The sequence below is a fragment of the Hymenobacter aquaticus genome (genome assembly GCF_004765605.1).
GTDB lineage: Bacteria > Bacteroidota > Bacteroidia > Cytophagales > Hymenobacteraceae > Hymenobacter > Hymenobacter aquaticus.
Map to the genome: position 1 here is coordinate 2405738 of NZ_SRLC01000001.1, position 57671 is coordinate 2463408.

The 57671-nt window shown below is 59.3% G+C and carries 51 protein-coding genes and 2 tRNA genes (2 of these 53 running past the window's edge); 37 read left to right on the forward strand and 16 right to left on the reverse strand.

Annotated elements, in window-relative coordinates:
• From E5K00_RS09950 to E5K00_RS10020, 16 genes are all read left to right on the forward strand, one after another.
• Nucleotides 1-33: the 3' portion of a phenylacetate--CoA ligase family protein gene (locus tag E5K00_RS09950; RefSeq protein ID WP_135463071.1), read on the forward strand. 1326 nt of this gene lie to the left of the window's left edge; the window shows 33 of its 1359 coding nt (coding positions 1327-1359); the start codon falls outside the window, past its left edge; it ends in the stop codon at nucleotides 31-33.
• 75 nt (nucleotides 34-108) lie between these two features.
• A complete protein-coding gene (locus E5K00_RS09955; protein WP_135463072.1) occupies nucleotides 109-690 on the forward strand; it encodes a TetR/AcrR family transcriptional regulator in 582 nt (193 codons plus the stop codon).
• Nucleotides 691-797: 107 nt separating this feature from the next.
• On the forward strand, nucleotides 798-1877 hold the full coding sequence (paaE, locus tag E5K00_RS09960; RefSeq protein WP_135463073.1) for a 1,2-phenylacetyl-CoA epoxidase subunit PaaE: 1080 nt from the start codon (nucleotides 798-800) through the stop codon (nucleotides 1875-1877).
• 294 nt (nucleotides 1878-2171) lie between these two features.
• Complete coding sequence (gene paaA, locus E5K00_RS09965; protein ID WP_135463074.1) at nucleotides 2172-3125, forward strand: 1,2-phenylacetyl-CoA epoxidase subunit PaaA; 954 nt, start codon at nucleotides 2172-2174, stop codon at nucleotides 3123-3125.
• Nucleotides 3126-3301: 176 nt separating this feature from the next.
• Complete coding sequence (gene paaB, locus E5K00_RS09970; protein WP_135394389.1) at nucleotides 3302-3589, forward strand: 1,2-phenylacetyl-CoA epoxidase subunit PaaB; 288 nt, start codon at nucleotides 3302-3304, stop codon at nucleotides 3587-3589.
• Nucleotides 3590-3600: 11 nt separating this feature from the next.
• Nucleotides 3601-4404: a 1,2-phenylacetyl-CoA epoxidase subunit PaaC gene (gene paaC / locus E5K00_RS09975; RefSeq protein WP_135463075.1), complete on the forward strand. Its 804-nt coding sequence runs from the start codon at nucleotides 3601-3603 to the stop codon at nucleotides 4402-4404.
• Nucleotides 4398-4904: a 1,2-phenylacetyl-CoA epoxidase subunit PaaD gene (paaD, locus tag E5K00_RS09980; RefSeq protein ID WP_135463076.1), complete on the forward strand. Its 507-nt coding sequence runs from the start codon at nucleotides 4398-4400 to the stop codon at nucleotides 4902-4904. The genes paaC and paaD overlap by 7 nt, the downstream gene beginning before the upstream one ends.
• A 116-nt stretch (nucleotides 4905-5020) precedes the next feature.
• Nucleotides 5021-6199 (forward strand): 3-hydroxyacyl-CoA dehydrogenase NAD-binding domain-containing protein, encoded by a 1179-nt coding sequence (locus E5K00_RS09985; protein WP_135463077.1) that lies wholly within the window; start codon nucleotides 5021-5023, stop codon nucleotides 6197-6199.
• Nucleotides 6177-6611, forward strand: a complete 435-nt coding sequence (gene paaI, locus E5K00_RS09990) for a hydroxyphenylacetyl-CoA thioesterase PaaI (protein ID WP_135463078.1) — start codon at nucleotides 6177-6179, stop codon at nucleotides 6609-6611. Before E5K00_RS09985 ends, paaI begins: the two co-directional genes overlap by 23 nt.
• A 133-nt stretch (nucleotides 6612-6744) precedes the next feature.
• The gene (gene pcaF, locus E5K00_RS09995; protein ID WP_135463079.1) at nucleotides 6745-7950 is read left to right on the forward strand and encodes a 3-oxoadipyl-CoA thiolase; all 1206 of its coding nucleotides are present in this window, start codon (nucleotides 6745-6747) and stop codon (nucleotides 7948-7950) included.
• Nucleotides 7947-8546 carry an acyltransferase gene (locus tag E5K00_RS10000; protein WP_135463080.1) on the forward strand — a complete coding sequence of 200 codons (600 nt, stop codon included), beginning with the start codon at nucleotides 7947-7949 and terminating at the stop codon, nucleotides 8544-8546. Before pcaF ends, E5K00_RS10000 begins: the two co-directional genes overlap by 4 nt.
• Before the next feature lie 163 nt (nucleotides 8547-8709).
• Nucleotides 8710-10761 carry a phenylacetic acid degradation bifunctional protein PaaZ gene (gene paaZ / locus E5K00_RS10005; protein ID WP_135463081.1) on the forward strand — a complete coding sequence of 684 codons (2052 nt, stop codon included), beginning with the start codon at nucleotides 8710-8712 and terminating at the stop codon, nucleotides 10759-10761.
• 87 nt (nucleotides 10762-10848) lie between these two features.
• A complete protein-coding gene (locus E5K00_RS10010; protein ID WP_135463082.1) occupies nucleotides 10849-11628 on the forward strand; it encodes an enoyl-CoA hydratase/isomerase family protein in 780 nt (259 codons plus the stop codon).
• Nucleotides 11629-11869: 241 nt separating this feature from the next.
• Nucleotides 11870-12052, forward strand: coding sequence for a class I lanthipeptide (locus E5K00_RS10015; RefSeq protein ID WP_135463083.1), 183 nt, complete (start codon nucleotides 11870-11872; stop codon nucleotides 12050-12052).
• Between the two features lie 24 nt (nucleotides 12053-12076).
• Nucleotides 12077-12247 (forward strand): class I lanthipeptide, encoded by a 171-nt coding sequence (locus E5K00_RS23330; protein ID WP_210114291.1) that lies wholly within the window; start codon nucleotides 12077-12079, stop codon nucleotides 12245-12247.
• An 89-nt stretch (nucleotides 12248-12336) separates the two neighbouring features.
• The gene (locus tag E5K00_RS10020) at nucleotides 12337-12516 is read left to right on the forward strand and encodes a class I lanthipeptide (RefSeq protein ID WP_135463084.1); all 180 of its coding nucleotides are present in this window, start codon (nucleotides 12337-12339) and stop codon (nucleotides 12514-12516) included.
• Between the two features lie 183 nt (nucleotides 12517-12699).
• Here the strand turns inward: E5K00_RS10020 and E5K00_RS10025 are convergent, their stop codons facing one another.
• From E5K00_RS10025 to E5K00_RS23335, 3 genes are all read right to left on the reverse strand, one after another.
• The gene (locus tag E5K00_RS10025) at nucleotides 12700-14262 is read right to left on the reverse strand and encodes a S41 family peptidase (RefSeq protein WP_167856824.1); all 1563 of its coding nucleotides are present in this window, start codon (nucleotides 14260-14262) and stop codon (nucleotides 12700-12702) included.
• 233 nt (nucleotides 14263-14495) lie between these two features.
• A complete protein-coding gene (locus E5K00_RS10030; protein ID WP_135463086.1) occupies nucleotides 14496-15707 on the reverse strand; it encodes a lanthionine synthetase C family protein in 1212 nt (403 codons plus the stop codon).
• 115 nt (nucleotides 15708-15822) lie between these two features.
• On the reverse strand, nucleotides 15823-15984 hold the full coding sequence (locus tag E5K00_RS23335; RefSeq protein ID WP_210114292.1) for a class I lanthipeptide: 162 nt from the start codon (nucleotides 15982-15984) through the stop codon (nucleotides 15823-15825).
• A 481-nt stretch (nucleotides 15985-16465) separates the two neighbouring features.
• On the opposite strand from E5K00_RS23335, the gene E5K00_RS10035 reads away from it, so the two are divergent.
• Nucleotides 16466-17341, forward strand: coding sequence for an LLM class flavin-dependent oxidoreductase (locus E5K00_RS10035; protein WP_135463087.1), 876 nt, complete (start codon nucleotides 16466-16468; stop codon nucleotides 17339-17341).
• A 317-nt stretch (nucleotides 17342-17658) separates the two neighbouring features.
• Here E5K00_RS10035 and E5K00_RS10040 read toward each other — a convergent pair whose 3' ends face one another.
• On the reverse strand, nucleotides 17659-19257 hold the full coding sequence (locus tag E5K00_RS10040; protein ID WP_135463088.1) for a DUF6734 family protein: 1599 nt from the start codon (nucleotides 19255-19257) through the stop codon (nucleotides 17659-17661).
• 456 nt (nucleotides 19258-19713) lie between these two features.
• Here E5K00_RS10040 and E5K00_RS22815 point away from each other — a divergent pair, with 456 nt between their 5' ends.
• The 6 genes from E5K00_RS22815 to E5K00_RS10065 all read left to right on the forward strand — a co-directional run bounded on the left by E5K00_RS22815 (nucleotide 19714) and on the right by E5K00_RS10065 (nucleotide 27905).
• The gene (locus E5K00_RS22815; protein ID WP_167856825.1) at nucleotides 19714-19890 is read left to right on the forward strand and encodes a class I lanthipeptide; all 177 of its coding nucleotides are present in this window, start codon (nucleotides 19714-19716) and stop codon (nucleotides 19888-19890) included.
• Nucleotides 19891-20041: 151 nt separating this feature from the next.
• A complete protein-coding gene (locus E5K00_RS10045) occupies nucleotides 20042-21196 on the forward strand; it encodes a lanthionine synthetase C family protein (RefSeq protein WP_135463089.1) in 1155 nt (384 codons plus the stop codon).
• Nucleotides 21197-21249: 53 nt separating this feature from the next.
• Entirely contained in the window at nucleotides 21250-24354 is a 3105-nt protein-coding gene (locus E5K00_RS10050) for a lantibiotic dehydratase (protein WP_167856826.1), read from the forward strand.
• 20 nt (nucleotides 24355-24374) lie between these two features.
• A complete protein-coding gene (locus E5K00_RS10055; RefSeq protein ID WP_135463091.1) occupies nucleotides 24375-25637 on the forward strand; it encodes a DUF6625 family protein in 1263 nt (420 codons plus the stop codon).
• A complete protein-coding gene (locus tag E5K00_RS10060) occupies nucleotides 25634-26074 on the forward strand; it encodes a cysteine peptidase family C39 domain-containing protein (protein WP_135463092.1) in 441 nt (146 codons plus the stop codon). The genes E5K00_RS10055 and E5K00_RS10060 overlap by 4 nt, the downstream gene beginning before the upstream one ends.
• 124 nt (nucleotides 26075-26198) lie before the next feature.
• Nucleotides 26199-27905 carry an alpha/beta fold hydrolase gene (locus E5K00_RS10065; RefSeq protein ID WP_135463093.1) on the forward strand — a complete coding sequence of 569 codons (1707 nt, stop codon included), beginning with the start codon at nucleotides 26199-26201 and terminating at the stop codon, nucleotides 27903-27905.
• An 11-nt stretch (nucleotides 27906-27916) separates the two neighbouring features.
• Here E5K00_RS10065 and E5K00_RS10070 read toward each other — a convergent pair whose 3' ends face one another.
• The 7 genes from E5K00_RS10070 to mltG all read right to left on the reverse strand — a co-directional run bounded on the left by E5K00_RS10070 (nucleotide 27917) and on the right by mltG (nucleotide 35321).
• Entirely contained in the window at nucleotides 27917-29236 is a 1320-nt protein-coding gene (locus E5K00_RS10070; protein ID WP_135463094.1) for an HlyD family secretion protein, read from the reverse strand.
• Nucleotides 29237-29267: 31 nt separating this feature from the next.
• On the reverse strand, nucleotides 29268-31502 hold the full coding sequence (locus E5K00_RS10075) for a peptidase domain-containing ABC transporter (protein ID WP_135463095.1): 2235 nt from the start codon (nucleotides 31500-31502) through the stop codon (nucleotides 29268-29270).
• 663 nt (nucleotides 31503-32165) lie between these two features.
• Nucleotides 32166-32250, reverse strand: a tRNA-Ser gene (locus E5K00_RS10080).
• Between the two features lie 48 nt (nucleotides 32251-32298).
• Nucleotides 32299-32385: transfer RNA gene (locus E5K00_RS10085), tRNA-Ser, on the reverse strand.
• 159 nt (nucleotides 32386-32544) lie between these two features.
• Nucleotides 32545-33486: a YihY/virulence factor BrkB family protein gene (locus E5K00_RS10090; protein ID WP_135463096.1), complete on the reverse strand. Its 942-nt coding sequence runs from the start codon at nucleotides 33484-33486 to the stop codon at nucleotides 32545-32547.
• 85 nt (nucleotides 33487-33571) lie between these two features.
• Nucleotides 33572-34087 (reverse strand): acyl-CoA thioesterase, encoded by a 516-nt coding sequence (locus tag E5K00_RS10095; protein ID WP_135463097.1) that lies wholly within the window; start codon nucleotides 34085-34087, stop codon nucleotides 33572-33574.
• Between the two features lie 160 nt (nucleotides 34088-34247).
• Nucleotides 34248-35321 (reverse strand): endolytic transglycosylase MltG, encoded by a 1074-nt coding sequence (gene mltG, locus E5K00_RS10100; protein WP_135463098.1) that lies wholly within the window; start codon nucleotides 35319-35321, stop codon nucleotides 34248-34250.
• A 403-nt stretch (nucleotides 35322-35724) separates the two neighbouring features.
• On the opposite strand from mltG, the gene E5K00_RS10105 reads away from it, so the two are divergent.
• A complete protein-coding gene (locus tag E5K00_RS10105) occupies nucleotides 35725-36711 on the forward strand; it encodes a T9SS type A sorting domain-containing protein (RefSeq protein ID WP_135463099.1) in 987 nt (328 codons plus the stop codon).
• 192 nt (nucleotides 36712-36903) lie between these two features.
• A complete protein-coding gene (locus E5K00_RS10110; RefSeq protein ID WP_135463100.1) occupies nucleotides 36904-37536 on the forward strand; it encodes an L-threonylcarbamoyladenylate synthase in 633 nt (210 codons plus the stop codon).
• 291 nt (nucleotides 37537-37827) lie between these two features.
• On the opposite strand, the gene E5K00_RS10115 is transcribed toward E5K00_RS10110, so the two are convergent.
• Both E5K00_RS10115 and E5K00_RS10120 read right to left on the reverse strand, forming a co-directional pair.
• Nucleotides 37828-38724: a lysophospholipid acyltransferase family protein gene (locus E5K00_RS10115; RefSeq protein ID WP_245328253.1), complete on the reverse strand. Its 897-nt coding sequence runs from the start codon at nucleotides 38722-38724 to the stop codon at nucleotides 37828-37830.
• Nucleotides 38724-39593 carry a hypothetical protein gene (locus E5K00_RS10120; protein ID WP_135463101.1) on the reverse strand — a complete coding sequence of 290 codons (870 nt, stop codon included), beginning with the start codon at nucleotides 39591-39593 and terminating at the stop codon, nucleotides 38724-38726. Before E5K00_RS10120 ends, E5K00_RS10115 begins: the two co-directional genes overlap by 1 nt.
• A gap of 192 nt (nucleotides 39594-39785) precedes the next feature.
• Between E5K00_RS10120 and E5K00_RS10125 the strand changes: the two genes are divergently transcribed.
• The 7 genes from E5K00_RS10125 (at nucleotide 39786) to E5K00_RS10155 (ending at nucleotide 48500) form a co-directional block, all read left to right on the forward strand.
• On the forward strand, nucleotides 39786-40406 hold the full coding sequence (locus E5K00_RS10125) for a WbqC family protein (protein WP_245328254.1): 621 nt from the start codon (nucleotides 39786-39788) through the stop codon (nucleotides 40404-40406).
• 121 nt (nucleotides 40407-40527) lie between these two features.
• A complete protein-coding gene (locus E5K00_RS10130; RefSeq protein ID WP_135463102.1) occupies nucleotides 40528-43128 on the forward strand; it encodes an ATP-dependent Clp protease ATP-binding subunit in 2601 nt (866 codons plus the stop codon).
• Nucleotides 43129-43274: 146 nt separating this feature from the next.
• A complete protein-coding gene (locus E5K00_RS10135; RefSeq protein WP_167856827.1) occupies nucleotides 43275-43841 on the forward strand; it encodes a Uma2 family endonuclease in 567 nt (188 codons plus the stop codon).
• A gap of 106 nt (nucleotides 43842-43947) precedes the next feature.
• A complete protein-coding gene (locus tag E5K00_RS10140) occupies nucleotides 43948-45516 on the forward strand; it encodes an acyl-CoA carboxylase subunit beta (protein ID WP_135463104.1) in 1569 nt (522 codons plus the stop codon).
• A 123-nt stretch (nucleotides 45517-45639) separates the two neighbouring features.
• The gene (locus E5K00_RS10145; protein WP_135463105.1) at nucleotides 45640-46710 is read left to right on the forward strand and encodes a M42 family metallopeptidase; all 1071 of its coding nucleotides are present in this window, start codon (nucleotides 45640-45642) and stop codon (nucleotides 46708-46710) included.
• 104 nt (nucleotides 46711-46814) lie between these two features.
• Nucleotides 46815-47687, forward strand: a complete 873-nt coding sequence (locus E5K00_RS10150; protein ID WP_135463106.1) for a glycosyltransferase family protein — start codon at nucleotides 46815-46817, stop codon at nucleotides 47685-47687.
• 12 nt (nucleotides 47688-47699) lie between these two features.
• Nucleotides 47700-48500, forward strand: a complete 801-nt coding sequence (locus tag E5K00_RS10155) for a helical backbone metal receptor (RefSeq protein ID WP_245328255.1) — start codon at nucleotides 47700-47702, stop codon at nucleotides 48498-48500.
• A gap of 1 nt (nucleotide 48501) precedes the next feature.
• Here the strand turns inward: E5K00_RS10155 and E5K00_RS10160 are convergent, their stop codons facing one another.
• Nucleotides 48502-49734, reverse strand: coding sequence for a 3-phosphoshikimate 1-carboxyvinyltransferase (locus tag E5K00_RS10160; protein WP_245328256.1), 1233 nt, complete (start codon nucleotides 49732-49734; stop codon nucleotides 48502-48504).
• A 72-nt stretch (nucleotides 49735-49806) separates the two neighbouring features.
• Nucleotides 49807-50853 carry a 3-dehydroquinate synthase gene (aroB, locus tag E5K00_RS10165; protein WP_135463107.1) on the reverse strand — a complete coding sequence of 349 codons (1047 nt, stop codon included), beginning with the start codon at nucleotides 50851-50853 and terminating at the stop codon, nucleotides 49807-49809.
• A 121-nt stretch (nucleotides 50854-50974) separates the two neighbouring features.
• Here aroB and E5K00_RS10170 point away from each other — a divergent pair, with 121 nt between their 5' ends.
• A complete protein-coding gene (locus E5K00_RS10170) occupies nucleotides 50975-51418 on the forward strand; it encodes a hypothetical protein (RefSeq protein WP_135463108.1) in 444 nt (147 codons plus the stop codon).
• A 2-nt stretch (nucleotides 51419-51420) separates the two neighbouring features.
• Here the strand turns inward: E5K00_RS10170 and E5K00_RS10175 are convergent, their stop codons facing one another.
• On the reverse strand, nucleotides 51421-52518 hold the full coding sequence (locus E5K00_RS10175; RefSeq protein WP_135463109.1) for a bifunctional 3-deoxy-7-phosphoheptulonate synthase/chorismate mutase type II: 1098 nt from the start codon (nucleotides 52516-52518) through the stop codon (nucleotides 51421-51423).
• Between the two features lie 174 nt (nucleotides 52519-52692).
• On the opposite strand from E5K00_RS10175, the gene E5K00_RS10180 reads away from it, so the two are divergent.
• The 4 genes from E5K00_RS10180 to E5K00_RS10195 all read left to right on the forward strand — a co-directional run.
• Nucleotides 52693-53883 (forward strand): proline dehydrogenase family protein, encoded by a 1191-nt coding sequence (locus tag E5K00_RS10180; RefSeq protein ID WP_135463110.1) that lies wholly within the window; start codon nucleotides 52693-52695, stop codon nucleotides 53881-53883.
• A gap of 198 nt (nucleotides 53884-54081) precedes the next feature.
• Nucleotides 54082-54378, forward strand: coding sequence for a hypothetical protein (locus E5K00_RS10185; protein ID WP_245328257.1), 297 nt, complete (start codon nucleotides 54082-54084; stop codon nucleotides 54376-54378).
• A 223-nt stretch (nucleotides 54379-54601) separates the two neighbouring features.
• Complete coding sequence (locus tag E5K00_RS23260; protein WP_317128877.1) at nucleotides 54602-55420, forward strand: hypothetical protein; 819 nt, start codon at nucleotides 54602-54604, stop codon at nucleotides 55418-55420.
• A 356-nt stretch (nucleotides 55421-55776) separates the two neighbouring features.
• On the forward strand, nucleotides 55777-57671 hold the 5' portion of the coding sequence (locus E5K00_RS10195) for a carboxy terminal-processing peptidase (RefSeq protein WP_135463111.1). Its footprint extends 250 nt past the window's final position; the window shows 1895 of its 2145 coding nt (coding positions 1-1895); it begins with the start codon at nucleotides 55777-55779; its stop codon lies off the right edge, out of view.

Below are 57671 nucleotides of genomic sequence, written 5' to 3' on the forward strand. Positions count from 1 at the left end.
CTGCGCGACCTGAACCAGGCGCATCGTGCATAAAACCGGGGCTTCTTCTAGCTTTACCCGGCAAAACTCTCGGCCCACTGTCGCCACGCCTTATTTTCTGAACGCTGAATGGCTAAAAAAGCGAAAACCAACAAACGGCAGGTAATTCTGGAAGAAGCCGCCAAGCTCTTCAAAGCCAAGGGCTTCGGCGGCACTTCCATGCGCGACCTGGGCTCCCAGGTGGGCATGGAGGCGGCCAGCATGTACAACCACATCAGCTCCAAGGACGACATTCTGGAAAGCATCTGCTTTCACGTCTCGAACACCTACATTTCCCAGCTCCACGAAATCGAGCAACTGCCGGTATCCTACGTCGACAAGCTCAAGGCCCTGATCCGCCTCCACATTCGCCTCATGATTGAGGACGGCGCGGCCGTGTCGGTGGCCAACAACGACTGGAAATACCTCAGCCCCGACAAGCTGCAGCAGTTCAAGGATGCCCGCAAAACCTACGAGAAAGGCTTTGCCGAGCTCATTGAGCAGGGCATTGCCGCCGGCGAGTTCCAGCCCGTCAACGTGTCGGTAGCCTTGTTCACGATTCTGTCGGCCGTGCGCTGGGTGGAGCTCTGGTACCGCCCCGGCCGCGGCATCACGGCCGAGGAACTCGAAGAAAACATCATGACCATCCTGCTCAATGGATTGGCGAAGTAAATAAGAGGTGCTTAGTGCTTGGTGCCTGGTGTTTGGGTCGTTCAAAACGGAATACCCCATGCACCAAACCTAAGCACCAGGCACTAAGCACCAAGCACTACTAACTAATGAGTCGATTTCACAAAGTCCGCATCAAGCGCATCGAAAAGGAAACGCCCGACAGCGTGGTGGTATCGTTGGACGTGCCCGAGGACCTGCGCGACACCTTCCGCTTCACCCAGGGCCAGTACCTCACCTTTCGGCGGGACCACAACGGCGAGGAATTGCGCCGCTCCTACTCGATTTGCAGCAGCCCCTTGGAAAACGAGTGGCAGGTGGCCATCAAGAAAGTGCCCGAGGGCCGGTTTTCCTCCTCGGCCGTGGACACTTTCAGGGTGGGCGAGGAGCTGGACGTGATGCCGCCGGCCGGCCACTTCTACACCGAGCTCCACCCCGAGCAGGCCAAGCACTACGTCATGTTTGCGGCCGGCAGCGGCATTACGCCGGTGTTCAGCATCATCAAAACCGTGCTGCTGACCGAGCCCCAGAGCCAGGTCACGCTCATCTACGGCAACCGGGGCCGCAACTCCATCATCTTCAAGGAGGGCATTGAGGCGCTCAAGAACAAGTTTCTCAAGCGCCTGAGCGTGTACCACATCCTGAGCCGGGAGCAAGGCGACACCGACCTGCTCTTCGGCCGCATCGACCAAGCCAAAGCCGAGCTGTTCCTGCAGAAAATCCTGCCCCCGAGCCAGATCGACGAGTGCTTTATCTGCGGCCCCGAAGAAATGATTCTGGGCGTAAAAGCCGCCCTGACCGGCGCTGGCGTGGCCCCGGAGAAGATTCACTTCGAAATGTTCGGCACCGCCGGCGGCGGCAAAACCCAGGCTGGCCCGGCCAAAGTGCGCCCCGCTGGCGAAGACGACAAGCACAGCCAGGTAACGGTGCAGCTCGACGGCAACACCCGCATTCTGGAAATGTCGTACTACGGCAATACGATTCTGGACGCCCTGCTCGAAACCGGCGTGGATGCGCCCTACTCCTGCAAAAACGGCATGTGCAGCACCTGCCGCTGCCGGGTGGTGGAAGGCCAGGTGGAAATGGACGTCAACTACTCCCTCTCCGACACCGAAGTGGCCAAAGGCTACGTCCTCTCCTGCCAGGCCCGGCCTACTTCGGAGAAGGTGAAAGTGGATTTTGACCAGTAACCTCACCCCCGGCCCCTCTCCTTGGGGAGAGGGGAGCCTGACGCATGCTTGCGTATGCCTGGTAATGGAAAAGCCGTTCGCACGGAATTGAACGAAAAGTCTAAAATTGAGGCGTTTCAACTGGTTCTAAACCAAGTTGGGGCAGTCAAACCTAAAAAACGGTGTACGGATTGAAACCGCGCCATTCCGCAGTCGGCAGGCTCCCCTCTCCCCAAGGAGAGGGGCCGGGGGTGAGGTTCCGATATTTTTCTTACTTTTAACTAACGAATGTTAGTTAAACTTTGTTGAAAGCGCATGGAAACGGTAGAAATCAACCTCGAAGAGCAGTTTCAGGCCCGCATCGACGCGGACGTCCGCATTGAGCCCAAAGACTGGATGCCAGATGCGTACCGCAAGACGCTGATCCGGCAAATTTCCCAGCACGCCCACTCCGAGCTGGTCGGCATGCTGCCCGAAGGCAACTGGATTACCCGGGCCCCTTCGCTGAAGCGCAAGTCCATCCTGCTGAGCAAAGTGCAGGACGAAGCCGGCCACGGCCTCTACCTCTACTCGGCCGCCGAAACCCTGGGCGCCTCGCGCGACCAGATGCTGGCCGACCTGCACTCGGGCAAGGCTAAATATTCCAGCATTTTCAACTACCCTACCCTGAGCTGGGCCGATATGGGTACCGTGGGCTGGCTCGTGGATGGGGCCGCCATTCTGAACCAGGTGCCGCTCTGCCGCACCTCGTATGGCCCCTACGCCCGGGCTATGGTGCGGGTGTGCAAGGAAGAAAGTTTCCACCAGCGCCAGGGCTTCGAAATCATGCAGACCCTGTGCGAGGGCGCGCCCGAGCAGAAAGCCATGGCCCAGGAAGCCCTGAACCGCTGGTGGTGGCCCACGCTGATGATGTTTGGCCCCAAGGACGCCGACTCGCCCAACACCGAGCAGAGCATGAAGTGGCGCATCAAGCGCTTCACCAACGACGAGCTGCGCCAGAAATTCGTGGACATGATGGTGCCCCAGGCCGAGTTCCTGGGCCTGACTGTACCCGACCCCGCGCTGAAGTGGAACGAAACCAAAAAGGGTTACGACTTCGGCGACGTGAACTGGGAGGAATTCTGGAACGTGGTGAAGGGTAACGGCATGTGCAACAAGGACCGCCTCGGGGCCCGCGTCAAAGCCCACGAGGAAGGTGCCTGGGTGCGCGAAGCCGCCCTGGCCCACGCCAAAAAGCGCGCCGAGCGCGCCGAAACGCAGGCCGCGTAAGGAGCTTGAGTTGCTAGAAAGAACGTCATTCCGAGCGTAGTCGAGGAATCTCGCGTGCTGATGTTGTGGTAGTAATTTGAATTACCACTGCACGCGAGATGTCTCGCTTTGCTCGACATGACGGCCAATATTAACCGTGAAACTCACCATTTCACAAGTTCACCATTTCACCTCCGATGAACCAATCCGAATGGCCGCTGTGGGAAGTTTTCATCCGCAGCAAGCAGGGCCTCGACCATAAGCACGTGGGCAGCCTGCACGCCGCCGACGCCACCATGGCCATCCAGAATGCCCGCGACGTGTACACCCGCCGCCTCGAAGGCATCAGCATCTGGGTCGTGGAAAGCCAGCACGTGCACGCCTCCAACCCCGACGACGCCGAGGCCTTCTACGACCCGGCCAACGACAAAGTGTATCGGCACCCGACCTTCTACCAGGTTCCGGACTCCATCAAGCACATGTAATTCTGCGCCTTATGCAAGTTGCCCCTTCCGAAACCGCCGCCCTGAACTCGTACTCGCCCGAACGGCGGCAGCAGCTGTTCAGCTACGTGCTGCAATTGGCCGATACCAGCCTGATTCTGGGCCACCGCCTCTCGGAATGGTGCGGGCACGGGCCGGTGCTGGAGCAGGACCTGGCCATGGCCAACATTGCCCTCGACTTGCTGGGCGAAACCCGCAGCCTCTACCAGTACGCCGCCGAGCTGGAAGGAAAGGGCCGCACCGAAGACGACCTGGCCTTTTTGCGCCTGGCGGTGGAGTACCGGAACCCGCTGCTGGTGGAGCAACCCAACGGCGACTTCGCCGACACCGTGACCCGGCAGTTCTTGTTCGACAACTTCCACTACCACTTTCTGCGGGAGCTTAAAACCAGCCCCGATGAGCGCCTGGCCGCCATTGCCGAAAAGGCCGTGAAGGAAGCCGCTTACCATTTGAAATGGAGCTCGGAGTGGATGATCCGCCTCGGCGACGGCACGGAGGAAAGCCGCAAGCGCCTCGACAAAGCCCTGGATACCCTCTGGCGCTACTCCGGCGAATTGACCAAGCCCACGGCTACCGAACAGGCCCTGCAAGCGGCCGGTATCATCCCTGATTACGCCACGTTGCTGCCCGCTATGGAAGCCCACCTGCACCACGTGTTTCAGGAAGCCACCGTGCCCGTGCCCCAGGGCGTGTTCATGATGACCGGCGGCAAGGAAGGCCGGCACACTGAGCACCTGGGCTATATTCTGGCCGAGCTGCAATACATGCAGCGCACTTATCCGGGCATGCAATGGTAACAACGGCACCCACCGAGGAACACATCTGGCAGCTGCTGGAAGAAGTGTCGGACCCCGAGGTGCCCGTGCTCAGCATTCTGGATCTGGGCATCGTGCGCGGCGTGCAGGTGCAGGGCGAGCAAGTCACGGTCAGCATCACGCCGACCTACTCCGGCTGCCCGGCCATGAACACCATTGCCACCGAAATCCGGCTGCGGCTGCTGGCTGAGGGCATACCCAACGTAACCATTCACAATCAGCTCAGCCCGGCCTGGACCACCGATTGGATGAGCCAGGCCGGCCGCGAGAAGCTGGAAGCATACGGCATTGCCCCGCCTGTGGACGGCACTGCCACCGGCCACATACTCAACCTCTTCGGCAAGGACACCGCCGTGCGCTGCCCGCTCTGCAAATCCGAAAACACCCACCTCGTCAGTCAGTTCGGCTCCACGGCCTGCAAAGCCCACTACCAGTGCGACGACTGCCACGAGCCCTTCGACTACTTCAAATGCCACGCCTAGCGAATTAGTGACTTAGTGATTTAGTGAATTTTATGTGCAAGCCCGCGCAAATGGCGCCAGCGGAACAACTCACTAAATCACCAACTCACTAATTCGCTAAATCACTAAATCACTCTATGATCATCGGAATTATCGGCAGCGGCGCTATGGGCGCGGGAATTGCGCAAGTCGTAGCCACCGCCGGCCACACGGTGCGTCTCCTCGACCAGAACCGCCAGGCCCTGGACCGTGCCGGTAAGTCGATACAAGGCAGCCTGGACAAGCTGGCCGAGAAGGGCAAGCTGACCACTGAGCAGGCCGCTGAGATTTTCGGCCGCCTGCACCTTACCCAGGACATTGGCGCTTTCAACGACTGTGAGCTGGTGCTCGAAGCCATTGTGGAAGACCTGACCGTGAAGCAGCAGCTATTTCGGGAGGTGGAAATGATGGTGCCTGACACCTGCATTCTGGCCTCCAACACCTCTTCACTGTCCATTGCCTCCATTGCCGCGGCCTGCCAGAAGCCCGAGCGGTTTATCGGCATTCACTTTTTCAACCCCGCGCCCATTATGCAGCTGGTCGAAGTCATTCCGGCCGTGCAAACGCGCCCCGGGCTGGCCGAGCAGGTGCGGGATTTGGTACAAAGCTGGGGCAAGCTGCCGGTCCTGACCAAGGACACGCCGGGCTTTATCGTGAACCGCGTGGCCCGGCCCTTTTACGGCGAGGCCATCCGCATGCAGGAAGAAGGCATTGCTGATATGCCCACCATCGACTGGGCTTTGACCGAGCTGGGCGGCTTCCGCATGGGCCCGTTCACGCTGATGGATTTCATCGGCCACGACGTCAATTACCGGGTTACGGAGTCGGTTTTCACCGCCTTTTTCTTCGACCCGCGCTTTAAGCCCTCCTTTACCCAGAAGCGCCTGTTCGAAGCCGGCTACTACGGCCGCAAGTCGGGCCGGGGCTTCTACAGCTACGCCGAAGGGGCCGTGCCGCCCGAGCCCACCCGCGACGAAGCCCTGGGCCGCCTGATCCTGAACCGGGTGCTGGCCATGCTCATCAACGAGGCCGTGGACGCGCTGCACCTGAACGTGGCTTCCCGGGACGACCTGGAGCTGGCCATGACCAAGGGCGTGAATTATCCCAAGGGCCTGCTGGCCTGGGCCGACGAGTTGGGCTTGCCCACCGTGCTGGCCACCCTCGACGACCTCTACGCCGAATACCACGAGGACCGGTACCGCGCCAGCGCCCTGCTGCGCCGTATGGTCCGCCAGAATCAGACGTTTTTCCAGCATGAGTCAGCCCTCAGCCGCTAGTAAGGAGCGGGCCGAAGCCGTGAAAGAGCGCATGCTTCGGCACGACGCCTTCAGCCAGCTGCTGGGCCTGAAAGTAGACGAAGTAGGCCCCGGCTACTGCCGCCTGCACTTCACCGTGCGCCCCGACATGCTCAACGGTTTCCAGGCCCTACACGGCGGCGTCACGTTTTCGGCCGCCGACTCGGCGTTTGCCTTCGCCTGCAACAGCCACGGCCGCCAGAGCGTGGGCCTCACCGTCACCATCAACTACCTCGAAGCCGGCAAGCTCGGCGACGTCATCACCGTGGAAGCCCGGGAAGAAAGCCTCAAGCACAAGGTGGGCGTGTATGCCATTCGCCTGACCAACCAGCACGGCACGCTGCTAGCCTTGTTCAAAGGCACGGCTTACCGCACCAGCAATGAAATTTTGTGAGACATTACTAGCCCGTCATGTCGAGCCTTAGCGAGACATCTCGCGTGCTGATGTTGGAATAGTGTCTAATTACCATTGCACGCGAGATGCTTCGCTGCGCTCTGCATGACGTTCTTAAACTGAGAAACACCCCATGAAGCAAGCCTATCTAGTTGACGGAATCCGCACGCCCATCGGCAATTTCGGCGGCAGCCTGTCCAGCATCCGCCCCGACGATATGGCGGCCCTGGTCATTCAGGAGCTGCTCCGGCGCAATGCCGGCGTCGACCCGGCCGCCGTGGCCGATGTGCTGCTGGGCTGCGCCAACCAGGCCGGGGAAGACAACCGCAACGTGGCCCGCATGGCCTTGCTGCTGGCCGGCCTGCCCACCTCGGTGCCCGGCGAAACCGTCAACCGCCTCTGCGCCTCGGGCCTCTCGGCCAGCATTGCCGCGGCCCGCGCCATCCAGAGCGGCGACGGGGACCTGTTCATCTCCGGCGGCGTGGAAAGCATGACCCGCGCGCCCTACGTCATGTCCAAGCCCAGCAAGGCCTTCGGCACCGACTCGGAAATGTACGATTCGAGCTTCGGCTGGCGCTTTGTGAATGAGAAGCTGGAGGCCCTGTACGGCACCGACGCCATGGGCGAAACGGCCGAAAACCTGGTGGACCAGTACCACATCAGCCGCGAAGATCAGGACCAGTTTGCCTACGAGTCGCACCAGCGCGCCGGCCGGGCCCGGGACTCGGGCCGCTTCCGGGAGGAAATCGTGGCCGTGCCCATTCCCCAGCGCAAGGGTGAGCCACTGCTGTTTGCGGAGGATGAGTTTATTAAGTCGGAAACCACGCTCGACGTGCTGGCCAAGCTACGGCCCGCGTTTCGCAAGAACGGCTCGGTGACGGCCGGCAACTCCTCGGGCCTGAACGACGGCGCGGCGGCCTTGCTCTGGGCTTCGGAAGACGGCCTGAAGCAGCACAGCCTCACGCCCCGAGCCCGGTTAGTGGCTATGGGCGTAGCCGGTGTGGAGCCCCGCACGATGGGTATCGGGCCGGTGCCGGCCTCCCAGCTGGCGCTGAAGAAAGCTGGCCTCACGCTCGACCAGATGGACATTATCGAGTTCAACGAAGCCTTTGCTGCCCAAACGCTGGCCTGCGTGCGGGGTCTGGGCCTGGAAGGCTCCGACCCGCGCATCAACCCCAACGGCGGGGCCATTGCCCTGGGCCACCCGCTGGGCATGAGCGGGGCCCGCATCCTGAACACGGCCGCCCTGGAGCTGCAGAAGCAAAACAAGCGCTACGCCCTCATTACCATGTGCGTGGGCGTGGGTCAGGGCTACGCGGCCATCATCGAAAAGGTATGATCTACTCGTTTAACGGGCTTGTGCCGGTCGTGCACGAGTCGGCCTTCGTGCACCCGCAGGCGGCCGTCACCGGCAACGTCATCATCGGCCGCAACGTGTACATCGGGCCGGGTGCCGCCATTCGCGGCGACTGGGGCCAGATTATCATCGAGGACAACTGCAACGTGCAGGAAAACTGCACCGTCCATATGTTTCCCGGCACCACGACGCGGCTCAAGGAAATGGCCCACATCGGCCACGGCGCCATTATCCACGGGGCCACCGTGGGCCGCAACGTGCTGGTGGGCATGAACGCCGTGCTCATGGACCGGGTGGAAATTGGCGACGAAAGCATCATTGGGGCCTTGAGCTTTATCCGGGCCGACGAAGTCATTCCGCCCCGCAGCCTGGTGGTGGGCAATCCGCACAAAATTATCCGGCAGGTGAGCGACGAGATGCTGCGCTGGAAAACCGAAGGCACCCACGTCTACATGCAGCTCCCCGCCGATTTGCACGCCACCCTCCAGCCCTGCGAGCCCTTGCGCGAAATCCCCGCCGACCGCGCCGTGCAGCAAGCCAGCTACCAGACTTGGAATGAGCGCAAAACAGCTTCTTAGCCTGACACTCATAGAACGTCATGTCGAGCAAAGCGAGACATCTCGCGTGCTGACGTTGCAGGAGTAATTAGATTACCATGGCACGCGAGATGTCTCGCTCTGCTCGACATGACATACGCAAGCAGGTTTTCTCCCTTCCAAACCTTCCTCCTTTCCCCTACCCATGACTCCCATCCTCGAAAACTACGCGCTGGGCCGCTGGACGGCCGGCTCGGGCGAGCAGCACGAGCTTTACGACGCCTCCACCGGCGAAGTCATTGCCATTGCCAACGGTGAAGGCCTCGACTACGCGGCTATGATGGACTACGCCCGCCGCACCGGTAATAAGGCCCTGCGCAAGATGACCTTCCACGAGCGGGGCCGCATGATCAAGGCCCTGGCCCTGCACCTCGACAGCAAAAAGGAAGACTTCTACACCCTGAGCTACCGTAGCGGGGCCACCCGCGCCGACTCCTGGATTGACATCGAAGGCGGCATCGGCAACCTGTTTGCCAACGCCTCGCTGCGCCGCAAATTCCCCGACAAGCCCTTCTACGTCGAGTCCGACCCGATTGCGCTGTCGAAAGCCGGCAACTTCATGGGCCACCACATCCTGGTGCCTAAGGAAGGCGTGGCGGTGCACATCAACGCCTACAACTTCCCGATCTGGGGAATGCTGGAGAAAATTGCGGTGAACCTGCTGGCCGGCATGCCCGCCATTGTGAAGCCGGCCGTGCCCACGGCCTACCTCACCGAGGCCGTGGTGCGCGAAATTATTGCCTCCAAAATCCTGCCCGAAGGCGCGCTCCAGCTCGTCTGCGGCACCGGCCAGGGCATTCTGGACCACGTCACCTACCAGGACGTCGTCACCTTTACCGGCTCGGCCGAAACCGGCCGCAAGCTCAAGGCTCACCCCCGGATTCTCTCGGAAGCCGTGCCCTTCAACATGGAGGCCGACTCGCTGAACTCGGCCGTGCTGGGCCCCGACGCCGTGCCCGGCACCGCGGAGTTCGACCTGTTCATCAAGGAAATCCGCAAGGAAATGACGGCCAAGGCCGGGCAGAAGTGCACCGCCATCCGCCGCGTTATCGTGCCCGAAAACCTGGTGGAGGATGTGCAGATTGCTCTGGGCAAAGCCCTGGCCCAAACCACCGTGGGCCACCCGCAGGCCGAAGGCGTGCGGATGGGCGCGCTGGTCAATATGACCCAGGCCAACCGCGTGCGGGAGCAGGTGCGGGCCCTGGCCAAGAACACGCCCATCGTGTACGGCGACCTGGACAACGTGCAGGTTATCGGGGCCGACTGCAAAACCGGCGCGTTTATGTCGCCCATTGTGCTGCTGAACTCCGAGCCGTTCAAGTTTACCGACACCCACGAGGTGGAAGCTTTCGGGCCGGTGAGCACCATTATGCCCTACAAGGACCTCGACGAGGCCATTACCCTGTCGAATATGGGCAAAGGCTCGTTGGTGTGCTCGGTGGCGACCAACGACCCGCGCACGGCCCAGGACTTTGTGCTGGGCGCGGCCACCCACCACGGCCGGATCCTGGTTATCAACGAGGAAGTGGCCAAGGAAAGCACCGGGCACGGCTCGCCCCTGCCCCTGCTCATTCACGGCGGCCCCGGCCGGGCCGGCGGCGGCCAGGAAATGGGCGGCATGCGCGGCGTGGAGCACTTTATGCAGCGCGTCGCCATTCAGGGCTCCCCCACGATGATTACGGCCATTACGGAGGTGTATCAGCCCAAGGCCCGGCAGACGGAGCGCGACAAGCACCCTTTCCAGCACTACTTCGAGGAGCTGGCCATCGGGCAGACCTACACCACCCACCGCCACACCGTCACGGAAGCCGACATTACGGCCTTCGCCCAGGTGTCGGGCGACAATTTCTACGCCCACGTCGATGCTACTTCCCTGGAAGGCACGCTGTTCACCGGCCGGGTGGCCCACGGCTACTACATCCTAAGCAAGGCTGCCGGCATGTTCGTGGACCCGCGCAAGGGCCCGGTGCTGCTCAACTACGGCCTCGATGAGTGCCGCTTCACCAAGCCCGTGTACCCGGGCATGACCATCGGCGTGAAGCTGACCGTGAAGGAGAAAATCGGCCAGGAAAAGCGCGACGCCGAAGACGTAGCCAAGGGCATCGTGCGCTGGCTGGTCGACGTATCGGACGAAACCGGCGAAACCGTAGCCGTAGCCACCATTCTGACAATGGTCAAGAAGAAAAACCAGGAGTAGTTTCACGCAGGGTTTCGCGGAGGTCGTCCACTGCGAAACCCTGCGCTTTACCACCCCGAAACACTGCGTGAAATAACCCTCAGAAGCATGAGTACCACCGATACCCTTTCCGCCGGCAAAGTCCAGGTAACCACCGACGCCCACGGCATCAGTACCGTTTCCTTTTTCCACCCCAGCCACAACTCCCTGCCCGGCGCCCTGCTCACCCAGCTGGCCAACACCATTACCGCCACGGGCCAGGACCCAAACACGAAAGTCATCATCCTGCGCAGTGAAGGCGAAAAAACCTTCTGCGCCGGCGCCAGCTTCGACGAGCTGATGGCCATCCAAGACGAAGCCCAGGGCCTGGAGTTTTTCTCCGGCTTCGCCAAAGTCATCAACGCCTGCCGCACCTGCCCCAAAATCATCATCGGCCGGGTGCAGGGCAAGGCCATCGGCGGCGGCGTGGGCGTGGCCGCGGCTACCGACTACTGCTTTGCCACCGCGCAGGCGTCGGTCAAGCTCAGCGAGCTGGTCGTGGGCATCGGCCCCTTCGTGGTGGGCCCGGCCGTGGAGCGCAAGATTGGTCAATCGGCCTACGCCCAACTGGCCCTGGACGCCGGCGAGTTCCGCTCGGCTGAGTGGGCGCGCGACTGGGGCCTCTACGCCGAAGTGCTGCCCACCGCCGCCGAGCTGGACCAGGCCGTGCAAACCTTTGCCGAAAAGCTGGCCCGCTACAACCCCGAAGCCCTCACCGACCTGAAAAAGGTGTTCTGGCAGGGCACCGAGCACTGGGATACCCTGCTGGTGCAGCGCGCCGCCATCAGTGGCCGGCTGGTGCTGTCCGACTTCACCCGCGCGGCCATCAGCCAGTTTAAGAGCCGGTAAACCACTGCCGCCCTACCCGCAGACAGCGCGGCCCCGTTTCCGAGCCAGGAAGCGGGGCCGCTGTCCGCTCAGCACTCTGATAGTAGCCAACAGATGATGGGCGCGCGCAAATTTCAGCGGCACCTTTACACCCGTGTTGGCTATGCTGAAAACTTAGATATATTTAGGCCAAGCTATGAGCACTTGGTTGTAGCCAAGTGTAGATCAATGCTCATTCATCAATTCCATTACCATTTACCTCATGAAAAAGAAGCAGCTTGACCGCAAACTATCCTTAAACAAGCAGACCCTGAGCGAGCTGGACGCCAAAGCTATGGGCAACATCAAAGGGGGCCTGGCCCTCAAAACAGAAACTTCTGATATCTCTGCTCCCTGCTCGAACGGCTGCGAAAGTGAGCCCTACCGGACCTGCAACTGCGTGTAAACCGCTCTGCTTTAACGCTGACCCATGAAAAAGAAGCAGCTCAACCGCAAATTATCCTTAAACAAGCAGACCCTGAGCGAGCTGGATGCCAAAGGCATGAGCCAGATCAAAGGTGGCTTGGCCGTCAAAACAGAAACGGAGACGTGTTCCTGTAGCTGCGAAAGCGCGTGTCACCGGACCTGCGATTGTGTATAAGTCACCTTGCTACTGCATCAGTATTTCCGTGCTGATTTAGCAGAGCATACAGCGGTTTAATTACCTACCATACTAGTACCCTTTATTGCATGAAAAAGAAAAAGCTTGATCGAAAATTGTCGCTTAACAAACAAACCGTCAGTGTGCTTGGCACCGGTGCCATGCGTAGCATCAAGGGCGGGGTGATAGTAGCAACCGAACCGACCCTGACTGTCAACCCTACCGTCACCGAAATAACGGCAGCGGGTTGTCCTCCTACCAACTACTAACTACCAAGGTGCCGTATCAGCCTGGTAGTTACGCTTAACCACCAGGATTGATACTTCCACGGCAAAAAAAGAGGGGAACCACTGATGGTGGTTCCCCTCTTTTTTTGCCGTGGAAGCCGACAGCTTGCCCGGGGGGCTTATGCATTATTTTTTATCCGGCCGCGTACGCCTGCCAGCCCTTGGTTAGTGGCTGCGGGGCGGGGGCTGCCGCCGAATGATTTCCACGGCTTGGTCGCGTAGCTCGTCGCGGCCGGCCCGGATGCCGGCCGGGGTCGGGCGCAACAGCACGTCGGGCACGATGCCTACGCGCTGGGTTTCGCGCCCATCCGGATAATACACGCCCGTTCCCGACACGGCAGTGGTCAGGCCGCCCGGCAACACAATCCGGGTGACGTCGCCATCGGCCCCGGCCGTGGGGCTGCCCACGATGAGGCAGCGGGGAGTGGCCCGCAACGCCATAGCCGTAAACTCGGCCAGGCTCATGCTCGTCTCATTGACCAGCACGACGAGTTGGCCGGTGTAAGGAGCGGCAGTGCCCGGCTCAAGCAACAGCGAATCGGCAGGAACAGCCAGAAAACGGCCCGGATAGCTAGGGTCGAATCGGGCAAGGGACACGAATGGAGCAGGTTTGGGCAGGAAGTAACCGGCCAGCTGATAGGGCAGAAACTCCCGGGGATAATTACGCAGATCGACCACAATGCCACTGGTCCGACGAAACGCCTGCATCACCAAGGGCAACTTTTCCTTCGTCAGCCGGGCCATGTCGATATACCCCACCCCCGGCGCCAGAAAACGGTACATACTGTCAGCAACGACCGGGCGCACGGGTGGCAGGGCACTGTATTTGAGCCGGGGCACCTCGACGGTCAGCGCTTTATCGTGGCGGAGCAAGCGCATGGTGACCTGCTCAGTGGTGCCAAACAGCAGCTCGCGGGCGATAGTCTGCAACTGGGCCGCCCGGTTTGAGCCAGGCGTCTGCGGCAGGCGTTGCCGGACGAGGTCGGCTACCGCCGTGCCATCCACATGCGTGATAACATCTCCGGGCTCCAGCGGAATCGGGGGCACCAGGCCATCGTGGCGCACGCGCAGCACCACGGCCTGCTCGTCGATAAACTGCAAGGCGGCAGTTACAATATATTCGCCGGTGGCGGCTTCCAGTACCGCATCAGAGCGGAGGGTAGCGTGGCCATCGTGCAGGCGGGCCGCCAGCGCCAGCACGGTGCGGCGGTAAGCAAGCGGGGTAGCCGCGCCGGCAAAAAGAGGCACAAACTCCGTCAGCACCCCCGGCCATTCCTCCCCAATAGCATACGTATAAGGGTAAAAGTAGTGGATCATGTTCCAGTAGCGGCATACTGCCAGCACCCGCAGCGCCGGGCTGGGCAGCGCCGGACTGGCGTAAGCCTCTTCGTGCGGAAAGGCCGGACTTGCCCCATTACCCGGGGCCACATAGTAGGGAGTTCCCTGATAGCGGTTGGCCTGAAGGTAAGCCAACTGCCGGCGCAACGGGGCACTGAAGCGTTGCGCATCCGCCATCCAACGCAAGTCGGGCGGGCGAACTACCGGGCTTGGTGGCCGTGTCTGGCAGACCGCGCAGGCCGCCACCGGGCCCAGGTCGGCCAGCCAGCGCGCCAGCAAACGGCTACGGGCTGCTACCGTCCGGCAGGCCAGAGCTGGCGGCAGCAGGCGGAGCAGCTCGGCATCCCAATTGCGCTGGCCGGCGGCTACGGCCGGATGGTAATATTTCAAAAAGCCCCAGACCTGCGCCAAAGCCACCACATTATCAATCTGCCGCGGCGTTAGTTGGCGGGAAACAGCGGCGTCGGCGCTACTAGAGGGTACCGGCACCCCGGCCGAGGCGCTGACAGCAGGCGACTGCGCAAACAACAGAGAAGCTGGCCACGCCACCAAAATAAGGGCAACCCAAACACAACGGCTCATACACCAGCAGATAGGCTATACAAGAAGAAACTAAAGACTACTTAGCGCCAGTCCAGCAGTAGTACTCCATCCCACGAGAGGTTGTCGGGGGCTTTTTCCAGGGAGCTTTGCAGTACCAGCCCAACTCCCATTATGCCTTCCAGCAGTCCGACGTCGGTTAGCCACGAGCCACCGCGCCACGTTTTGTAGCCGGCCAACCCATCGGGGAAGCTAGCCATGGCCAGGGTTTGCTCAAGCCAATGGTCGCGCACGGCCCGGAATTCGTCGTTTCCGCTTTCTAAGTAGAACCGGTTGAAAATATGCGCGACTCCGGCCGTGCCATGACAAAATTCGACATCAACCAAGGCCGTTTTGTCGGGCGTACGTCGTTTGGCCGCCCGTAGCGCGACGCCCACTGCCTGCTCTACCCACTGGGGCTTGCCCAGCGCCTTGCCCGCACTAATCAGGGCCACCGCTACCCCCAGGTCGCCATAACACCAGGCCAACCGGTGAAAATATTGTCGTTGGCCGGGGTCAGCAACGAATGACGGATAGGTATCAACTTCGCTGTCGGGCTGGTGATACTGTTGCAGGTACTGCAGGCATCCTTCCAGAAGAAACGTGCACTCCGGCACGCTAATCCGGTTTTTGAGGCACTCCGCCAGAAAAACAATCTTGCTGCACAGGCCATGCGACAAACTCAGGTTGACCGTTGTGGTAGACTGCCGATTTTTTTCCGAGGGCTGCTCATACCATCGTACTCCCTGCTCGTCGCAGATGGCCGTTTGCCGCAGCTGCCCGACAAAATACCCCAGGCACTCGTCGATGGCCGGGCGGCCCACGCGGCGGTTCAAATAGAAGCCATTTCCAATTGCGCCGTGCAAAAAATCGAGGTTCCCTTCCGCCAGCAGCCGATGCGTGTACGCTATTACCACGTCATCCACATCAACCAGGATGTCGTCTACCTCCGTTTCGATGTAGCCTTCCTCGGCCAGCAAATGGAAAAGCCGCCCAAAACCCACGATGCCGTTGGTGTACGTCAAGGCATCGATGCCGTGCTCCTCCAGGTAATCGAGTGTGGTATTCAATAATGCAAAGGCCCGATCGTACAGCACACCGGAGTCCTGCATCTTGGCCATGTAGAAATGGTACAGAATACTGCCCCCCGCCCCGGCCAGCAACGATAGCGGCCGGTCCTGGTAAGGGGTTAATTCAATGGCGCTTTCAATCTCCCTGATTTTAGCTTTAATTCTGGTCTGAAGATCCAACGTCATATACTTTGAAGTAGCGCACGATAAGTCGGCAAGAAAAAAGCGGAAATCTCCACCGGCCAGGCCACGTGGTGATTTCCGCTTTACTTATTTCGCTGATAGGGCGAAAAAAGCTACGCTAGGCAACAGTGCAGGTTCTGGTAACACAGCCGTCCGAGCACTGGCCCGTTTCGGTTTTCAGTACCAACCCGCCCTTGATTGAGTTCATGGCTTTGGCGTCCAACTCGCTAAGAGTTTGCTTGTTGAGCGACAACTTACGGGCAATTTTCTCTTTCTTCATAATACAGTATTGTAAAAAAATATGGAGTGATTAAAGCGGCGTCAACCGCCTTTCAGGCCTGAATATAGACTTTTTATTTATTCGCATAAAATTTATACCATCATCCTTACAAAGTACCAGGTCGAGCGAAGCCAGCATTACCCAGCAAAACCGCGCGGCCATGAACGCCAAACGCGGAATGGAGCACGCGCCGCGGCCAGGAATAATTGGCTGATCTTGTACCAGCGGCCGGGAGCAAGGCAGCATTGCAGGACCAACGGTAAGCGCCTAACTTGCCGCCGTAGTCTGCCCCGCCTCGGCCCCCGGGCATGCCCGGCGCTGCACCCGCGCGCGTTGTGGTGCCATGCCGCGGCGGGCCCTTTGCCCTGGAAATAGCTGCGGTTTCATTCCTGATGCGGTAATTCGCCACCGGCAACCATGCTCTCCGGGACCGGGGGCTCAGTAGCACATTCTCTTACAGTACCTTATCCACCTTTTCGCAATGATTAATGTTGGCTTATTAGATTTTTGCCTGGATGATCAGACCAATTCGCACCAAGAACAGCTGCAGATTGCCATTTATACCGCCCAGCACGCGGAAGAGCATGGCTGTTGCAGCATCTGGTACGGCGAACACCATGAAGGCGCTTTTCAGGTGAGCCCCACGCTAATGGCTTCCATTGTTCTGAGCCAAACTACGACCATCACGGCGGGCACTGGTGGCGTCCTGGCTTCTTATTACAGTCCCCTGGAAATGGCTTACGCCGCTTCGCTGCTGGACTGCGCCTATCCTAACCGCTTTGAACTGGGCCTGGCGCGGGGCAACCCTTCGCCGGAGAAAAAAGCTATGCTGCTGGATTCCCGCCCGGCCGCTTCTTCCGGAACGGATTTCTTCGAGCGGGTGCAGTCGACGCGCCGGCTGCTACACGGTGCGGACGGGGTTTCGGTGGCCCCGACGGGCACCCGGCCCAAGCTGTGGCTGCTGGGCATGGGCAGTCAGAGTGCCATTGTAGCCGGCAAAAACGGGGCGGCGTATTGTCACGCCGCGTTTCTGAAGGGCAGCGGTTCGCCGGAAGACGCGTTTCGGGAATATACCGCAAACTTCGTGGCCCAGCGCCCAGGAGAAGCCCCCGAATATGCGTTGGCCCTGTCCGTGTGCAGCGACCAGCACGATGGAGTAGCTTGCTACAACCGCTTCGAGCACAACCCTAGCTTCACCAATAACATGATGCTGCCGCCGGCCGCCTTGGCTCGTGAGCTGGCTCAACAAGTGGCCCACTACGGCTTGAGTCGTCTCGTGCTGCTACAGGCCGAAGCTAGCTATCTGCACCGTCTGGCAACGCTCGAAGCGCTGATGCGCGAGCTGCCCACCCAGTAGATCCACCAGCTGGCGGCCTTACCCAGCCGGGCGGCGCAGCTTTTTTCTTGATCCTACGCCCCTCTTACCGCCATACTCTATCATGAGCACGTGTCGCTCAACCGGTTTTGCGGTCGAAGCAACGCATGCCCGAAGCCGTTATTTATGATTTCCTCTTGCCAGTACTACAGCTCCCAACTAACTCGGCAGAAAAAATAAGTCTGGCGGCACCCCACCGCTGCTATGCTCACAAACAACGGCCCCGTTTCCTGGCTTGGAAACGGGGCCGTTGGCTGTATTTTTTTCAAGGCACTGTCTGGGCTCTTTCGTAGCCGCCGCTAAAAGGCCAGCGCTGCGGCCCCCACCGGCTCTGCCTCCGCTGGCACGACTACGGGCGGCGGCGGTACGGGCAGCAAACGGCCGGCATAAATCAGCTGGTACGTTAGAAAATCCAGCATAAACGCTTCCAATTGCTGCCTTTCGGTGTCCGTGGAGCTGGCATTGAGGAAACAGCTCATAATTTCCTCGCCGCTACAGGCCGTGCCCTGAAAGAAAGCCAGGGGCTGATCCATGCCGTACAAATCTTTGAGGTACAGGCCGGGCTTGTTGTTGCCCACCAACACGTAGCGCCGGGCCGGGGCCGCAAGCTGCTCCAGCGGCTGCGGCGCGGGGGTGGTAAATGCCTCGACCGGCCAGTGGGTGGCAATAATCCGGACGTCATCGGTGAGCGTGAAAGCCGCCGCCAGAATATCGGTGGCGCTTTTGCCTTTCATAAAATCGTAGGCTTGGCGCAGGTAGCGGCGGCGGCGGGGCTCAAAACGCTGGTGCCGCCCGAGCATGTGGTGCCGGGCCCGCTCTACTTCGAATAGCTCCCGCAAAAACAACCCCGCGGGCTCGGCCAGCTGCCGGGCCAGCCGGCCGACTTGCCGGCGCACCTCAGACGGCGTTTTCTGCCGGGTGGTAGCCCCGTATTGTTGCAGGTATTGCTCCAGCAGCGGATAGGCACTATCCGCCGCGGCCGCCTGGGGCCGGGCCGGGGCCGCCGGCTCGGCTAGCAACCCCGCTACGGCTTTACAGATGTGGCGGTACTCCCGCGGAAACTCGTAGCGCAACCGCTGCTCGATCTGCTCACAGTTGATATCAAACGACTTGGCGCCGCCGATCAGGTGCACAAACGGGCATACCACCGGCACCTGGTCCATTTTGATCAGCTCCAGGAAGTCACTGCTCAGCTTAGGAACAGCGTAGGCAATGTCCTTCCCAACCTGGGTGGCCAGCTGGTAAAAGGTATACTGTTCAATAATGATGTTGTGCAGGCCCGCCTGCTCATCCTGCTGAAACGTGGCCAGGTTTTCGTCCACGATGGCAAAGGCCTCGCGCACGTAGCGCTGCAGGAATTCCAGGTCGTTGCCCCCCAGAATGCCCGCGTTAACCGCCAGCGCGCTTCCGGGCTCCGTATGGCATTGCGCCAGCACGGGCGGCAGGTGGGGCAGGTTTTGCGTCAGCATGCCCAGGCTGCGGGCATACACGCCGTTGTGGTCAATTTCCGGACTTTGGGCAATCAGCGGGGCACTTTCGATGGCGGCCCCGAACGGCTGCCAGGCAAAGAAGTCGCTGTCGACATGAATGAAAGGCTCCTGCTGCAAGCCGTACGCGTACAGCTTGGGCAACGCCCACAGGCCATGCGGGTAATGATCCAGGTCGTTCAGACAGACTTTCACGCTGGTATAAGGTAGCCGCAGACAATCAATGAGCAGCTCCTTGCCCAGCTGATCGGTCACCAGCTCTACGTCAGGATAATGGCGCCGCAGCAGCAGGCAGCTCAGGGCCATGCCCAAGCACTGGTCACGCTTATTGGCCCAGCCTCCTTTGCTGCGGCCTCCTTCCACGGCCTTGCCCAGCGCGGGGCGCGACCAATAACTCTGCACTATTTTCATTTGAATAACTACGGGTTGTAATCAATTAACGCAAGGTGTCAAAAAACCATAAATCACACCAAATTAATAGAGGATTTTAATTAAAAAATCATTTTACTTTCCAAAAGTATAGACACGAAAATCCCGCAACAAAAAACACAAAAGTTCATTGCCTTATTATCACCAAAAAGCCTTTTTGGGGATATCTTATAAATACACTCAAACAGAATGCTTTAAGCCGATCTGTTCGTTAACTATTAGTTAATCAAGTACATAATGCGCATTATTATAAAGGATATTGAATTTACAAAGCAAGCAAAATTACATATATGCAAAAAAATATTTTTATGTTTTAAAATTTTGGTTTTACAAATTCACCTTCTACTTTTAGCCCGTTGAATTGCAACCGGGAAGGTCGCTGAAAATTCTCGTTATATATTAGAGTAGGCATCATTAATAACTTATTTTCTAGTACCAATGAAAAAGTTGAACAAGAAATTGTCTCTGCAGAAAGAGACCGTCGTGGAGCTCTGCAAAGAGGAAATGAACCAAGTGAAAGGCGGCATCACGTCGATTGCAAACTGCACCGGCTGGACGTGCACCGCTGGTAGCACCCGCTCTTCAAACCTGTGTATTTGTGGTGGCGGCTACTAAACAGTATGCCGTGTTCGCAAGAGCATAGTTAATTCCGGTTTAGGCTTCAGTTAGTAGTATTCTACTTTTAGCTGAAGCCTAAACTTTTTATCCCCGACGGCTGGCTGTTGCTTCTGAAGGCATCTCTATAACGGTGGAATAGTTTTAGGTAATGATTATACTGAAAGAGTATTTAGATAAAATCCAGGCCAAGTGCATAACGCCCAGCACCGATGACCACTATATTCAGTTAGGCCTGGGCAAGATAGTTTTTTTAGCTCATTATGCACCTGACCTGCTCTCCTATGATGTCCTGGAGCAGGTAGTCGATACTTCCACCCGCGACTCTACCCACTCGCTGTGCTCGGGGTCGTTGGCCGTGGCCTTGCTTATTCGCGACCTGTGCGCCAAGGAGTTACTGGATCCGAGTGAGCTGGCCGAGCTCAATGACTCAGCCGACCGCATTTATCAGCAAGAAATTACGCGGCATACCATCAACCGGGAATATGACTTATTCACTGGGCTCGTGGGCAAGGGCATTTACTTCTTGGCGGCCCGCAACGATGCCCTGGTCGCGACCATCGTGCGCGCGCTGGATACGTTCAAGCTGCAGGACGAGGCCCACTACTACTGGCTTGACAGCGTGCAGAGCGCCACGAAGTGCGACCTGGGCCTGGCCCACGGCGTGCCTTCCATCGTGGCCTTTCTGGCCGACTGCTACCGCCACGGCATCGAGGCTGAGCTCAGCCGCAAGCTGCTTACCCACACGGTAGCTTTTCTGCTGGCCCAGCAGGGCAAGCCGGCGGCACCGTATCTGTTTCCTACCGGTCTGAACACCGAAACCGGGGCCGTGGCGCCCTCCTCCCGGCTGGCGTGGTGCTACGGCGACCTGGGCGTAGCCGCCGCCCTGTGGCGCGCTGGCTCGGCCCTGCAGTGCCCGCAGTGGCAGGAAGCCGCGCTGGCCATCATGCTTCAGGCCAGTGAGATATCATTAGACCAGGCCAACGTTTTTTCCTCGGCCCGGCACGGCGTGCTGGACACGGGCTTCTGCCACGGCACGGCCGGCATCGCCCACCTGTTTCACCGCTTTTATCAGGTTACCCAGCGGGAGGAGCTGCTGCGCAGCGCGCACTACTGGCTCGAGCTTACGCTGCGGCAGCTGGACCGGGATGAGCTCCTGTTTCCGGTGGATGTGCGCAACGACCAATGGGTGGAACACTCCGGCCTGCTGGAAGGCTATGCCGGTGTCGGGATGGTGCTGCTGACCTTCCTGGAGCCCGCCGCCTGCGCCGATTGGGACACCAGCTTTCTAACCAATATTGCCTAGCACCCATCTTGCCTGCTACTATTTGCTACCTGTTACCCTTATCGCCTGACACTATGAAATCCGCTGACTTACAGCCCCTAGACTTCTATCTTCTCCGGACGCCGGCCCTACCCTACAACCAGGCGACGCCCTGGACCGAAGTCATTGAGTCGCCGGCATTTCAACGGGCTCTGTTTTTTTCCTCCCCCGATCTGCACGAGCAGCTGCAGGAGCTGCTGGCCGCCCGGCTCGATGCCGCGGCCCGCCTGAAGGTGGAGAAGTCGTTATATAAGTATTGGCTGCGCATGTCGTTTCGCAGCACGCCGTTTGGCCTGTTTGCCGGTACCAACCTGGGCACCTGGGGCCAACTGAACCAGGCGGACATCGTTCCGGCCGGCGCCCGGGAGCATGTCCGCCTCGACATGCAGGTGGTCTGCCAGCTGGTCGACAGGCTGGAACACCATGCGCTGCTGCGGCAGCACCTGCGGTTTTTTGCCAACAACACGGTGTATTACAACCACAGCAAGGTCCGCTACATCGAGCCCCGGCAGGGCCAGGGCTACATTCATCATCAGCTCAGCGGCGTGGCCCGCAACGAGTACGTGGAGCAGGTGCTGACCCAGGCCCGCGCCGGCGCGACGCTGGCGGAGCTCAGCCAGGCGCTGGTCGGGGAAGACGTTTCGTTTGAGGAGGCGCTGGAATTCGTGGAAGACATTGCGGAGGCGGGGCTGCTGGCCAGTGAGCTGGCCCCGCGCATCTCGGACCCCGGCTTCGAGCTCTCGCTGCTGCACTGGCTACAGGCAAAAGTAGCGGCCGTGCCGGCCGTGGCCGACGCGTGGCTGCACGGGCTGATGCAGTTTCTGGAAGAGCTCCAGCAAGCCTATAGCGCTCAGCCCATGAGCATCGAGCGGGCCCGGGCGCTGGCCGCTCAGCTCAGCCGGCTGGAAGTCGAGTTTTCGCTCAAAACCCTCTTTCAGCTGGACCTCTTCAACGCCACCACGACCAACACCCTGACGCCGCAGGTGTTCCGCGAGCTGAGCAACTCGCTTTCGTTGCTCTGGGGCACCATGCCCGCGCAGGAAGACCCTCAATTGTTACGGTTCAAGGAAACCTTCCTGGAGCGCTACGAGGAGGCGGAAGTACCGCTGCTGCTGGCCCTCGACTCGGAAAGCGGGCTGGGATTTCCGGTGAATGCCCACGCCGATGCCTCGCCCCTGCTCAGTGGCCTGCAACTGCCCGCCCCGCCTGACGCGGGTAGTGCCGGGGCCGGCTCGAAGTGGGATATTTTCCTGCAACGCAAATACCTGGAGGCCCTGACCCGGGGCGAACAGGAGATTCGCCTCACCGACCAGGACCTGCAGCCTTTCGCAGCGGGCAAGCGCCCCCCGCTTCCCTTTTCGATGAACTCCAACATCCAGGTTTTCCGCAGCACCGCCCCGGGCGCCGCGGCCGACGCCGACTTCTGGCTCTACCACACCGTCAGCGACGGGCCTTCCTGCTCCACGCTGCTGGGGCGCTTCTGCTGCGGCGACGCCCAGCTGCGCGACCGGGTAGAAAGCGCCCTGGCCCGCGAGCAGTCCTTCCACGACCAACAGGTTATTGCTGAGATAATCCACCTGCCCCAGTCCCGCATCGGCAACATCATCATGCGGCCCAAGCTGCGGGAGTTTGAAATTCCGGTGCTCAGCGCCGGCCACCCCGACAGCCACCAGATTGCCCTCGACGACCTGCTGCTGTCGGTGCGCGACAACCGGCTGGTGCTCCGCTCCAAATCCCTGAACAAGGAAGTCATTCCCAGCCTTTCCTCGGCCCACGACTACTCCAAAGGCAGCATCCCGCTGTATTACTTTCTTTCCAGTCTGCAATATCAGGGCCTGATGCCGTCCTACACCTGGAACTGGGGCTTGCTGCGGCACGCCACCTATCAGCCCCGGGTAGTGCTCAACCGCACGATTCTGGCCCGGGCCGGCTGGGCCCTCGACTACAACACGGTATTTGCCCAGGGTCCGGAATCGGTGGCTGCTCTGCGGGCTTACCTGCGCACCACCACTATTCCGCGGTTTGTTACCTTCCAGGAAATGGACAACCAGCTGCCCATCGACCTGGAGCATGACCTGGCCCTGTCGATTCTGCTGGATCAGCTGCGCAAGGAAAAAAGCATCTGGCTGCGGGAAGATCTATTCAAGGCCCTGGCCAGCCCCGTAACCGACGCGACGGGCGCTTACCGCTACAACAACGAGTATTCGATACCGTGGGAATACCAGGCCGCGCGCCGGCGGGCCCCGTTGCCAGCGGCCCAGGTGGCAGCCGTGCAGCGCGATTTTATGCCCGGCGACGAGTGGGTATACGCCAAGATATACTGCGGCGTGAAGCTCGGCGACGAGCTGCTGGTGCAGGTGCTAAGGCCCTTTACCGAGCAGCTACAGCAGCAGGGCGTTATCAGCCAATGGTTTTTCATTCGCTACAACGACCCGCACCACCACCTGCGCGTACGGTTCAGAAAGACGGTCGCGCAGGTCGATATTCTGGCCCGGCTCAACGCCCTGCTGGCCCCCTACATCCAGGACAAGAGCGTCTGGAAGGTGCAGCAGGACACCTATAAGCGGGAGCTGGAACGCTACGGCGCCGCCACCATTGCCGCCGTGGAAGACCTGTTTTACCACGACAGCGTCGCCGTGGCGCGGGTACTTACCGGGCTGGAAGGCAACGAAGCCCAGCGCTGGCTGGCGGCCCTGGTCGGCGTTGATTATATCCTGGACGATTTTGGCCTGGCGCTGCCCCAGAAAATCATGCTGCTCGAACGCATGGCAAGTCTGTATGCCCTGGAGTTTGGCATGGATACCTCGGACGGGCGCAAAAATCTGGGCGCCAAGTTCCGGACCCACCGGGCCGCCATCGAAACCGCGCTGCTGGAAAAAGAGCCGTTTGGCGCGGTGTACCGCCAGCGCAGCGCGGCCGGCCAGCCCAGCGTGCAGCACATTCTCGCCGCGCTGGGCCCCGGCCTTGACCTGCCCCTGCAAGATCTGCTGGCCAGCTATGTGCACATGTTTCTCAACCGGTTTTTCCGGGGCCAGCAGCGCCTGCACGAGCTGCTGCTCTACGACCTGCTCGACCGGGCCTACACGTCTTTCCAAGCCCGTAACCGGGTGCCGGCGGCCCCGGCGGCCCAAGTTGTCTGATCCGCTTCGTACCGCCCGCAATGCAACACTCCATTTGCCTGGTGATTTGCTACTTCGGCCGCAGCTGGCCCGCGTACTTTCCCCATTTCCTGGCCAGCTGCGCGGCTAATCCGACGGTGTCCTTCCTGGTGTTCACCAACCTGGCCGCCCCGCCCGCCCCGCCGAACACCCGGTTTGTGCACCTGCCCGATCTGGCCGCTTTCAATGCCCTGGCCAGCCGCACGCTGGGCTTCCCCGTAGCCGTAACCGACCCCTACAAGCTTTGCGACCTGAAGCCTGCCTACGGGGTTATTTTCGCAGAATATCTGGCTTCCTACGCTTTCTGGGGCTACTGCGACATCGACTTGTTGTTCGGTGACATCCGCCGTTTTCTGCCCGCCCCCGTGCTCGACCACCACGATGTACTTTCGGCGGTGGCCCAGTATCCGGCCGGCTTTTTTCTGCTGTTTCGCAATACGCCGGCCATCAGCCGCCTCTTCATGCGCAGCCCCGATTACCAGCGCGTTTTCCAGAGCGCCCGGCACTTTTGCTTCGACGAGTGCAACTTCAAGTTCGGGGAGCTGCTGGGGGCCGGCCAGCTGATCGAAGAGGTGGAAACCGAAATTCAGAGCCTGGCCCACGTGCTCAGCGCCCAGGCCCGGCAAGGCACTATCCGCTGGTATGGCCAGACGCTGGGGGAAGAGTTTATGCTCGATACCACCCCCGTGGTCTGGCAGCCCGGCCGGGTCTACAACACAGCCACCCAGCACGAGTTTTTGCTGGTGCACCTGGTGAACGTCAAAACCAATCCGACGTTCCTGGTTGAGCCGTTCCGGCCCGGCGCGCCGTGCTACGTATCGGCTCGGGGCCTCACCCACAGCCCGCGGCCCACGTGGCACACCGCCCTGCGGGTGGGCCTGCTCCGGAGCCGGGCGTGGGCACAACGCACCCGGTGGCGGGCCTGGGTGGCACTACAACGCGCCCGGAGCCTGGTGCGCCCGGCCAGCTACCCGCACCTCGACCAGGCTTGCTACATCATCGGCAACCTGAAATGCACGTTTTACTTCCAGGAAAAAAACCGCTACTGCGTCGTTTCCGACTTTAAAGGCCAGCTGGGCCTGCAGCAGTGTCAGGTGTTTGCTGCCCCCGACGGGCGGCAGGTGCTGCGGGAAGCCGGCCGGATTTCCGTGCTGAGCGGCTCCGGCAGCGCCCCCGCCGAAACCCCGTTTAAAATAGAGATTCACAACCTGCAGACCCAGGCCCGCGAAGTGGGGTACCTGCTGCATAGCCCCGCCAGCCAATGAATCTGTCGGCCGACCAGCGCATAGCCCGCACCCTGCTCCGGCAATTGCTGCACCCCACCACTACCCGGCTGCCGGCCCGGCAGCTTACGGCGGCCGTGGCGCAGCATGTTCAGCCCCTCACCCTGCTCACGCTCAGCCATACGCTCGAACAGCTGGGCATCGAGACGCTGGCCACCCGGCTGCCGCCCGCGCAGCTGGGCGAGCTACCCTGCCCGGCCATTGCGTTTCTGGCGCTGGGCGCGGGCGGCTGCTTTGCCGTGGTGCACAGCGCCGACGCGCGCCTGGTCACCTGGGAGCACCCCGAATACGGCCGGCTCACGACTACCACGGCCACGTTTGTTCACCTCTGGACGGGCATCGTGCTGATGGCGGAACTGGAAGAGCGCGTGCCTCGTCTTCGCCGGCTGATCGGCTGGTGGCGGCGCAGCCGGCGCTGAGGTCCGGCTCTGGCCGCCGCGCGGGTCTGCCCGCGCGGCGCAATCTTTGTCTTTGTGCTGCCTTTGCGGTGGCTTTTTCTTTCTCCACCGTCACTTCCCCCTGTGCCGGTCATCCGATCCTACGATGAAACGCATTGCAAGCAGCCTGGTGTGGCTGATTCTTCTGCTGCTCCCCGCCCTGGCCGGGGCGCAGAGCATCCTGCTCAAAGGCAAAGTCATTGACCAAACCAGTCAGGCTCCCGTTGGCTTTGCCACGCTTGGCATCAAAGATCATGCGCTGGGCTCGGTGGCCAATGCGGAGGGCGAGTTTCAGTTTTCTATTCCCGCTAACGCGGTTTCCAGCCAGGAAAACGTGGTAATCTCCTGCCTGGGGTACCAAACCGCGCTGGTGCCGCTCACTGCTTTCGCCCAGGGCCCGCAGCTTATCCGGCTCCGGCACGTCGACCAGGCACTGCGGGAAGTGGTGGTGCATTCCGGCAAAGTCAAAAGCAAAACGTTTGGCCGCACGGCCAGCTCCACGCTCATGGTAGCCGCCATGTACACCGAGTCGGCGCTGGTCAGTGACGAGCTGGCTAAGGAACAGGGCACCATCCTGAAAATAGACCGGGACTGCTACCTGCGCGACGTTAACTTCCACGTGGCGTTCAACCGCTTCGCGTCCGTCACTTTCCGCCTGAATCTGTACAGCGTCCGGCAGGGCCTGCCCGACCAGCCCCTGCTTACCCAGGATGTGCGCGTTGAGGTGACGCAGCCCCGCGGCTGGGTCAAAATCGACCTGACCAACCAGAACCTGCACCTGCGCGGCCTCGATGAAGTGGCCGTTACGTTGCAGTGGCTGCGCAGCGAAGCCCGCGCGGGCAGCACCAAGGCCTTTGGTATTTCGGCGGTGCCCGCGCCCGGCCACAGCATTCTGTTTCGGGATAAAAGCCAGGCGGCGTGGCGCGAAGTAAAACCGGGCTACCTGAGCTTTTTTCTGTCGGCCGATTCGTATGGCAATTCCAAAGCTACCCCCGCACCGGCGGCGGCCGAGTATACCCTGCCCGACAGCCTGCGCTACCTGCGCTACCTGGCGGCGGCAGCTCCCGCCAACCGGAACTCGCACCACTACGGCGACAGCGCGGCCGTGGGCCGCTACGTGGCGGTTGCCGGCTCCCGGCTGTATGTGGAGCGCTACGGCAGCGGCCCGCCCCTGCTGCTGCTGCACGGCAATGGCCAGTCGATTGCCGCGTTCAACCAGCAAATCGGCATGCTGGCCCGGCACTTCCAGGTTATTGCCGTCGATACCAGAGCACAGGGCAAAAGCCAGGAAACCGCACCAACCGACTTGTCTTATGACCTGTTTGCCGCCGACGTCAAGCAGCTGCTGGACAGCCTGCACCTGCGCAACGTAAATCTGGTGGGCTGGAGCGACGGCGGCAACACGGCCCTGAAACTGGCCCTGCGCTACCCGGCTTACGTGAACCGGATGGTGGTGATGGGAGCCAACCTTTTTCCCACCGACGAGGCCGTGGAAAGTGGTCTGTTGCAGCTGTTTCGCCGGCAGCTGCAGGCCCTGGGCGCCCAAACCGATGCCACGGCCAACACCCAGAAGCGGCTGCTGCGCCTGCTGCTACAGGAGCCCCAGATGAGTTTTGCGGAGCTGCGGGCTATTACGGCTCCGACGCTGGTGCTGGCCGGCGAGCACGACGTGGTGCTGGAAAAGCATACGCGCGCCATTGCGGCCAGCATTCCGGGCGCCAAGCTGCACCTGTTCAAAGGCGCCTCCCACTTTGCCCCGCAGGAGGTGCCCCAGGAATTCAACGAAGTCGTGCGGGCCTTTCTGGCCCGATAGCCGCGGCCCGCTTAGCGCGACAGCGCCCGCTTGAAGTTGTAGAATATCTTCTCGATCAGCCGGGCATCTTCCGTCACGATGGCCGCGCTGGCGCTGATGCCCTTGCGGTAGCCGATGGGCTTGCCGTAGGTTGTTACCAGGCCCTGCGGCAGCGAAACCTTCGCCAGAAACCCGTTATCCTTGGGTATTTGCGAGATGTAGGTAAGCCGGCCCGGGACGGCGCCAAACTCTTCAAACGGATAGCCCGCGAATTTGAGAATTACTTCCTGCCCGACCTTCACTTTGCCGACGCTGCTCAGCGGCAGCACGGCCTCCCCGTAATAGGCGGCCGTCGTGGGGGCCACGTAAAAAACCTCCTGATTGGCAGCCAAGGTTTGTTTCTCTTCCAGAATAGCGGAAAAATAGACCCGCCCGCCGGTGGGCGCCACCAGAACGTAGCGGGTTTTCCAGTTGGCCACGGTGCTGCGCAACGTGTTCAGCGCCTGCACCAGCAAGCCGCGCTGTTCGCCGCTGATCTTATCCAGCTCCAGCAGCTCTTTCTGCTTGGCTGTCTGCAGCATGTAATTCTGGTAAATCGTGGATTCGGCCTGCTTGACGGGCAGCTGTTTGGTCAGCAAACGGCTTTCCTCCTTCCGAAAATCGGCCGGCGCGATAACGCGCTGCCGGGACAGTTCCTGCTGGGTAGCGTACTCGCTGCGGGCCAGCGCGAAATCCCGCTCGTAGAGTTGTTTCTGGTCGGTCAGGTTTCGGTTCAGCGCTTGCAGGTCCGCAATTTCGCGCACCAGAATCCTGCGCTTCTGGGGAAAGTAGCCATTGCGCTGGTAGGCCAGATACTGGGTATACGCCTGTTCAAAGGTTTGGTACGCCGCCTGAATTTCGCCCAGCTTGGTATACTCGCCAAGCCCCGCCGCCGGGAGCCGGGCCTCTTGGCCGCCCACCAGCAGGTCGTGCAGCTGCTCCAGGCGCTGCGCGAAGTCCAGCACCTGGGCGTGGTCCGCCGTGCTTTCGATGAAAGCCAACTCCTGCCCCGCCTGCACCTGCGCGCCCTCGGCGATAAGCAGCTTTACCAGCTTGCCATCAGTTTTGGCATTCACGGCCTTGGGCGCATTCACGGACGTTAGTTGCAGGGGCACTTCTACCAGGTCCGGGTAATGAATCAGCCAGGTGCCGGCCACCACCGCGGCCAGCAGGAAAAAGTAAAGCGTAATTCCCCAGCGCACAATCCAGGCGGGCACGGCGGTGATAATATCCTGAATTTCCTCGCTTTGCTCGGGCAGGGGCAAAGAGGGCGGCAGGGAAGTGCTACTTGGTTCGAGGGCGTGTTCGGGCATACGGTATCAGCGACTAAAGATGGGTATATAGTTAATTTCCTAATTCCAGCTGGTTCTTGACCAACCGATAGTAAAAGCCGCGCAGGCTCGTTAGTTCCTCGTGGGTACCAATTTCGGCAATCCGCCCCTTATCCAGCACCACGATCTGGTCGGCGTTGCGCACCGTGCTGAGGCGATGCGCCACCACGACCACCGTACGCCCCTCGAAAAACTGATTCAGATTGTGCATGATAACACTTTCGTTATCGGCGTCGAGGGCATTGGTGGCTTCGTCAAAGAACAGGTAGGTGGGATTTTTATAAATAGCCCGGGCAATGAGCATGCGCTGCCGCTGCCCCTGGCTCATGCCGTTGCCCTCCATTCCTATCTTGGTGTTGTAGCCCAGCGGCAGCCCTTCAATGAAGCTTTCAATATTCGCCATGCGCACGGCATACTGCAGGCGGTCATAGTCGATGTGCTCTTCCCCTACCGCCACGTTGCGCGCTATGGTATCCGAGAAGATAAAGCCTTCCTGCATCACGACGCCACACTGGCTGCGCCATAATTTGTGGCTTAGATTGGCAAGCTTGGTTTCGCCGAAGTAGACGTCGCCACTGACGGGCGCGTAGAATTTTAACAGGAGCTTTAGCAGCGTGGTTTTGCCACTGCCGCTGGCTCCTACCACCGCCGTTACTTTGCCGGCCGGAATATGCAGCGTGAGGTTTTGCAGCACGGGTTGCCCATCCGCGCCGGGGTACGTGAAATCCACGTTTTGCAGGCTCAGGCCCTTATCGGTGGGCAACCGCGTGACGCGCGGCTTGCCCACCGGCTCCTCATCCTCCAGTTCGTGAATGTCATTCAGCCGCTCCAGACTGATCTGGGCGGCCTGCGCGGTCTGAATAAAGCTTACCAGTTGCTCAGCCGGACTGTTCAACTGCCCGATTATATATTGAATAGCCAACATGGCGCCCAGCGTTATTTCGCCATGAATAACGGCGCGGGCCGCAAAGAAGGTAATAAATATGTTTTTACCTTCATTAATTAAAAAAGCCCCGGTCTGCTGATATTGATTCAGGGCTAAAACCTTGATATTTAATTTAAACAACCGGGCCTGTATTCTTTCCCAGCCCCAGCGCTGAGCCGTTTCCGAATTGGAAAGCTTAATTTCCTGCATACCCTGAATGAGCTGCACCAGGGAGCTTTGGTTTTGAGCCGAAACCTCGAAGCGCTTGAAATCTATCGAACGGCGCTTACGCAGAAACAAGGCAATCCATAATCCATATAAGATAGTACCTCCCAGAAATATTAAAAATATCGTTACGTTATACATCGACAACACGATGCCGAAAATCAAAAGATTAAATAACGACAGCAGGGTTGCCAGCGAAGAGTTGGTAAGAAAAGATTCTATTCGGTGCTGGTCTTCGATGCGCTGCATCAGGTCGCCGAACAGCTTTACGTCAAAGAAAGACAGCGGCAGCCGCATGAGCTTACTGAGGAAATCGGATAGAATGGTAATATTTACCCGGGAGCTGATGTGCAGCAAAATCCAGCTACGAATAAAATCCACGGAAACCCGCCCGGCCGCCAACATCAGCTGAGCACCCAGGATCAGGTACACGAAGTTCAGATTCTGGGTATTGATTCCAGTATCTACTATCGACTGCGTTAGGAAAGGCAGAATTAGCTGCAGCAAGCTCCCTATCACCAGGCCCAGCACCAGCTGTATCAGCAGGCGATGATACTTACGGGATAGTATGTAGCCGAACAGCTTTTCAAAACCTATTGAACGCTGCTTTTCTCCGGGTTCATCATAAAAATTCGGAGTTGTTTCGAGCAGCAGCGCAATGCCGGCATTCGGGTCGCCGCTCAGCCACTCCCGGTTAAATTCCTCCCGGGAATACGTCAGCAAACCATGCCCCGGATCAGCAACATGCACCGTGTAGTCCTCCGCTTGTTTTGCGGCAGAACGATTCCAAAAGCCAGGCGTTTTTTTTGTAATTTTATATACGACGACAAAGTGGTTTTGCCTCCAGTGCACGATGCAGGGAAGCGGTACTTCCTCCGCCAGCTTGTCAAAAGTCAGCTTTGCCCCCAGCGTTTGAAATCCAATTGACTCAGCCGCTTCGCTTAATCCCAGTAATGATACCCCCTCCCGGCTTATCCGGCTCCTTTCACGCAGATTCTGCAGGCTATAGGTTTGACCGTAATGCTTAGCAACCATGCGGATGCAGGTCGGCCCGCAATCCATCATATCCAGTTGCTTGTAGAAATGAAAAGAACCCATTTTATACTGAAAAATAAAAAGCTATAGGCAGATCAACAACCGTATAAATCACTGTTCACTATCATTTATATTCCGATATAACCTGTTATTTCACGGCTACCGTAAATAAAGAACAGTGAAAATTTTAGTAAGAATAGTTAACAAATCAAGTTGATAGAGAAAAGAGGAATAATCACGCAAAAAAGAGGAGCAGGTGGTATGCCTGGTCGTTAGAAGTAACCGGGGCAAGTTAGCAGTTAACAACGGCCTCTGCAATGCATTGGCACTATAGGTCCGCCCTGCCCCCTGCGCCACTCCAAGCAAACCTCGCCTTACCCCTCCTGCTCAGATTCACTTATCCATCACGCAATAAACCCGTTACGCAGGCTAGCCCTGTCATTACCGCTGAGCCTGACGTGCTATATTACTCAATTAGCCGCAGATAAAGCGTTACACGCTCTCCTGAGGTAGTCTGGCTAATTCGAAGCAGCCGGGTGAGTAGTAGCCGAGGGCGGAGCGGCGGCGCTCGTTGTTGATGCTGTTGTAGGCAAAGTAGTGGCTGTATACAGAGCGGTATACAAAACCAGGATTGCCTCCGTTGCCTGCAAACCGCGTTTGTACCGGTGCCAGGGCAAAAAAGAAGCCCCGTTCCTGGGTAGAAACGGGGCTGCAAATACTCAAATGCAGAGGAGGAGGGATTCGAACCCCCGGACCTTTAACAGTCAACGGTTTTCAAGACCGCCGCAATCGACCACTCTGCCACTCCTCTAAAAGCATTCAACAGCCTGGTGGGGCTGTTAAATGAGTACTAAAAACGCAGAGAGGGGGGGATTCGAACCCCCGATACCCTTGCAGGTATAACGGATTTCGAATCCGTCGCATTCGACCACTCTGCCACCTCTCTGTAGGTAATAATAGAATGGTTTGGGACGACAAAAGTAGCAGTCATTTTTTAGCTTACAATACCCGGGGCGCATTTTTTCCGCATTTTTTCCGGACCAAAACCCGCCTGCCTACCGCCTGAGCCAGCCTTTTGGCGCCTTACCAATTCGTACTGAACGCCTTACCGGCTTTTCAGCCGCCCCGTCACAGCGTCGATGCTGACGTTTACCTCGAAGCCCAGAATCAGCGTCATGCACACGAAGTCGAGCCACACCATGAAGCCCACGAGCGTGCCGATGGAGCCGTAGAAGTGGTTGTAGCTGTCGAAAATCTTGACGTAGAGAATAAACAGGAACGACACCAGGAAAATTAACAGGGTGGCGACGATGGCTCCGGCCGAGAGAAACGGCCACTTGTCGTGAATGGGCGGCACGTAGTAATACACCAGGCAGGTAGTGAGCAGGAAAAGGCCGACCACGGAGCCGTATTTCAGGATGGAAATCAGCTGGCTGGTAAACTGCTCGGGCACGATTTCGTGGAACACCAGCGCGTCGATGATGTAGGTGCCGAAGAAGATACCGGCAATGGCCAGCAGCAGCACCGACGACAGCACTACCGTGAGCAGCGTGGCAATGACGCGCTTGCGCAGGTAAGTGCGGCGCTTGAACGACGGGTACTTCTTCTCGAAGGCGTCGAGCAGGGCCATGATGCCGTTGGAGCTGAGCACCAGGGCAGCGGCAAAACCGAAGGAAAGCAGGCCCCCGTGCGGAATGTTCACGATGTCTTCGATGGTGCCCGACACGGCCACGTACATTTCCCGGGGTATCAAATCACCCAGAAACTGCAGGATGTCCACGTTCAGGTTGGGCACCGGAATGTAGGGAATCAGCGTGAACAGGAAGATGATGGTCGGGAACAGGGCTACCGTGAGGTTGAAGGCCATGTAGCTGGCCCGCTTGCTGATGCTGTCGAGCTTGAGCTCCTGAATCATGCGGTCCACCACGTCGTAGACCGAGGCGCGGCCGTGGGCGATGCGCAACTGCTTGAGCCACACGATAAACTTGCGGTAGGAACGCCGGCGGCGCACGTCGGGCAGGTGGTAGCGGCGAACGGGCAGGCGCATTTTTTAATTAGTAATTAAGAATTAGCAATTAAGAATGTGGCTCCTGGCTTTTCTGTACCAAGTAAAATGGGCAATGCCACCTGCCCTACTCAGTAGGTTTGGCAGGTTTGCTGGGAATGAAAGCGGCGGCGGCCGGGGCTTCGGCGGGCAGCTTCTGGGCCGCCGGCGTAATGGGACCGGTCAGCTCGTCTTCCGAAAAGTATGGGGCCAGCTTGTGCTGGATTTCCGCCGGAATCGGGACGGGACGGCCAGTGCTGGTGCTCACAAATACCATCAACGTATGGCCTTCGGTGAGCAGTTCCCGGGCCTCGTTGTAGATTTCGTACTCGAACAGCACCCGGGAGCCTTCGGCGGGCTGCTTGAGCAGCAGGCGCACCGTGAGCAAATCGTCGTAGCGGGCCGGGCGCCGGAACCGGGTGCGGATCTCCCCCACCGGCATGCCCACGCCGTCGGCCTCCAGATCCTTGTAGCGGATGCCCAGCTGCCGGAACGCCTCGGTGCGGGCCACTTCGAAATAGGCCGCGTAGTTGCCGTGGTAGACGTAGCCCATCTGGTCGGTTTCGGCGTAGCGCACGCGGATTTGGGTGTCGGAAGTATACATCTTTGTTAATGTGCGAATGTGAGGAATGTGCTGATGTGCTAATGATTAACGTGAGCAATGTGGGTAGGTACGAAAGCTGGCACAATAACTCAGAACTCGTCATTGTGCCTTCTCACTCTATTCCACATTTAGCACATCAGCACATTAATAATTAGCACATTTATTTCATAATTCCGGCCCGGCTCAGGGCGGCCTGGTAGCGGCGGGCATTTACGAGGTGGCCGGCCTCGTTGGTGGCAAAGGCGTGGTAGCCGCTGAAGTCTTCCTTGGCGCAGAAATACAGGTAGTCGTGCTCCTCGGGGTTCAACACCGCGTCGATGCTGGCAATGCTGGGCAGGTTGATGGGGCCGGGCGGCAGGCCGGCGTATTTGTACGTGTTGTAGGGCGAATCTTTCTGCAGGTGCACGTTCAGCACGCGCTTGATGGTGAAGTCCTGGTTGGCGTAGACTACGGTGGGGTCGGCCTGCAGCTTCATGTTGCGCTTGAGGCGGTTGAGGTACACGCCCGCCACCCGGGGCCGCTCGTCGGCGTGCTGCTGCTGCTCGGCTTCCACGATGCTGGCCAGGGTACTGACCTGCTCGCGGGTGAGGCCCAGCTTTTTGCGCTTGGCGTCGCGGGCGGGCGTCCAGAACTTCTCGTACTCCTTTTTCATGCGCTGCATGAGGTTGTCGGCCGAGGAGTTCCAGTACAGCTCGTAGGTGTTCGGGATAAACATGCCGATGATACTGGTCGTGTCGAAGCCCAGGCTTTTGGTGTAGGCTGGGCTGCTCAGGAGCGAGTCGAACTGGTGGGGCCGGGCCTCAATGGCGGTGCTCAGCTTCTGGGCCAGCTCGTCGCGCAGGCGGATGTTCTGGAAGGTGAGCTTGAGCGGCGACTGGCGGCCGGCCCGCAAATCGGAAATCAGCTGGCGGTTGGTGTAGCCGTCCTTTAGCTCGTAGCGGCCGGGCTTCACCAGCTTGTCATACTTCATGAGCCGGGCCACGAAGTGCAAGGACAACTTATCGACGATAACGCCGGTCTTGTCGATGGAGTCGAGCACGGCCTTGCTGGTCTGGCCGCGGCGCACCAGCACGTAGGTCGGCTGGCCCTTGGTTTCCACGTTGGGCGTGAAGAAAACCTGGTAGAAGTAGTAGAAAAACGTAATAAAGATGATGCCCAGCACCCCCACCGTGTAGGCGAAGCGGTTCCGACGGCGAAGAGCGTTGGCTCGGTAATCAATGCGGGGTTTGGTCATTGCAAACAAAAAGCGGGGTCAGGGCCTGAAAACATGGGGTTTTCCTCAGTCGGCCCACGCGAAACGGCGGGCGCTGAGTTTACCGGCGTCAAAAGTACGCCTTATCTGCTGTTCTGCCAGCCTCCCGGCCGCCCGGGGCGGGCCACGAATCCCGGCAGCTGGCTCCGGGCCCGGCAGGACCTTTTTCGGGTTCTGGCGGGCCGGCTTAACCTAATGGTAACATTGGGGCAAGGCGCACAAAATTTGGGCGTTGCGGCAACATTCTCCTAGTTTTAACTCGTACGCAGGACGTTCGTTCTTCGGGAGCCTGGTGCTTTGCGTACCTTCGCTCAACTTCTGGCGTCGCGCCCAGGCCCTGATTCTGCTTTTCCACTTCATCTCTCACTTTTTCCATTCGACTATCGTGGCACTCTTTACTCCTTCTATTGCCCGCCTGCGCAGCCTGCCAGTGGCCGCGCTGCTGCTGGGTTTCTCCTTCGCGGCCCAGGCCCAGACGCCGGTCGGCATTGCGGGCGGCAACGCCATTTACCGCCAAAACTTTGATGGCATGACCGCCACAGGAACTGCTTATCCTGATGGCTGGAACGGTGTTCGTTTCTCAGGGACCGGCACTGCCCCCGTTGCCCTGCTGGTTTCGGATGGCAGCGGCACTGGCTTGTCTGGAGCGCCTTATAATGTAGGCACGACCGGTGCCGCTGACCGTGCGCTGGGCAGCGTCGCCTCTGGGGGCACGGTACCCGCTATTGGTGCTGCTTTTATTAATGCCACCGGCGCTACGGTTACCCGCGTTAATATGGCCTTTTATGGGGAGCAGTGGCGCTCAGGTTCAGCCCTGGACCAGAACGAAGTGCTGGCTTTCGAATATAGCTTTGATGCTACTAGCCTCACCACGGGTACTTGGACTGCTGTTCCCGCGCTCAATGTGACCGAGGTTGCTAATGCCAACGTTACGAACGGCGCTCTGAACGGCAACGACACGGCCAATCGGGTGGCTGTTTCCGGCTCGATAAACTCCCTGAACTGGCCATTTGGCGCTACGATGTGGATTCGTTGGAAAGACAACAACGATACTGGTAACGATGCAATGCTGGCCGTGGATGACTTTGCCCTCTCGACCGGTACCACCACGCTGGCTACCCAGAACAAGGCCCTGCAAGGTTCGCTGAGCGTGTTTCCGAACCCGGCCACCAACCGCCTGACCCTGCGTACGGGCAAGGAAGGCGTAGGCGCGGCCGTGGCCATCTACAACGCCCTGGGTCAGCGCGTGCAGCAGACCGTCGCCAGCCAGGAAGAAGTTACCCTCGACGTATCGGCGCTGCGCGCCGGCGTCTACACGGTGCGCTTCACCACGGCCGAAGGCATTGCCACCCGCTCTTTCGTGAAGCAGTAGTCTTTTCTACCTATCTAAAAAAAAGCTCCGGCCGCTCTGGCCGGGGCTTTTTTTATGCGGCTAGGGGCCGGGAATGGTAACCCTACAGACAAAATGTGCGAATGTGTGGTAGTTGTGTACCGCAGCTACTACCTTGTCGGTGCCCGCCGCTCGTGGGCGCTGTGCCTTTGTTTCACTCCTCATTCCCTCCCTATGCCCGCTACGCTGCTTCGTATTCACCCCGATAATCCTCCCCAGAACCGTATTCAGCAAGTGGTGGACGTGCTCCGCAAAGGTGGCCTTATCATTTACCCCACCGATACCGTCTACGGCATTGGCTGCGACATTCACAATGCCAAGGCGGTTGACAAGCTCTGCCGCATCAAGGGCCTGAACCCGGATAAGGCCAACCTCAGCTTTATCTGCTCCGACCTCTCCCACATTGCCGACTACGCTCACGGCATCACGACGCCCACGTACAAGGTCATCAAAAAAGCCTTGCCCGGCCCGTTCACGTTTATTTTCGAAGCCAGTGCCAAAGCCCCGCGCCAGGGCGGCAACAAGCGCAAAACCGTCGGCATCCGGGTCCCCGACAGCACCATCATCATTCAGCTGGTGAAAGAACTGGGCAACCCTATCTTCAGCACCTCCGTGCGTGAAGACGAAAATACGCTCGACGAATACGTCACCGACCCCGACCTGATTTTCGAAAAGTACCGCCTGCTGGTCGATCTGGTCATTGATGGCGGCTTCGGCGGCAACGTCCCCAGCACCATCGTCGACTGCACCAACGACGACTTCGAGCTAGTGCGCCAGGGCGCCGGCGACATTGAGCAGTATCTTTGATAATGTGCTAATGATTAATGTGCTCAGGTGCTAATGTGAAAGACGTGTCTCTGCGAGGACGCCGAACCTTCCGCGCCTTAAACAGCGCCAATCCGGCCGCTGAAATGCGCTGAGCCTTCTAAAGTAAAAAGCCCTTTCCCGTGTACAACGAGAAAGGGCTTTCTGCTAAAAGGACGGTCGTCACGAGCAGAGGATGGGTTGACGCCACTTGAGGCGCGGAATGGCTTACTCCTCGCCATCATTTCCCACATTAAGAATCAGCACATTCAGCCACATTAGCACCTGAGCACATTAACTCCGCTTGTGCTTCCAGCGGCGGTGCGTCCAGAGGTAGCTGGCCGGGGCTGCCTGAATGTCACGCTCCAGGTGGCGGGCAAAGGCTTCTGTGACTACGTAGGCGTCTTTGTCCAGCGGCGTGCTGCCGTCGTGCAGGGGCCGGATAGTCAGGTCGTAATAGCCCCGCGCGCGGCGGGTGATGTTCACGTACACCACCGGGCAGTTGAACTGGGACGCCAGCCGGTCGGCGCTGCTGTAGAAGCTGGTGTCCTGGTGAAGGAACTGGGTCCAGTAGGGCCGGTCTTCGGGGCCGGCGGCCTGGTCGGTGAGCATGCTCAGCACCCGGCCTTCCTTGCGCCGCTTCACCAGGTCGCGCAGCGTATCGCGCATCGGAATCAGCTGGGCGCCGGTGCGGGTGCGCAGCCGGAGCAGAAAATCTTCGAAAAACGGGTTGCTCAGCGGCTTGTACACCCCGTACGTGCGGCCCGGAAACTCCAGGGCCCCGGTCGGCAGAATCCACTCCCAGTTGCCGGCGTGGGAACCCAGCGCCAGCACCGTCCGGCCTTCGGCAAACGCCCCGCTGATGAGTTCGGGGTTATGAATCCGGACGCGCCGCCGCAGCTCGGCGGCGGGCAAGGCGGCCAGCTTCAGCATCTCCACCATTACCTGGGCAAAATGCCAGTAGAAATCCTTGCTGATCTGCCGAATCTGCGGCTCCGACTTCTCCGGGAACGAGTTACGCAGGTTTTCCAGCACCACCCGCTGCCGGTAGCGCAGCACGTAGGCCATTAGGCCGTACAGGCCGTATGCCAAGCCGTAGAGAACGGGAAACGGCAGGTGAGCAATGCCCAGCAGCAGCCACTCGAGCGGCCGATAAAACCAGGGATATTTGCGGGTAGGTGGTTGCGTCATTAGTGGGCTACTACGCCGGCCGGGGCATATTCCGTCACGTTGCGGATCAGTCGGGCGTTTTGAGAGGAAAGAACTTTGTTTTTGGCGTCGCGCACTTCCACAATCAGCTTATAGGTGCCGGCGGGCAGCTTGCTCAGGTCCAGCATCCCGGTAACGGGGGTGCTTTGCCCGGCCAGTCCCTGCACGCTGGCCGTGCTGGTCAGGGCATCTTTGGTGGCCGCATCCTGCCGCAGCCGGTACCGCAGCTGCACGGTTTGCTCGGGTTTCAGATTGTAAAGCTCGGTGTAGAAAAACGCCCGGTCAGCCCCGCGGCCGTACAGTCCGCCCGGCGCCCGGCTCAGGCTAAAGCCGCCGCGGGCAAAGTTACTTTGCTCCGGCGATTTTGACGCCGCCCGCGCCAGCAGCACTACGTCACTCATACTAAGCACTTTCGCCGCCGACTCAATAACTAGCGGCTGCTCGACCACGTTGTTCTGGCCGGCCCGGTACTGGTCGCGCACCTGCCCGCGCAGGGTATACTTGCCATCGGGCAGCAGAATCCGCTTCTGGAAGCTCACCGGATTTTTCAAGCTCACCGACGTGTCGCTGAGCACCGGCGGCTTCAGCGTAATGGTTTCCTGGTAGGCCGCCGTGCCATCTTCCCGAATGATTTCCAGCGTCACGCTGGCCGCCGCCTGAAATACTTTCGGGGCCCGCCGCTTGTAGGTCAGCGACTGGCCGGGCACGGTGGCGTACAGCTCCACCACGGCACCCTTCACGGCAAGGTCTTCGTTGCGGAAGCGGCTGACGTCGAGCAGCAGTTGGGGCGGCGTGGCAGCGTGCGCGGCGAAAGAAACCAGGAAGGCGAGCAGCAGAAAGTAACGGCGCATAGTGTCAGTTTGACGGGTATTTATAGAAAAAGGGTAGCAACTATGCCCGCAAAGCAGTTTTGGGACGGTATTGGTTCAGCTTCCAGGGCCCAAAAAGCGCTTTTGAAAAAGGATTTACATCTAGTATAAGGCAAATACTATTCTGCTCCCCTTTCTTTAGCCATCTTGCCACCACCTCCTTTCCCCGTTCCGGTGCCCATTCTTTTCGAATCGCAGTATAATCCGCCCGCGCAGTTCTTCGCCGAACTGGCCGGCACCGATGCGCTCTGGCTGGAGTGCCACGATAATTACCGCAAGCAAACCTACCGCAACCGCTGCCTGATTCTAACCAACCAGGGCGTGAAACCCCTCACGGTGCCCGTAATCGATGGGAACCGCAGCGAAAAGGTCAAAACCTCGGCCATTGAAATCGACTACCGCCAGAACTGGGTGCACCAGCACTGGCGCAGCCTGCAAACCGCGTACGGCGGCACTCCGTACTTTGAGTACTACGCCGATTACCTCCACGACATTTACTTGCAGAAGCCAGCCCGGCTTTTCGAACTCAACCTGGCCTTTCTGCGGTTTTACCTGCGCTGCCTGCGGTTGTCGACTCCCGTGGAGTTTACCACCGACTATCACCCCCAGTACGCCTCCCCGCTCGTGCTCGACCGGCGCGATTGTCTGACACCAAAAGCCGCCGCGGCCCCCGAACCTGACAGGAAGTCGGTTCGGCCCTATCCGCAGACCTTTGGTAAAGATTTTGTACCGGGACTCAGCATCTTAGACCTGCTTTTTATGCAGGGCCCGGCCGCCGGCAGTTTTCTTGCGTAGTGCAAGTGTCGCCTCCGAACCTTCGCCCGTCTCTACCTGTTTTCAGGTTACTTCGGCCCAACCCGCTCAGAGTTCAGTCCGCTGGCTTGCGGGGCACCGTTTTTCTTCATTACTTATCTGCATGGAAGCTAAATTCTCAAATCGAGTCAAGGAGGTCATCTCCCTGAGCCGGGAAGAGGCCATCCGGCTCGGTCACGACTATATCGGTACCGAACACCTATTACTGGGCATGATTCGCGAAGGGGAAGGCACTGCTATTGGCTTGCTCAAGAAATTGGGCGTGTCGGTAGAAGAGCTGAAATACGCCCTCGAGCAAGCCACTCGTAATACGGCCACTCAGGGAACGAGCATTACCGGCTCGATTCCGCTGACCAAACAGACCGAGAAAGTTCTCAAGATTACTTATCTAGAGGCCAAAATCTTCAAGAGTGAAATCATCGGCACGGAACACCTGCTGCTGTCGATTTTGCGCGACGAAGACAATATTTCTTCTCAGATTCTCAGCAAATTCAACGTGAACTACGAAGCCGTTCGCGACTCGCTGGACTATCACGGCAACACTGCCCCCACCGACCGCGCCCCCGACACTGACGACGACGACAACGACAAACTCTTTGGAGGCAGCGCCGGCCGCGGCGCCGCCGGCAGCAGTGCCACCCCGAAGAGAGCCGGTGAAAAGTCGCGCACTCCCGTCCTCGACAACTTTGGTCGCGACCTGACCAAACTGGCCGAAGAAGACAAGCTCGACCCCATCGTGGGCCGGGAAAAGGAAATTGAGCGCGTCGCTCAAATCCTGTCGCGTCGCAAGAAGAACAACCCAATTCTGATCGGTGAGCCCGGCGTAGGTAAGACGGCCATTGCCGAAGGCCTCGCCCTGCGCATCATCCAGAAAAAGGTGTCGCGCGTGCTGTTTGGCAAGCGCGTCGTAACCCTCGACCTCGCTTCGCTGGTCGCTGGCACCAAGTATCGTGGTCAGTTCGAAGAGCGCATGAAGGCCGTGATGAACGAGTTGGAGAAGTCGCCCGACGTTATCCTGTTCATCGACGAGCTGCACACCATCGTGGGCGCCGGCGGTGCTTCCGGTTCGCTGGACGCCTCCAACATGTTCAAGCCAGCCCTGGCCCGCGGCGAGATTCAATGCATCGGTGCCACCACGCTGGACGAGTACCGGCAGTATATCGAGAAGGACGGTGCCCTGGCCCGTCGTTTCCAGATGGTTATGGTGGACCCCACCACGCCCGAGGAGACGATTGAAATCCTGCACAACATCAAGGACAAGTATCAGGACCACCACCACGTCGTGTACACCGACAAGGCTATTGAGGCTTGTGTGAAGCTGTCGGACCGCTACATGAGTGACCGGTTCCTGCCCGACAAAGCCATCGACATTCTCGATGAGGCCGGTGCGCGCGTGCACATCAACAACATCGTGGTTCCCGAGGATATCTTGAAGCTCGAAGAGAGCATTGAGAACATCAAGACGGAGAAAAACCGCGTGGTGAAGTCGCAGAAGTACGAAGAAGCCGCCCAGTTGCGCGACAAGGAAAAGAAACTTCTGGAGCAGCTCGACCAGGCCAAAAAGAACTGGGAGGACGAAACCAAGAAGAAGCGTTACACGGTGAAGGAGGAAAACGTGGCAGAAGTTATTGCCATGATGACCGGTATTCCCGTGAGCCGCGTGGCTCAGAACGAAAGCCAGAAGCTGCTCAACATGGGCGAAGAGCTGCAAGGCAAGGTTATCGGCCAGGACAAAGCCATTAAGCAGCTGGTGAAAGCCATTCAGCGCACCCGTGTAGGTCTGAAGGATCCCAAGAAGCCGATTGGCTCGTTCGTATTCCTGGGCCCAACCGGCGTTGGTAAGACGGAATTGGCTAAGGTTCTGGCTACCTACCTCTTCGATAAGGAAGACGCCCTGGTGCGCGTCGACATGAGCGAGTACATGGAGAAATTCAGCGTATCGCGCTTGGTGGGGGCACCTCCCGGCTACGTGGGCTACGAAGAAGGCGGTCAGCTGACGGAGAAAATCCGCCGCAAGCCGTACTCGGTTATCCTGCTCGACGAGATTGAAAAGGCTCACCCCGACGTGTACAACCTGCTCCTGCAGGTGCTCGACGACGGTATCCTGACCGACGGCTTGGGCCGCAAGGTTGACTTCCGGAACACCATCATCATCATGACCTCGAACATCGGGGCGCGTGACCTGGCGGACTTCGGTGCGGGTATCGGTTTTGGTACCAAGGCCCGGACGGAAAACCTGGACGAGATTACCAAAGGCACCATCACCAATGCCCTGCGGAAAACCTTCTCGCCCGAGTTCCTCAACCGTTTGGACGACGTTATCGTCTTCAACTCGCTCGAGAAGAAGGATATTCACAAGATTATCGACATCTCGCTGTCGAAACTCTTGTCGCGCATTCAGACGCTCGGCTACAAAGTAGAGCTGACCGAAGCCGCCAAGGACTTCGTAGCCGACAAAGGCTACGACCCCAAATACGGCGCGCGGCCGCTGAACCGGGCTATCCAGAAGTACATCGAAGACCCGATTGCCGAGGAAATCCTGAAAGCCGAAATTGCCCAGGGTGACGTCATCACCGCCGACTTCAAGGAAGGCGCGGAAGAGCTGACCTTCGCCGTGAGCAAGAGCGGGGAGCAAACCAACCTCGCCAGCGACGAGCGGCCCGAAGAGGCCCCCGAGTCGCCGGACACTGAGAAAGGCAAGTAATTCGCTTTAGGTAAACAAGAAAGCCAGTCCTGCGAGGGGCTGGCTTTCTTGCGTTATAGCAATCCGGTTTTCGTATTTTTGGAAAACTGCTGTCACTCATGGAATCACCCCGCAAACGCCGTTACACGGAAGAGGAATACTTGGCTATGGAACATGCTTCCGAGTTCAAGCACGAATTCGTGGACGGCCAGATTTACCCCTGGGGCCACCCGGATATGCTGGGAATGTATGACGTGCAGGCTATGTCGGGCGCTTCGCTGCCGCATAATATCGTAACCAGCAACGCAAATTTTCACTTGGGCAACCACCTGCGTGGCAAAGGCTGTCGAGTATTCGGCAGTGACATGCGCGTGTATATTCCACTAACCGGCACCTACCTGTATCCGGATACACTGGTGGTTTGCGGCAAGCCGGAAATTCAGCAGAATGGCAAAATGGACTTGCTGCTCAATCCGGTGGTTATCATCGAAGTGCTGTCGGACTCTACTTCTGACTATGACCGGAGCGGCAAATTCATGCGCTACCGCAGCATTGAGTCGGTGAAGGACTACCTGCTACTTGACTCGCGCAGCATTCGGGCCGAGCTGTATTCACGCACCGAGAATGGGCAGTGGACGTTCTCCGAAGTGCTTGACCCGGCCGGCACAGTGGCCCTAGGCAGTGTAGATACCGTGTTGACAATGGCCGAGCTATATGAGGACGTGCAGCTCTGATTCTTAGCAAGAACCACAGCGCAGAAAAGCCGCCCGAATCTGGTGCGGCTTTTTTTGCGCCCTTACGTTACCTTTGACCTCATTACTCATCCCACCGCTTTCCTCAATGTCCGATCCGCACGCTGACGCCCAACTAAGCAAACTCGAAATTCTCGACCGCAAAAATCAGGAGGCCCTGCTCGGCGGCGGCCAGGCCCGCATCGACGCCCAACACGCCAAAGGCAAGCTTACCGCCCGGGAACGGGTGGATCTGCTGCTGGACGAAGGCTCGTTCGAGGAAATCGGCAAGTTTGTGATGCACCGCTCCAAGGACTTCGGCCTGGACAAAGAGTACTACCTCGGCGACGGGGTTATTACGGGCTACGGCACGGTGCACGGCCGGCTGGTGTACGTTTTCTCCCAGGATTTCACGGTATTTGGCGGCTCGCTGAGCGAAACGCACGCCGAGAAAATCGTGAAGATTATGGACCTGGCCATGAAAAACGGCGCGCCCGTCATCGGTCTGAACGACTCGGGCGGGGCCCGGATTCAGGAAGGCGTAGTGAGCCTGGGCGGCTACGCCGACATCTTCTACAAGAACACCCTGGCCTCCGGCGTCGTGCCGCAGCTGTCGGCCATTATGGGCCCGTGCGCGGGTGGCGCGGTGTATTCGCCGGCCATTACCGACTTTATCCTGATGGTGGAAAACACGAGCTACATGTTCGTAACCGGCCCCAACGTGGTAAAGACCGTGACCCACGAAAACGTGACCAGCGAAGAGCTGGGCGGTGCCAGCACCCACTCGGCCAAGAGCGGCGTGACCCACTTCAGCTGCGCCAACGAGGTGGCCTGCATCAACCAGCTCAAGGCCCTGCTGAGCTACATGCCCCAGAACTGCGAGGAAACGGCCCCCGCCCTGCCCTACGAGGCGCAAGGCGACGAGTCGCGCCCGGCCCTGGACAACATTATTCCCGAAAACCCCAACCAGCCCTACGACATCCGGGAGGTGATTGAGGGCATTATCGACGCGGATTCCTTCCTGGAAGTACACCAGAACTTCGCCGAGAACATCGTAGTGGGCTTCGCCCGCCTCGGGGGCCGCAGCATCGGCATCGTGGGCAACCAGCCGGCGGTCTTAGCCGGGGTACTCGACATTAACGCTTCGACCAAGGCCGCGCGCTTCGTGCGGTTCTGCGACTCGTTCAACATCCCGCTGCTGGTGCTGGAAGACGTGCCCGGCTTCCTGCCCGGCACCGACCAGGAGTGGCGCGGCATCATCACTAATGGGGCCAAGCTGCTCTACGCGTTCTGCGAAGCCACCGTGCCGCGCATCACCGTTATTACCCGCAAGGCCTACGGTGGGGCGTATGACGTGATGAACTCCAAGCACATCGGGGCTGACATGAACTACGCCTGGCCCACGGCCGAAATTGCGGTAATGGGTGCCAAGGGAGCCGCCGAAATCATCTTTAAGCGCGAAATTGCCACGGCCGCCGACCCCGAAGCCAAACTGCAGGAGAAGGTAGACGAGTACCAGCAGAAGTTTGCCACGCCGTACCGGGCCGCGCACCGTGGTTTTGTGGACGAAGTGATTCTACCTTCCCAAACCCGACAAAAGTTAATTCGGGCCTTTAAAATGCTGGAAAACAAGGTAGATGTGCTCCCACGCAAGAAACACGGTAACATTCCGCTGTAGGTTAAACCAATTTTAATCCTAATATCGTAACAGCTCTGCCCTGAGACGGTTTAGCCGTGAGGCCTCTCCTAGCAGCAGCCTTTATTTTCTCACCCGCGGTACGCGCGGTTTCTCTTCTTGCTCATGCGTAAAGAAAGTTTTGATTTCCTAGAGCGCTACCTGAACAATGCTTCGCCAACAGGCTTCGAAAAAGAAGGCCAAAAGCTCTGGCTGGAATACCTGAAGCCCTATATCGACGAATACTTTGTGGATACCTACGGTACCGTCGTGGGCGTTATCAATCCGGAAGCCAAGTACAAAGTCGTCATTGAGGCCCACGCCGACGAAATCAGCTACTTCGTCAACTACATTACCAAGGAAGGCTACATCTATCTGCGCCGCAATGGCGGCTCGGATGCCCTGGTGGCCCCTTCCAAGCGCGTGAACATTCACACCGATAAAGGCATCGTGAAGGCCGTGTTTGGCTGGCCGGCCATCCACGTGCGCAAGGTGGAGCAGGATAAAGCGCCCACCATCGAGACGATTTACCTGGACTGCGGCGCCGCCTCGCAGAAGGAAGTCGAGGACATGGGCATCCACGTGGGCTCGGTCGTCACGTTCGAGGACGAGTTCATGGTAATGAACGAGAAGTTCTACGTGGGCCGCGCCCTGGACAACCGCGTGGGTGGCTTCATGATTGCCGAAGTGGCCCGCATGCTCAAGGAAAACGGCAAAACGCTGCCCTTCGGCCTCTACATCGTGAATGCGGTGCAGGAGGAAATCGGGTTGCGCGGGGCCGAAATGGTGGCCCACCGCATCAACCCCAACGTGGCCATCATCACCGACGTGACCCACGACACTCAGTCGCCGATGTACGAGAAAAAGACGGCTGGCGACCTGCACTGCGGCAAAGGCCCGGTGATTACCTACGGCCCGGCGGTGCAGAACAACCTGCGCGACCTCATCATCAAGACCGCTCAGGAAACCGACATTCCGTTCCAGCGCGCCGCCGCCACCCGTGCCACCGGCACCGATACCGACGCCTTTGCCTACTCCGGCTCGGGTGTGGCCTCGGCCCTGATTTCGCTGCCCCTGAAGTACATGCACACCACCGTGGAAACCGTGCACGCCGAAGACGTGGACAACGTAACCAAGCTGATCTACGAGACGCTGCTGCGCATCGAAGACGGCCACGACTTCCGTTACTTCAGCTAACCGTATCTTCGGGCCCGCAGTTTGAGCGCATGGCTGGCTTGCTTTCGGGCAACGCCAGCCATGCGTTTCTGTATCTTCGTTTTTGCTTCCCCGACTCCTGTTCCATGAAAATTGCCGGTTTCACCATTGTCCGCAATGCCGTGCTCAACGACTACCCGGTGGTCGAAGCCATCCAGTCTATTCTGCCGGTGGTCGATGAAATGGTGGTCAGCATCGGCGACGGGGACGACGGTACCGAGGAGCTGATCCGCTCCATCAACTCGCCCAAGCTGCGCATCGTGCACTCCGTCTGGGACCCCACGCTGCGCCAGGGCGGGGTGGTGCTGGCCGTGGAAACCGACAAGGCCTTCCGGCAGATTTCGCCCGATGCCGACTGGGCCTTCTACATTCAGGCCGACGAGGTGGTGCCCGAGCAGTACCACGCGGCCATTCGGGCGGCCGCCGAGCGGCACCTGGCCGACAAGCGCGTGGAGGGGCTGCTGTTCAAATACCTGCATTTCTATGGCACGTTCGACTACGTGGGCGACTCGCGCCGCTGGTACGGGCACGAGGTGCGCATCATCCGCAACGACCCCACGATTACCTCTTACAAGGATGCACAGGGCTTCCGGCGCAACGGGGAAAAGCTGCGCGTGAAGCCCGCCAACGGCTTTGTGTACCACTACGGCTGGGTGAAAAACCCCCAGCAGATGTTGCAGAAGATGAAGCACATCAACCAGTTCTGGCACGGCGACAAACCAGCCGACGAGCAGCCCCTGGCCACGGCGGAGGTGTTCAACTTCGACGACTTCGACTCGCTGGAACGGTTTCCGGGGCCACACCCGGGCGTCATGGCCGCCCGCATTGCCCGCCTGAACTGGCAGGTGGATATCGACGTGACGCAAAAGCGCTTTTCCTTCAAGAACAAGCTTCTGTACTGGGTGGAAAAGGCCACCGGCAAGCGCTTGTTCGAGTTCAAGAACTACAAGCTGCTCTAAGCTGCCCGTGCCGTGGAACTACCGCCCATTCTGCCCCCACTCACCGTCACCGACCAGCTGAACCGGCGGGTGGCGGTACCGTTTCCGCCCCGGCGTATCGTGTCGCTGGTGCCTTCCCAAACCGAGCTACTGTATGATCTGGGCCTCGGCAGCCGGGTGGTAGGCGTTACCAAGTTCTGCATTCACCCGGCCGCAGCCCGGCAGCAGGCTACCGTCATCGGCGGAACCAAGAACTTCGATTTTGCCCGTATTGCGGCGCTGAAGCCCGATTTGATTATCGGCAATAAGGAAGAAAACTACCAGGAGGGCATCGAGCAGCTGGCGGCCAGCTACCCGGTCTGGCTGAGCGACATCGTGACCCTGAACGACTCCCTGGAAATGATTCGGCGCGTGGGTTTCATCACGGGCCGCAAGCAGGAGGCCGAAACGCTGGCTACCGAAATAGCCAGTTCCTTCACTAGCCTCACTCCTGCCCGGCCGCTGGCTTCGGCGGCGTATTTCATCTGGCGCAAGCCCTACATGGTAGCCGCCGGCGGCACGTTTATCAATGATCTGCTGCCCCGCGCGGGTTTCCGCAACGTGTTTGCCGACCTGGCCCGCTACCCGGAAATAACCGCCGAGCAGTTGGCCGCCGCGGCTCCCGAGGTAATTCTGTTGTCTTCCGAGCCTTACCCATTCGCCGAAAAGCACGTGGCCGAGTTCCAGGCAATCTGTCCCTCGGCCACGGTGCGCATCGTTGACGGCGAAATGTTCAGCTGGTACGGCAGCCGGCTGCGGCAGTCGGCGGCCCATTTTCGGGCGCTGAACCCCTGACTCAGGCTTGCTCGATAATGTCGAAGCCGGCCTTGCCCAGCTCCTTCCAGAACTGCGGGTACGATTTGCGCACCACTGTGGGAGCCAGAATAGTGAGCGGGCCGCGCAAAGCCAGCGGGGCAAACGCCATAGCCATGCGGTGGTCGTGGTAGGTTTCAATGGTTTGGCCCTGCACGGTGAAGGGGGCAACCGGCACGCGGAAACGCCCGTCGCCCTCATCGACCAGGGCTCCACCAAACTTGCTCAACTCCGCCTGCAAAGCCGCAATCCGGTCGGTTTCCTTGATGCGCAGGCTTTCCAGGCCCGTCAGCACCAGCGGCACGCCCACGGCGGCGGCCACCACGGCTACGGTTTGGGCCAGGTCCGGGCAGTCGGTGAAATCCTGCTCGACGGCGGCGGCACGGGCCTTTTGCGTTAGTATTACACCCTGCTCGTCGAACTCCGTGGCCACGCCCAGCTGGTCCATGATGGCCACAATGGCCTGGTCGCCCTGCCAGGAGTGGCGGCGCAGGCCCGGCAGCGTGATGGAGGAACCCGCCGGAGCCAGCGCCACCATAGCGTACCAGTAGCTGGCCGCCGACCAGTCCGACTCAATGGTATAATCGGCGGGCTGGTAGGCCTGGAGGCGCACTTCGATTATCTCGCCCAGGTCGCGGCACTGGCCGCCGAAGTGCTGCATCAACGACTGCGTCATGCGGATGTAGGGCCGGGAGCCGACTTTGCCGGTCAGGCGCAGGCGCAGGCCCCCGGGCAGCTGGGGGCCCACCATCATCAGGGCCGAAATATACTGGCTGCTGATGTCGCCGCGCACGCTCAGCTCGGCGGGTTCCTGCGCCGTCAGCGCCGGGTTCCAGCCTTGTAGTTGCAGCGGCGGGTAGCCTTCCTGCTCGGTGTATTCAATTTGGGCCCCGAGCTGGCGCAGCGCGTCGACCAGCACGCCGATGGGGCGCTGCCGCATGCGGGCCGTGCCCGTGAGCAGCACCTGCCGGCCCGTGACGGCCAGGTACGCCGTCAGAAAGCGCATGACGGTGCCGGCATCCTCGGCGTTGAGCGTGGCCGTCGTCGCCGGCTCGGCCAGCAGGCGCTGCATCAGCTCGGTGTCGTTGGCGTCGGAGAGGTTGTCGAGCTGGCCGGCGCCGGCCAGGGCCCGGATAATAAGGGCCCGGTTGCTTTCACTTTTGGAAGCCGGCAGCTGAGCGCTACCGCTGAGGGGCGCCCCATTCCAGCGCAGCAAGAGAGATGAAGAAGTATCGATGAGTGAAAAACGTTAGGCGAACAGAAGAAAATAAGGGCCGCAAATTAGCGGCTACAGCCGATGATAGTAGCGCAGCGACTCGGCAATTTCGGCTACGGTAATGGGCTGGTCGTACACGGCCTGGCCAATTCCGTTGAGCAGGGTGCAGTTGATGGTCGTGCCGCTATTTTTCTTGTCCTGGAGGGCTAACTGGGCAATAGCATCGGTTTCCATCGTCACAAACTGCGCTTTTTCATACACCGAGAACAAGAAGGTTTCGATGCTGGTCAGCTCGGCGGCGCTCAGCATGCCGCGCTGGGCCGACAGCCAACTCTCGCAAATCATGCCGGCCGCTACGGCCTCGCCGTGCAGAATTTCCCGGCCGGGCTGCAGCAGCAGGTAGCTTTCCAGGGCATGCCCGACGGTATGGCCAAAGTTGAGCACCTTCCGCAGCCCCGATTCCAGCGGGTCGGCATCCACGATGCGCTGCTTGGTGGCCACCGAGTCGCGGATAACGTGGGTCCAGTCCTGCACCAGGATACCTTCGTGGCGCTGCGTGGCAAAGGCGTCGGCGTCGGCAATAAGCCAGTGCTTGACGACTTCGGCATACCCCGATTTCAGCTGCCGGGCGTCGAGCGTGGCCAGAAAATTGGGGTCAATAAACACGCTCAGGGGCTGCTGAAACACGCCAATCTGGTTTTTGAAGCCCAGAAAGTCGATGCCGGTTTTGCCGCCCACGCTGGCATCGACCTGGGCCAGCAGCGTGGTGGGCACCTGCACAAAGCGAATCCCGCGCTTGTAGGTAGCGGCGCAGAAGCCTCCCATGTCGGTCAGCACCCCACCGCCCAGGTTCACGACCACGGCAAAGCGGTCCGCCGACTTTTCGGTGAGCTGGCTCCAGATGGTTTCGCAGCTGGCCAGGGTCTTGTACTCCTCCCCGGCCGGCAGCTCAATCAGGGTATGCGGCGGCAGGTAGGGCTCCAGCACCGGGTAGCAGTGCCGCACGGTGTTGCTGTCAACTACTACAAACACCTGGCTGATGCCCGGCCGCCGCAACAGATCCTGCAGTTGCGGCCCGAGGTGAGTTCCTATTACAACGGAAGTATCCGGATTTTCCATAACCAGCTAAAAAAATAACCCCAGTATTTACTAGGATTAAGCCAAATTAAAATTAAATTGGTGCAATTACTTTACACTTCATTCTGGGTGCAAGGTAGAAACTACTCTTGTTTTGATCTGTATGAAAGCTTTCTACTCTCCCTGGATATACCTATTGCTGGTAGCCGCTTTGGCTTCAGCTTGCAGCCGCGACTCGCTGCCCACGATGGAAGACCAGCTGGTGGGCCGCTGGGAATGGGTGCAAAGCGAATCGTCGAAGGCCGGCACCACCACGCCCGCCTCCACCGGCCACAGCGTGGTAGTAGAGTTTGACCGCCGGGGCCGGGCCCGCTTTTACCAGGACGGAGCCATGATAGGCGCGGCCAAATTCCGGCTGAAGGCCGTCGGCAATGGCTGGCGCAAAAGCAAAAACCTGATTATCTACCGGGGCTACAAAAGCCAGCAGTTCTACTCCGTATCGGGCAACAAGCTCATTCTGCAGGATACCGACAATGGCAAGGGCGGCAACGTGTACTACAAAGGCAAGCACAGCAGCCGCTACACCGATTTTGCCGGCAAGCAGTAGCGCTATTCCGGGCGCTGCATGATTTCGGTCTGCTTGCGGATGCTTTCCAGGTGAATGAGTTTGTAGAGCTCGGCCACGAATTTCTCGTTCACCCGCAGCTTGCCGGCCCACTGCAGCCGCGACGTGAAAATCTCGTTCCAGCGGTCCATCTGCAGAATCTTGACGTTGTTTTCCTTTTTGTACTCGGCCAGCTCCTCGACCAGCGACATGCGCCGGGCCAGCGCCTCAATGATTTCACGGTCGGCCACGTCCATTTTCTGCCGTAGCTCCTCGGCCTTGTTCAGATAGTCGGCGTTGTCGCTGGAGCGGTACCGGTATTTGAGCTCCGTCAGAATCTCGCCCAGCCGCTCGGGCGTTACCTGCTGGGCGGCATCACTGAGGGCATTGTCCGGATCGGGGTGGGTTTCAATCATCAGCCCGTCGTAATCTAGGTCGAGGGCCTTTTGCGCGATAGGCAGCAGCAGGTCGCGGCGGCCCCCGATGTGGCTGGGGTCACAGATCAGGGGCAGGTGCGGGAAGCGCGTCTTCAGCTCGATGGCCAGCTGCCAGGTGGGCGCGTTACGGTAGCGCGAGGGCGCAAACGTGCTGAAGCCCCGGTGAATGGCGGCCAGCTGTGTGATGCCGGACCGCTCCAGGCGCTCCAGTGCCCCGGCCCACAGCGCCACGTCGGGGTTCACGGGGTTTTTCACCATCACCGGCACGTTGGTACCCGCCAGGGCATCGGCCAGCTCCTGCACCGCAAACGGGTTGACGGTGGTACGGGCCCCAATCCAGAGCACGTCTACGCCGTAGGCCAGAGCGTCTTCCACGTGGCGCGGGGTGGCTACTTCCACCGTCACGGGCAGGCCCACTTCCTGCTTCACGCGCCGCAGCCAGTTTAGCCCGCCTACGCCCACGCCCTCAAAAGAGCCAGGCCGGGTGCGCGGCTTCCAGATTCCGGCCCGGAACAAGTCAATTTTACCCAGCGCCTGCAAGCCCCGGGCCGTAGCCAGCACCTGCTCTTCTGTTTCGGCGCTGCAAGGGCCCGCAATCAGCAATGGGCTGCCCTTGGCGGCCAACAGCCGGGTGAAAAAAGTATCGGTGGCAATTGCGCTTTCCATAGAAGAAGTAAAAGGGAAGAAAGAAGGATACTGGCCGGGGCGGCACCTGCTGCTGCCGTTCGGCAAAAAGGCGGGTTAGGATGGTAACTCTGCCGGTCGAAACGATGTTTAACGGCTATCTTCGCCCTGCCAAACCGGCCTCTCCCATTAGCCCGCCCAAAGCTAGCCACCCGCATGCCCGTAACCCAATCTCCGCCCATTTCCTTTACCGACACGGCCGTTGCCTTCGCCTCCAAATCCGATTTGGAGCTGCGCAAAATGTACGCCCTGTTTGCCGCCATGAACAACAACACCCTGGTGAAAGCCGGGGGCGGGTTGATGAAAACCGCGTTGAAGTGGCACCTGCCGGTGAAATTTCTGATCAAGAAAACCATCTTCGAACAGTTTTGCGGCGGCGAGACTATTCAGGAATGCCTGCCGGTAATCGAAGAGCTGGGCCGCTACAACATCGGTACCATCCTCGATTACTCCGTGGAGGGCGAAGGCAACGACCGCAGCTTCGACCACACCCGCGACGAGATTCTGGCTACCATCGAGCTGGCGCACCGCTCCACCCACATTCCGTTCTCGGTGTTCAAGGTGACGGGCGTGGCCGACAGTGGCTTGCTGGAAAAAGTACAAAGCGGCCAGGCGCTGTCGACGGCCGAGCAGGCCAGCTACGACCGCGCCAAAGCCCGCGTCGACGCCATCTGCGCCCGGGCCCACCAGTACGGAGTGCGCGTATTCGTCGATGCCGAGGAAAGCTGGTTTCAGAACACTATCGACGAGCTGACCTACGAAATGATGGCCAAGTACAACCGCGAGTCGGCCATCGTCTGGAATACGTACCAGTTGTATCGTCACGACCGGCTCGAAGCCATTCAGCAGGCCTACGCGGCGGCGGTGCAGGGCAAATACTACCTGGGCGGCAAGCTGGTGCGCGGCGCCTATATGGAGAAGGAAGGCCGCGTGGCCAGCCAGCGGGGCTACCAAAACCCCATCAACCCCACCAAAAACGCCACCGACCAGCTCTACGACGACGCCCTGCGCTACTGCGTGGCCCACGCCGACCGGATCAGCATTTGCGCCGGCACCCACAACGAAGCCAGCTCCCTGCTGCTGACGGAGCTGATGCACGAGGCCGGCCTGCGCCCTGGCGACCCGCGCATCTGGTTTGCCCAGCTCTACGGCATGAGCGACAACCTCACCTACAACCTCGCCAACGCGGGCTACAACACGGCCAAATACGTACCGTACGGCCCCGTGGAAGCCGTAATGCCGTACCTGCTGCGCCGGGCCGACGAAAACACGGCCATTGCCGGCCAGAGCAGCCGGGAGTTTTTGCTGATCCAAAAAGAAATTACGCGCCGGAAGGCCCAGAAATAGACCTGGGGCCAGCTTTTTAAGAGTCGGCACAATTTTGGTACGCGGCGGCCCGCAACCCGGAAAATGATAGTTTCGGGTTGCGGGCCTTTTTTGTTACTTTCAGCACCCATTTCTCTCCCTACCCAAATGATCGGCCGAGTACGTAGCCATTTAATCCGATTTGCCCGCCATCAGGTCGGCACAACCAGTTACCTCAATTTGGTTCAGGAAGCTGAGCTGGGTTTTAACCTGGAAATTTCCCACGAAAAAGCTCGCCTGAACGAGCTGCTGGCCGAGATTTCGGAAAATGAATACCAAGCCGGCCGCCCCATTCTGAGCTGCTTGGTGAAGGTGGAAGGCTCCAAAGGGCAGGGCGACAATTTTTACAAGCTGTGCGAGCGGCTGGGCCTCGGGGAATGGCGTACCCTGAAACAAGACCCCGAATTCCTGAAAACCATGCGGCGCGACTGCCGGGCTTTCTGGCTTGACCCCGCCAACTACGAGCAGTTCGCCTAACAGGCACCTTGCGCTTCAATAACTAGCGGCATTCTGCTTTGCGCCTAGCAGAGTGAGGATTGAAAGAGTACATAGGGAAGTTACTTGGACTGATAAAAGTTTTTTTGTAACCCCTCGCGGAGAGGCTGCGTTAAGATCCCCGAAGCTGAAGCACATACCACTCGTGGTAATTATCCTTCCGCTTTTCTTAACGCTTCCTTTCCCCACTCAACAACCTACTCTAATGAACACCAACGATTCGAACAACCCGCAGAATACTGGTACTGGCTCAGGCGCTAACTATGGTACTACCAACACCGGTACCGGTATGGGTAACAGCTCCAGCACCAGCAACGAAGGCACGTCCTACAACGCTGGCACCGGTGCAAGCTCCGGTGTTGCGGGTGATGACTATAGCGCAACGGCTAAAGGTGCCGCAGTAGCCGGTACGGCTGGTGCCGTAGTAGGCCGCGGCATTGATGCCGTACAAAACGCAACCGACGAAGCGGCTCACGCCGTAACCGGCCAGCCTTACCAGAATACGTCCGGCCCCAGCATGCTGACCAGCTCGTTCCGCGACCGGGCCAGCGCTGAGCGTGCTTATCAGTCGCTCTCGTCGCGTGGCTACGGCAAAGACGACGTGAACCTGCTCATGTCGGACGAAACGCGCAAAACTCACTTCGGTGACGACACCGCCCACACCGAGCTTGGCGACAAAGCCATGGAAGGTGCCGGCGTAGGCTCGGCCATCGGTGGCACGGCTGGTGCTATCATCGGTGCTATTGCTGCCATTGGTACTTCGGTAGCCCTGCCCGGCCTGGGCCTGGTAATCGCCGGTCCTATCGCCGCTGCTCTGGCTGGTGCCGGTGCCGGTGGTCTGACGGGTGGCCTGGTAGGCGCCCTGGTAGGCTCGGGCATTCCCGAAGAGCACGCCGCTGAGTACGAAACCGACATCAAGAATGGCGGTATCGTAATGGGTGTGAAACCCCGCAGCGCTGAAGATGCACAGTACTTCGAAGATGAGTTCCGTCGCAGCAACGGCGACCGTGTCCGTCGCTACTAAGCACTGAGCATAGCCTCAAAGCTTCTTTAAAAAAGGCTCCCTACAGCAGTAGGGAGCCTTTTTTATTTAGCTCCAACGCCAACTTTTTGCTGCCCGTAATTCGTATATCCCATGTGCACAGGGTGCTGCGAAGCACCTGGTTCTGATTAGCATCCTAACAGCTGGGAAAAAGACAAGTTGGGCGACGGTGATGCAACTCCCAAACTTAATTTCCGCCCCTTTGTATTGAAAGTCCGGCGCGGGCACTTATTATAGGCAGTCGCGCGTTTTGGGTTCAAACCGACAGCCTGACGGGCTTGCCCGTTCGGAACGGGTTTTGTTTACATTTGATTTTCCTCCATTTCATTCTGATTTCCATGTCTTCCCCCCGACTGAAAATAGGCCTGTATGCCTCGTTGGTGCTGGCAATCTTCATGCTTGCCTCCTATAAGCTGTACCGGCGTAATGATGCAACCCCGCCCCAGAAGGATGAGGTGTTGATTAAAGCCATGCTTCAGGGGCTAAGCGCGGCGCACTACCAGCCCGAGAAAGTAGATGATGCCTTCTCCAAACGGGTATTCGACCTGTATCTGAAGCGCGTGGACTACAACAAGAAATTCCTGTTGCAGTCGGATGTGGCCCAGCTGCGCAAGTTCCAGACCGATATCGACGACCAGGTAAAGCGTGGCACCCACGAGTTTCTGGATCTGAGCACCAAGCTGATGGAGCAGCGCACCAAGGACATTCAGAGCCTGTACCGCGACATCCTGGCCAAGCCTTTCGACTTCACGAAAGAGGAATCGTTTGAAACGGAGCCCGACAAGATGGTATTCGCCGCCGATGCTGCCGCCCAGCGCGAAGAGTGGCGCAAATACCTGAAGTATCAGACGCTGATCCGGGTATCAGAAATGATGGATGAGCAGAAAAAGAAGAAGGACAAGCCACTTGCCTCTACTTCTGTGCAGCCGTCAGCCGCTACTACTTCGGAGCCGGTGCGCACGCCCGCCGAAATGGAAGTGGAAGCCCGCAAGCGGGTGCTCAAGTATTTCGACGAGCAGTTCAAGGATCTGGCGCAGACCGACGCCAACGAGCGGCTGGCCGTGTATGCCAACACCATTGCTAATACCTACGACCCGCACACCGAGTATTTCGCGCCGCGCGACAAGGAGAGCTTTGACGTAGCCATGACCGGCCGTTTCGAAGGTATCGGTGCTTCGTTGCAGGAGAAAGATGGTCAGATTAAGGTGACGGACGTAATTCCGGGCTCGGCCTCCTACCGGCAGGGCGAGCTGAAAGCTGGCGACATTATTACCCGCGTGGCCCAGGGTGCCGCTGAGCCCGTATCGGTGGAAGGCCTGCGCCTGGATAAGGCTGTAGCGCTGATCAAAGGCAAAAAAGGCACGGAAGTACGCCTGACGGTGAAAAAGCCCGATGCCAGCACCAAAATAATTTCCATCATCCGCGACGTGGTGGTGCTGAAAGAAACCTACGCCCAGTCGGCTACCATCAAGGAAAACGGGAAAAAGATTGGCTACCTGCGTCTGCCCACTTTCTACGCTGACTTCAACGACAACGGTGGCCGTAGCTCGGCCGAGGATGTGAAGAAGGAGCTGGAGAAGCTGCGCCAGGAGAATGTGGACGGCGTCGTGTTTGACCTGCGCTTCAACGGCGGCGGCTCGCTGCAGGATGCCGTGGAAATGGCTGGTCTGTTCATCGATAGTGGCCCCGTAGTGCAGGTTCGCTCGCCCCAGGGCTCACCCAGCATCCTCAACGACCGTGACCCCCGCGTGCAGTACAGCGGCCCGCTGGTAGTGCTGGTGAACAAATACAGCGCCTCGGCTTCCGAAATTCTGGCGGCCGCCATTCAGGACTACAAGCGCGGCGTGATTATGGGCTCGGCCAGCACCTATGGCAAAGGCACCGTACAGCGCATCTTTGACCTGGACGACATGCTGGGCGACTTCGGTAGCCTGAAGCCTTTTGGCTCGCTGAAGCTTACGACGCAGAAGTTCTACCGCATCAACGGGGGCTCTACCCAGTTCAAAGGCGTGGTGCCCGATATCGTGCTGCCCGATGCCTATAGCTACCTCGACCAAGGAGAGAAGGAATCGGATTACCCGCTGAAGTGGGACGAAATTTCCCCTGCCCGCTACAAAGCCTGGAACACGGCTCCGCCGGTGGACAAGCTGCGCACCGCCAGCCAGGCCCGCGTGGCCAGCAGCCCCAGCTTTAAGCTGATGAATGAAATGGTACAGCGCATGCGCAAGCGGAA

Bases quoted from the DNA above. Each gene is read 5' to 3' on its own strand.
- E5K00_RS09955 (WP_135463072.1), top strand. From the start codon at position 109: ATGGCTAAAAAAGCGAAAACCAACAAACGGCAGGTAATTCTGGAAGAA.
- paaE (WP_135463073.1), top strand. From the start codon at position 798: ATGAGTCGATTTCACAAAGTCCGCATCAAGCGCATCGAAAAGGAAACG.
- paaA (WP_135463074.1), top strand. From the start codon at position 2,172: ATGGAAACGGTAGAAATCAACCTCGAAGAGCAGTTTCAGGCCCGCATC.
- paaB (WP_135394389.1), top strand. From the start codon at position 3,302: ATGAACCAATCCGAATGGCCGCTGTGGGAAGTTTTCATCCGCAGCAAG.
- paaC (WP_135463075.1), top strand. From the start codon at position 3,601: ATGCAAGTTGCCCCTTCCGAAACCGCCGCCCTGAACTCGTACTCGCCC.
- paaD (WP_135463076.1), top strand. From the start codon at position 4,398: ATGGTAACAACGGCACCCACCGAGGAACACATCTGGCAGCTGCTGGAA.
- E5K00_RS09985 (WP_135463077.1), top strand. From the start codon at position 5,021: ATGATCATCGGAATTATCGGCAGCGGCGCTATGGGCGCGGGAATTGCG.
- paaI (WP_135463078.1), top strand. From the start codon at position 6,177: ATGAGTCAGCCCTCAGCCGCTAGTAAGGAGCGGGCCGAAGCCGTGAAA.
- pcaF (WP_135463079.1), top strand. From the start codon at position 6,745: ATGAAGCAAGCCTATCTAGTTGACGGAATCCGCACGCCCATCGGCAAT.
- E5K00_RS10000 (WP_135463080.1), top strand. From the start codon at position 7,947: ATGATCTACTCGTTTAACGGGCTTGTGCCGGTCGTGCACGAGTCGGCC.
- paaZ (WP_135463081.1), top strand. From the start codon at position 8,710: ATGACTCCCATCCTCGAAAACTACGCGCTGGGCCGCTGGACGGCCGGC.
- E5K00_RS10010 (WP_135463082.1), top strand. From the start codon at position 10,849: ATGAGTACCACCGATACCCTTTCCGCCGGCAAAGTCCAGGTAACCACC.
- E5K00_RS10015 (WP_135463083.1), top strand. From the start codon at position 11,870: ATGAAAAAGAAGCAGCTTGACCGCAAACTATCCTTAAACAAGCAGACC.
- E5K00_RS23330 (WP_210114291.1), top strand. From the start codon at position 12,077: ATGAAAAAGAAGCAGCTCAACCGCAAATTATCCTTAAACAAGCAGACC.
- E5K00_RS10020 (WP_135463084.1), top strand. From the start codon at position 12,337: ATGAAAAAGAAAAAGCTTGATCGAAAATTGTCGCTTAACAAACAAACC.
- E5K00_RS10030 (WP_135463086.1), bottom strand. From the start codon at position 15,707: ATGACGTTGGATCTTCAGACCAGAATTAAAGCTAAAATCAGGGAGATT.
- E5K00_RS23335 (WP_210114292.1), bottom strand. From the start codon at position 15,984: ATGAAGAAAGAGAAAATTGCCCGTAAGTTGTCGCTCAACAAGCAAACT.
- E5K00_RS10035 (WP_135463087.1), top strand. From the start codon at position 16,466: ATGATTAATGTTGGCTTATTAGATTTTTGCCTGGATGATCAGACCAAT.
- E5K00_RS10040 (WP_135463088.1), bottom strand. From the start codon at position 19,257: ATGAAAATAGTGCAGAGTTATTGGTCGCGCCCCGCGCTGGGCAAGGCC.
- E5K00_RS22815 (WP_167856825.1), top strand. From the start codon at position 19,714: ATGAAAAAGTTGAACAAGAAATTGTCTCTGCAGAAAGAGACCGTCGTG.
- E5K00_RS10045 (WP_135463089.1), top strand. From the start codon at position 20,042: ATGATTATACTGAAAGAGTATTTAGATAAAATCCAGGCCAAGTGCATA.
- E5K00_RS10050 (WP_167856826.1), top strand. From the start codon at position 21,250: ATGAAATCCGCTGACTTACAGCCCCTAGACTTCTATCTTCTCCGGACG.
- E5K00_RS10055 (WP_135463091.1), top strand. From the start codon at position 24,375: ATGCAACACTCCATTTGCCTGGTGATTTGCTACTTCGGCCGCAGCTGG.
- E5K00_RS10060 (WP_135463092.1), top strand. From the start codon at position 25,634: ATGAATCTGTCGGCCGACCAGCGCATAGCCCGCACCCTGCTCCGGCAA.
- E5K00_RS10065 (WP_135463093.1), top strand. From the start codon at position 26,199: ATGAAACGCATTGCAAGCAGCCTGGTGTGGCTGATTCTTCTGCTGCTC.
- E5K00_RS10070 (WP_135463094.1), bottom strand. From the start codon at position 29,236: ATGCCCGAACACGCCCTCGAACCAAGTAGCACTTCCCTGCCGCCCTCT.
- E5K00_RS10075 (WP_135463095.1), bottom strand. From the start codon at position 31,502: ATGGGTTCTTTTCATTTCTACAAGCAACTGGATATGATGGATTGCGGG.
- E5K00_RS10090 (WP_135463096.1), bottom strand. From the start codon at position 33,486: ATGCGCCTGCCCGTTCGCCGCTACCACCTGCCCGACGTGCGCCGCCGG.
- E5K00_RS10095 (WP_135463097.1), bottom strand. From the start codon at position 34,087: ATGTATACTTCCGACACCCAAATCCGCGTGCGCTACGCCGAAACCGAC.
- mltG (WP_135463098.1), bottom strand. From the start codon at position 35,321: ATGACCAAACCCCGCATTGATTACCGAGCCAACGCTCTTCGCCGTCGG.
- E5K00_RS10110 (WP_135463100.1), top strand. From the start codon at position 36,904: ATGCCCGCTACGCTGCTTCGTATTCACCCCGATAATCCTCCCCAGAAC.
- E5K00_RS10115 (WP_245328253.1), bottom strand. From the start codon at position 38,724: ATGACGCAACCACCTACCCGCAAATATCCCTGGTTTTATCGGCCGCTC.
- E5K00_RS10120 (WP_135463101.1), bottom strand. From the start codon at position 39,593: ATGCGCCGTTACTTTCTGCTGCTCGCCTTCCTGGTTTCTTTCGCCGCG.
- E5K00_RS10130 (WP_135463102.1), top strand. From the start codon at position 40,528: ATGGAAGCTAAATTCTCAAATCGAGTCAAGGAGGTCATCTCCCTGAGC.
- E5K00_RS10135 (WP_167856827.1), top strand. From the start codon at position 43,275: ATGGAACATGCTTCCGAGTTCAAGCACGAATTCGTGGACGGCCAGATT.
- E5K00_RS10140 (WP_135463104.1), top strand. From the start codon at position 43,948: ATGTCCGATCCGCACGCTGACGCCCAACTAAGCAAACTCGAAATTCTC.
- E5K00_RS10145 (WP_135463105.1), top strand. From the start codon at position 45,640: ATGCGTAAAGAAAGTTTTGATTTCCTAGAGCGCTACCTGAACAATGCT.
- E5K00_RS10150 (WP_135463106.1), top strand. From the start codon at position 46,815: ATGAAAATTGCCGGTTTCACCATTGTCCGCAATGCCGTGCTCAACGAC.
- aroB (WP_135463107.1), bottom strand. From the start codon at position 50,853: ATGGAAAATCCGGATACTTCCGTTGTAATAGGAACTCACCTCGGGCCG.
- E5K00_RS10170 (WP_135463108.1), top strand. From the start codon at position 50,975: ATGAAAGCTTTCTACTCTCCCTGGATATACCTATTGCTGGTAGCCGCT.
- E5K00_RS10175 (WP_135463109.1), bottom strand. From the start codon at position 52,518: ATGGAAAGCGCAATTGCCACCGATACTTTTTTCACCCGGCTGTTGGCC.
- E5K00_RS10180 (WP_135463110.1), top strand. From the start codon at position 52,693: ATGCCCGTAACCCAATCTCCGCCCATTTCCTTTACCGACACGGCCGTT.
- E5K00_RS23260 (WP_317128877.1), top strand. From the start codon at position 54,602: ATGAACACCAACGATTCGAACAACCCGCAGAATACTGGTACTGGCTCA.